At 45.9% G+C, this 43650-nt stretch carries 42 protein-coding genes and 1 tRNA gene; 13 read left to right on the forward strand and 30 right to left on the reverse strand.

The genetic code is table 11. The features are described 5' to 3' along the window. The first annotated feature begins 717 nt into the window (after nt 1-717). The 5 genes from NW199_RS08365 to NW199_RS08385 all read left to right on the forward strand — a co-directional run bounded on the left by NW199_RS08365 (nt 718) and on the right by NW199_RS08385 (nt 5195). Nucleotides 718-1167 carry a GNAT family N-acetyltransferase gene (locus NW199_RS08365; protein WP_258334309.1) on the forward strand — a complete coding sequence of 150 codons (450 nt, stop codon included), beginning with the start codon at nt 718-720 and terminating at the stop codon, nt 1165-1167. A gap of 334 nt (nt 1168-1501) precedes the next feature. Continuing rightward, nucleotides 1502-3187 (forward strand): putative transporter, encoded by a 1686-nt coding sequence (locus NW199_RS08370; protein ID WP_022472652.1) that lies wholly within the window; start codon nt 1502-1504, stop codon nt 3185-3187. Nucleotides 3188-3258: 71 nt separating this feature from the next. After that, the gene (locus NW199_RS08375) at nt 3259-3690 is read left to right on the forward strand and encodes a DUF805 domain-containing protein (RefSeq protein ID WP_022472653.1); all 432 of its coding nucleotides are present in this window, start codon (nt 3259-3261) and stop codon (nt 3688-3690) included. A gap of 104 nt (nt 3691-3794) precedes the next feature. After that, nucleotides 3795-4367: a flavodoxin gene (locus NW199_RS08380; RefSeq protein WP_258334310.1), complete on the forward strand. Its 573-nt coding sequence runs from the start codon at nt 3795-3797 to the stop codon at nt 4365-4367. Between the two features lie 72 nt (nt 4368-4439). After that, a complete protein-coding gene (locus tag NW199_RS08385) occupies nt 4440-5195 on the forward strand; it encodes an EFR1 family ferrodoxin (protein ID WP_022472655.1) in 756 nt (251 codons plus the stop codon). Nucleotides 5196-5217: 22 nt separating this feature from the next. On the opposite strand, the gene phnX is transcribed toward NW199_RS08385, so the two are convergent. The 6 genes from phnX to NW199_RS08415 all read right to left on the reverse strand — a co-directional run bounded on the left by phnX (nt 5218) and on the right by NW199_RS08415 (nt 11578). After that, a complete protein-coding gene (gene phnX / locus NW199_RS08390) occupies nt 5218-6012 on the reverse strand; it encodes a phosphonoacetaldehyde hydrolase (RefSeq protein WP_022472656.1) in 795 nt (264 codons plus the stop codon). Continuing rightward, entirely contained in the window at nt 6005-7123 is a 1119-nt protein-coding gene (gene phnW, locus NW199_RS08395) for a 2-aminoethylphosphonate--pyruvate transaminase (RefSeq protein ID WP_022472657.1), read from the reverse strand. The genes phnX and phnW overlap by 8 nt, the downstream gene beginning before the upstream one ends. 73 nt (nt 7124-7196) lie before the next feature. Then, nucleotides 7197-8216 carry an extracellular solute-binding protein gene (locus tag NW199_RS08400; RefSeq protein WP_022472658.1) on the reverse strand — a complete coding sequence of 340 codons (1020 nt, stop codon included), beginning with the start codon at nt 8214-8216 and terminating at the stop codon, nt 7197-7199. A gap of 18 nt (nt 8217-8234) precedes the next feature. Continuing rightward, nucleotides 8235-9950, reverse strand: a complete 1716-nt coding sequence (locus NW199_RS08405) for an ABC transporter permease subunit (RefSeq protein WP_258334311.1) — start codon at nt 9948-9950, stop codon at nt 8235-8237. 15 nt (nt 9951-9965) lie between these two features. Continuing rightward, on the reverse strand, nt 9966-10787 hold the full coding sequence (locus tag NW199_RS08410) for an ABC transporter ATP-binding protein (protein WP_258334312.1): 822 nt from the start codon (nt 10785-10787) through the stop codon (nt 9966-9968). A 407-nt stretch (nt 10788-11194) separates the two neighbouring features. Beyond that, nucleotides 11195-11578 (reverse strand): RidA family protein, encoded by a 384-nt coding sequence (locus NW199_RS08415; protein ID WP_022472662.1) that lies wholly within the window; start codon nt 11576-11578, stop codon nt 11195-11197. Between the two features lie 252 nt (nt 11579-11830). On the opposite strand from NW199_RS08415, the gene NW199_RS08420 reads away from it, so the two are divergent. Further along, entirely contained in the window at nt 11831-13027 is a 1197-nt protein-coding gene (locus NW199_RS08420) for a M20 metallopeptidase family protein (RefSeq protein WP_258334313.1), read from the forward strand. 4 nt (nt 13028-13031) lie between these two features. Here the strand turns inward: NW199_RS08420 and NW199_RS08425 are convergent, their stop codons facing one another. The 11 genes from NW199_RS08425 to hemA all read right to left on the reverse strand — a co-directional run bounded on the left by NW199_RS08425 (nt 13032) and on the right by hemA (nt 26802). Next, nucleotides 13032-14216, reverse strand: coding sequence for a M20 metallopeptidase family protein (locus NW199_RS08425; protein WP_258334314.1), 1185 nt, complete (start codon nt 14214-14216; stop codon nt 13032-13034). A gap of 66 nt (nt 14217-14282) precedes the next feature. Further along, nucleotides 14283-15038 carry a basic amino acid ABC transporter substrate-binding protein gene (locus NW199_RS08430; RefSeq protein WP_258334315.1) on the reverse strand — a complete coding sequence of 252 codons (756 nt, stop codon included), beginning with the start codon at nt 15036-15038 and terminating at the stop codon, nt 14283-14285. A 458-nt stretch (nt 15039-15496) separates the two neighbouring features. Further along, nucleotides 15497-16351 carry a phosphoserine phosphatase SerB gene (gene serB, locus NW199_RS08435; RefSeq protein ID WP_258334316.1) on the reverse strand — a complete coding sequence of 285 codons (855 nt, stop codon included), beginning with the start codon at nt 16349-16351 and terminating at the stop codon, nt 15497-15499. Between the two features lie 6 nt (nt 16352-16357). After that, nucleotides 16358-17893 carry an alkaline phosphatase family protein gene (locus NW199_RS08440; protein WP_258334317.1) on the reverse strand — a complete coding sequence of 512 codons (1536 nt, stop codon included), beginning with the start codon at nt 17891-17893 and terminating at the stop codon, nt 16358-16360. Nucleotides 17894-17895: 2 nt separating this feature from the next. Continuing rightward, nucleotides 17896-18735: an ABC transporter permease gene (locus NW199_RS08445; RefSeq protein WP_258334318.1), complete on the reverse strand. Its 840-nt coding sequence runs from the start codon at nt 18733-18735 to the stop codon at nt 17896-17898. Nucleotides 18736-18750: 15 nt separating this feature from the next. Further along, nucleotides 18751-19674, reverse strand: a complete 924-nt coding sequence (locus NW199_RS08450; RefSeq protein WP_022472669.1) for an ABC transporter permease — start codon at nt 19672-19674, stop codon at nt 18751-18753. Further along, nucleotides 19674-21743, reverse strand: a complete 2070-nt coding sequence (locus NW199_RS08455; protein WP_258334319.1) for a dipeptide ABC transporter ATP-binding protein — start codon at nt 21741-21743, stop codon at nt 19674-19676. Before NW199_RS08455 ends, NW199_RS08450 begins: the two co-directional genes overlap by 1 nt. 67 nt (nt 21744-21810) lie before the next feature. Further along, nucleotides 21811-23364, reverse strand: a complete 1554-nt coding sequence (locus tag NW199_RS08460; protein ID WP_258334320.1) for an ABC transporter substrate-binding protein — start codon at nt 23362-23364, stop codon at nt 21811-21813. 152 nt (nt 23365-23516) lie between these two features. After that, nucleotides 23517-24335 (reverse strand): peptide chain release factor N(5)-glutamine methyltransferase, encoded by an 819-nt coding sequence (gene prmC / locus NW199_RS08465; RefSeq protein WP_258334321.1) that lies wholly within the window; start codon nt 24333-24335, stop codon nt 23517-23519. 3 nt (nt 24336-24338) lie between these two features. Next, nucleotides 24339-25415 carry a peptide chain release factor 1 gene (gene prfA, locus NW199_RS08470; protein WP_249091744.1) on the reverse strand — a complete coding sequence of 359 codons (1077 nt, stop codon included), beginning with the start codon at nt 25413-25415 and terminating at the stop codon, nt 24339-24341. Nucleotides 25416-25512: 97 nt separating this feature from the next. Then, on the reverse strand, nt 25513-26802 hold the full coding sequence (gene hemA, locus NW199_RS08475; protein ID WP_022472674.1) for a glutamyl-tRNA reductase: 1290 nt from the start codon (nt 26800-26802) through the stop codon (nt 25513-25515). Between the two features lie 77 nt (nt 26803-26879). Here hemA and NW199_RS08480 point away from each other — a divergent pair, with 77 nt between their 5' ends. The 5 genes from NW199_RS08480 to panF all read left to right on the forward strand — a co-directional run bounded on the left by NW199_RS08480 (nt 26880) and on the right by panF (nt 31354). Then, entirely contained in the window at nt 26880-27395 is a 516-nt protein-coding gene (locus tag NW199_RS08480; protein WP_022472675.1) for a hypothetical protein, read from the forward strand. Nucleotides 27396-27543: 148 nt separating this feature from the next. Then, on the forward strand, nt 27544-28809 hold the full coding sequence (locus NW199_RS08485) for a M20/M25/M40 family metallo-hydrolase (RefSeq protein WP_258334322.1): 1266 nt from the start codon (nt 27544-27546) through the stop codon (nt 28807-28809). Between the two features lie 94 nt (nt 28810-28903). Further along, nucleotides 28904-29617 (forward strand): gamma-glutamyl-gamma-aminobutyrate hydrolase family protein, encoded by a 714-nt coding sequence (locus tag NW199_RS08490; protein WP_258334323.1) that lies wholly within the window; start codon nt 28904-28906, stop codon nt 29615-29617. A 1-nt stretch (nt 29618) separates the two neighbouring features. Then, nucleotides 29619-29888 carry a DUF997 family protein gene (locus NW199_RS08495; protein WP_258334324.1) on the forward strand — a complete coding sequence of 90 codons (270 nt, stop codon included), beginning with the start codon at nt 29619-29621 and terminating at the stop codon, nt 29886-29888. After that, entirely contained in the window at nt 29885-31354 is a 1470-nt protein-coding gene (panF, locus tag NW199_RS08500; protein ID WP_258334325.1) for a sodium/pantothenate symporter, read from the forward strand. Before NW199_RS08495 ends, panF begins: the two co-directional genes overlap by 4 nt. 56 nt (nt 31355-31410) lie before the next feature. Here the strand turns inward: panF and NW199_RS08505 are convergent, their stop codons facing one another. The 5 genes from NW199_RS08505 to NW199_RS08525 form a co-directional block, all read right to left on the reverse strand. Next, entirely contained in the window at nt 31411-32835 is a 1425-nt protein-coding gene (locus NW199_RS08505; protein ID WP_258334326.1) for an aldehyde dehydrogenase family protein, read from the reverse strand. A gap of 305 nt (nt 32836-33140) precedes the next feature. Next, complete coding sequence (locus tag NW199_RS08510; RefSeq protein WP_309148120.1) at nt 33141-33821, reverse strand: LysR substrate-binding domain-containing protein; 681 nt, start codon at nt 33819-33821, stop codon at nt 33141-33143. A 3-nt stretch (nt 33822-33824) separates the two neighbouring features. Continuing rightward, a complete protein-coding gene (locus NW199_RS08515; protein WP_258334327.1) occupies nt 33825-34103 on the reverse strand; it encodes a helix-turn-helix domain-containing protein in 279 nt (92 codons plus the stop codon). 188 nt (nt 34104-34291) lie between these two features. After that, a complete protein-coding gene (locus NW199_RS08520) occupies nt 34292-36178 on the reverse strand; it encodes a heavy metal translocating P-type ATPase (RefSeq protein ID WP_258334328.1) in 1887 nt (628 codons plus the stop codon). A 94-nt stretch (nt 36179-36272) separates the two neighbouring features. Then, entirely contained in the window at nt 36273-36491 is a 219-nt protein-coding gene (locus tag NW199_RS08525; protein WP_022472459.1) for a cation transporter, read from the reverse strand. Between the two features lie 111 nt (nt 36492-36602). Between NW199_RS08525 and NW199_RS08530 the strand changes: the two genes are divergently transcribed. Then, complete coding sequence (locus tag NW199_RS08530) at nt 36603-36965, forward strand: ArsR/SmtB family transcription factor (RefSeq protein ID WP_022472458.1); 363 nt, start codon at nt 36603-36605, stop codon at nt 36963-36965. Between the two features lie 55 nt (nt 36966-37020). Here NW199_RS08530 and NW199_RS08535 read toward each other — a convergent pair whose 3' ends face one another. The 6 genes from NW199_RS08535 to rpe form a co-directional block, all read right to left on the reverse strand. After that, nucleotides 37021-37410, reverse strand: coding sequence for a YgiW/YdeI family stress tolerance OB fold protein (locus tag NW199_RS08535; RefSeq protein WP_258334329.1), 390 nt, complete (start codon nt 37408-37410; stop codon nt 37021-37023). A gap of 166 nt (nt 37411-37576) precedes the next feature. Continuing rightward, nucleotides 37577-37652 (reverse strand) — tRNA-Phe (locus NW199_RS08540). Nucleotides 37653-37796: 144 nt separating this feature from the next. Beyond that, nucleotides 37797-38525 (reverse strand): uracil-DNA glycosylase, encoded by a 729-nt coding sequence (locus tag NW199_RS08545; RefSeq protein WP_258334330.1) that lies wholly within the window; start codon nt 38523-38525, stop codon nt 37797-37799. 15 nt (nt 38526-38540) lie between these two features. Then, on the reverse strand, nt 38541-38945 hold the full coding sequence (locus NW199_RS08550; protein ID WP_022472455.1) for a lysozyme inhibitor LprI family protein: 405 nt from the start codon (nt 38943-38945) through the stop codon (nt 38541-38543). Continuing rightward, on the reverse strand, nt 38942-39634 hold the full coding sequence (locus NW199_RS08555) for an HAD-IA family hydrolase (protein WP_022472454.1): 693 nt from the start codon (nt 39632-39634) through the stop codon (nt 38942-38944). Before NW199_RS08555 ends, NW199_RS08550 begins: the two co-directional genes overlap by 4 nt. Beyond that, entirely contained in the window at nt 39627-40391 is a 765-nt protein-coding gene (gene rpe, locus NW199_RS08560; RefSeq protein WP_258334331.1) for a ribulose-phosphate 3-epimerase, read from the reverse strand. The genes NW199_RS08555 and rpe overlap by 8 nt, the downstream gene beginning before the upstream one ends. Before the next feature lie 106 nt (nt 40392-40497). On the opposite strand from rpe, the gene mltA reads away from it, so the two are divergent. Then, nucleotides 40498-41664 carry a murein transglycosylase A gene (gene mltA, locus NW199_RS08565; RefSeq protein ID WP_258334332.1) on the forward strand — a complete coding sequence of 389 codons (1167 nt, stop codon included), beginning with the start codon at nt 40498-40500 and terminating at the stop codon, nt 41662-41664. Between the two features lie 3 nt (nt 41665-41667). Here mltA and NW199_RS08570 read toward each other — a convergent pair whose 3' ends face one another. After that, the gene (locus NW199_RS08570; protein WP_022472451.1) at nt 41668-42462 is read right to left on the reverse strand and encodes a sulfite exporter TauE/SafE family protein; all 795 of its coding nucleotides are present in this window, start codon (nt 42460-42462) and stop codon (nt 41668-41670) included. A gap of 160 nt (nt 42463-42622) precedes the next feature. Next, entirely contained in the window at nt 42623-43324 is a 702-nt protein-coding gene (locus NW199_RS08575; RefSeq protein ID WP_249091762.1) for a DsbC family protein, read from the reverse strand. Nucleotides 43325-43650 lie beyond the last annotated feature (326 nt).

The following is a 43650-nucleotide window of genomic DNA, read 5'->3' on the forward strand; positions in this document are numbered from 1 at the left end:
GAGAAATATAAAGGTGCGCGGGCAACGCATGTCAGCCTGTGGGGAGCTCGGCGAAGTAGGCCGAGCTCAAGTGAATCAGCGGATGGAGACAATCCATTGCGCGGGTCAGCAGCAGGAACCCATCGAAGTGATCAGTGGCGCAAGCCACTGACACAGTAGGGAATCCTCGCCGTTCACGGCGAGGAGGATGTCAATTCACGTTAATAGTACGGTATCTGTAATTAAATCAATTATGGGTACCGTGTGGTGCACATCTTAGAAAAAAAACATCAGGCACACGTTCCAGAGGATTGGTATAAAAACTTCTATCATCTGGATAAATACCAAGCCTGTAAAATCTGTGGGTTCGAAACCTGAAGACGCTTTCTAATTGGGTAGTGCAGGGGAAGTTGCCCAAGCCTCTTATTGCAGTAGGTAAATGAAGATGGCAAAGTTTGAGCTTGTTTGAAGCTTTGCAATTGACAGGAAGTTCTTCAATGTGATTGGTCACTGTTCGAGTCCATGGATTCAAAAAAGCAATTCGAACAGCGGGCAGAATGATTAATTAGCAGCAATCTTGTTTCAAATTGCAACATCAAGCCAAACCACAGCAATCGACATAATTTGGCCTAAAATTGCGATAACTATGTGATTTTTATTGATAAATTCCTCGGTCAACGGGCACCAAGCAACTTTCCGCACAGTTAAGACTGATGCGGAATTTTTTTTAATTGAAGAATGATCATTTGCGAATTAAAAAACAACCAAAGAACAGATGCACTGGTGAGTGAATTAGTGGATATTTGGGAAGATTCTGTGCGGGCTACTCATTCTTTCTTAACACATGCAGATATTGAAACAATCAAACTCTATGTTCCCCATGCCATAAAGGCGGTTCCACATTTATTTGTCGCGCGAGAAAATACGGGTTCAATACACGGTTTTCTTGGAATTTCCGGTCAAAAGATTGAAATGCTTTTTATTGCTACTCAGTATCGCGGACACGGTCTTGGCAAGAAATTGATACAAGAGACCATGTCCCTTTATCCAATTACCGATGTGGTGGTTAACGAGCAAAATCAGCAGGCAATAGGATTTTATGAGCACATGGGATTTGAAGTTTACGATCGATCGGCGATAGATGAACACGGGGAAACTTTCCCCATTTTGTTTATGAGAAAACCATAAAGTCTGAGTGTGGAGGCTTTGCAAAAATGAGTGATCAAGGCTGATCCAATTAGGCCTCCTTGACTCAGTGAGAGAAAGTTCTTTGCGCAAGTTGCTTCGACAGATACTCCGAGAACATCCGCAAAGCCATTTCCTAATGAAAATCGTACCTAGAGCGGAAGAACAAGACATTAAAGTGAATGGATAAAAGATTGCAGTTTTTTTGACTAATCCGCTTGCCATATAAGGGAATTCATTAATCGAGAAATTTGTTTTGAACGCATACACTTACGCCTGTAAGTAATTCTGCTTATTTCTCCGTTCATACGGTCTTTTGATAAAGGCAACGAACACTATGGAATGGTTCCATTCGCTCCTCACCGATACAAATTCAATTGCCCATATTGCGCTGATTTATGCGGCTATTATCACTATTGGGCTGGCGGTCGGGCGAATAAAAGTCAAGGGAATTTCTCTGGGCGTCATTGGTGTTTTGTTCGTAGGTCTTTTGTTCGCACACTTCGGTGTCAAAATTAATCCGGATGTTTTGGGATTTACCAGAGACTTCGGTCTGATTGTTTTTATTTTCTTTGTCGGTCTTCAGGTGGGACCGTCATTTTTTTCATCCTTTAAAAGTGTCGGCTTAGTTTTAAATGGGCTGATGCTTTTTACAGTTCTCACGGGTATTGCCTTAACGGTTATTTTGTACTTCATATTCAGCGACCATGTTTCACTGGCGCAAATTTTGGGTGTGCACTACGGGGCCATTACTTGTACACCAGGGTTGGGCGCTACAAAAGAAGCTTTGGCAGATATGGGATACCATGGTGAAGATATCGCTATTGCTTATGCCTGCGCCTATCCGTTGGGTTTGGTGACGATTATTGGTATCGCTATTCTTTTACGTGTGATGTTCCGGGTGGATTTGGAACAAGAAGATCGCCAATGGGAAGATGAAGAAAAAGAAATTAATCAAGCTCCTGTGGTTTTCCACATATACATCACTAACCACATGCTCGATGGACTAACCATTCGAGAATGTCGCCGCCGTATTCCTCGGCCCTTTATTTGTTCTCGTCTTTTGCACAAAGGTGAGATAACCAGCCCATTTGCCGATACGGTATTGCATTACGGAGATACGATTCGTGTAGTGGCCACTCCCGAACAGAAGATGGATATTGTGGCGGCTTTTGGTCAGGAAGACAATCGCATTGATTTGGCAACAGAGCACTCTCCGATTGAGCGGCAGCGTGTCATTGTTACGCGCAATGAAATGAATGGACGAACTGTTGGTGACTTGGAGTTGAGTAATACCGATGGCGTGCACATTACACGCGTTTGGCGAGCCGGTATGGAATTATTCCCATACGACAAAATGCATTTGCAAGTTGGTGATATCTTGCAGTGCGTCGGTCCGATTAATGCCATTAAGCGGTTAGCCGGTATTGTGGGTAATCGTCCCAAGGTGTTGGAGCAGCCCAATTTGGCCGCTATTTTTCTGGGTATTACCTTAGGGGTTTTGGTCGGCTCTATTCCCTTGATGGTTCCCGGGATGCCCACGCCGATTAAATTGGGTTTGGCCGGCGGCCCTTTGGTTATCTCTATTTTGTTGGGGCGCTTCGGAGCAACACTTCACTTGGCAACGTACACCACCAATGCGGCTAATTTGGCCGTCAGAGAGATTGGTATTTCGCTCTTTTTAGCGAGCGTCGGCTTGACGGCTGGCGGCACCTTTGTCGATAGCCTCGTTGCCGGTAACGGTCTTTTGTACGTAGGCATCGGCTTTATTATTACGTTTGTGCCGCAAATTTTGGTAGGAGTTATTTCTCGTCTTTTCCTCAAAATGAACTATCACACCATTTTGGGGTTGTTGATTGGTGCTTGTACGAATTCGCCGATTTTGGCCTATGCAGCTTCGCTTTCTGAAAAAAGTGCAACGGCCGTGGCCTATTCCACGGTCTATCCTCTGGCGATGTTCTTGCGTGTGGTTACCGGTCAAATTATTTTGGTCGCGATGTGGTCGTACGTTTCTTTGGTTTAAAGAAAAAGGACTGATAAACAAAGGACGTTTGAGTTATCTTACCCTGGATAAGCTGAAAAAAGGAACACAGATTGTCAATTGTTCATTGGCTCACTCAAGCGTATGGACGTGGGCGGTATGCTGATTTCAAAAGCTGTTCAGATCGAAAGGAATGGCTTGGGCTGATCCTATTTCAGATCATTGCTTATTGCACTTTTATTGCTTTGGGTGTGGTCTGTAATTTGCTTGTTGTGACAGCCGATGAAGTTATAACCTGGCCGATTTATTTAACCACTTCCTTAGTTTTTGTTTTTGCTCTTTACTCCTTTGTTCCAGGCCTGGCCCTGACGGTCAGACGGTTGCATGATATCGGTGTGAGCGGATGGTGGAGTCTCTGTTATTTCCTTCCTCCCTTAATGACAGGTCTTGAGGTGCAGACCTGGATTGTCAATGCCTTAGTTGTGTTTGGTATTTTTGTAATGCTTTTGCCTTCTAAGAAAGAAAATAATCGCTTTCGCGTTTAGTTTTCTGCAACTTGCTTTAAATAAACAATAATTCGGCATTTTTGAGTCAATAAAACGTTACTTCTCCCAGTAAATTAGAAGCAGAATAGTGGGAGGTTATAGACATGTTGTCAAAAAGAGAATTCTTGAAAGCTGTTGTTGGACTCACAACACTCGTTGGAACGCATTCAAGCCTAGCCAAAGAAGCCGCTCAATTTCTGATGAAACGAACCGCTATTGTTTACTATAGCCATAGCGGGAACACCCGAACTGTGGCATCTCGTATTTCTGCTTTGACAGCGGCTCCAGTGTTTGAAATTGTTCCTCAAACGCCTTATCCAAACGCCTATCGCCCGACAACAAATCAAGTGCGAGAGGAAATGCAAAAAGGTTATTTGCCGCCAATTCATGCTCCATCCATTGATTTGAATAATTTCGATGTTCTCATCATAGGTACGCCGACATGGTGGCATCACATCGCTCGTCCCGTCGCTTCATGGCTAAGTCAAACCGATCTTTCCGGGAAAGTCATCATGCCTTTTAATACCCATGGGGGTGGTGGTCTTATGCAAACGAGGGATGATTTTGTTCAAATGTGTCCGAAATCGACAGTAACGCAAAGTTTGACGGTTTACGGAAATGGAGATAGTGATTTAGATGAACAGATCCTTCGTTGGCTAAAAGAGGCAAATCCGTGATATTTATGTGTTGGGGGCAACTTGTAGATGCGTTTTTTTGCGCTATGATGAAAAGAAAAAATGAGGTGCCCCATGCGTTTTTCGATTGTATTTTTTAGTGCGGCTGGTCACACGTTAAAGGTTATCCGTCACGTTGCTGAGCAGATGGGAGGAGTAGATAGGACGGTAGATTTGTCCGATCCGTTCTTAAAGGAGTGCACCTTCGGAAAAGATGAGCGGGTAATTATTGCTTGTCCCGTTTATGGAGGTCGGATACCGGGGCTTGTGGTTGAGCGGCTTCGGAAAGTAACATTTGAGTCAACTCGCGTGATTACGCTTGTAACTTATGGCAATAGAGCATATGAAGATGCCTTATTGGAATTAAATGACACGATTCTAGTCAGAGGCGGCATTCCAATTGCCAGTGCCGCCGTTGTAACGCAGCATTCGATGGTGCCTACTGTGGCAGCCAATCGACCGACAGAAATTGATTTCCAAAATCTTTCGGTGTTTGCTCGTTTCGCGCTACAAAAATACGATGATATGCACGCTGTTCCGGTTGAAGTGCCGGGCAACCGCCCCTATCGAGCTTGGAGCAAAATGCCGGTTACTCCCGTAGTCAGTGGTAAGTGTGTTCGATGTGGCATGTGTATTCAGCGATGTCCGACAATGGCTATTTGGATTACTGATCCCAAGAAAACTGATCCATCTAAATGTATTTTGTGTATGAGGTGTGTAGCAATGTGCCCGCAAGGAGCAAGAAGTTTACCGCCTGCCGCACAACAGGCCATTGAAAAAAAACTCGCTCCTGTTGCGAAATTAACGCGTGAGAACGAGTTTTTCTTCTAACAAAGCTCAGAATTTAAGCTTTTTAGGCTTTCTCGCCATTTTCAATGGCTTCAATTAATTTGGGCAGTTCTTCCATGGTGTCAATAACAAAATCAGCACCGTTGGCAAAGAACATTTCACGAGCTTTTTTACGAAGGGCAAATTGTTCCAGAGAGGGCAATTTATCCCAGGAGGCTTTGTCTAAGCCAATGATAGAACTGCCTTCCGTGACGCCAACGGCAATTAACCCGGCATTTTTACCTTCGCGCATGTCAGATACAGTATCACCGACTTTAACAATGCGACGAACGTCTTGAAGCCCGAGGCGCTTCATATTTTCAAATACCATGTAAGGCCAAGGGCGGCCAAAACCGCCGGTGTCATCTGCGGTTACAAGCATGTCAGGGTTGTAGCCAGCCTTCGATGCTTCACGAGCGACGACTTCCATCATGGAAGCGGTAAAACCGGTGGTCGAACCAATCTTGATGCCCTTTTGACGCAAAGCGGCAACCGCGTCCAAGACATAGGGCTTAATGTCACAATGCTGAGGTAGCACAGCCATCAACGCCGGTTCAAAGTCAGCGTAGAGGGCTTCAACATCATCGGAATTGGGAATACGCTTGTAGCGTTCTTCCCAGGCTTTTTCAATGCGCGGCATGCGCAGCATCGTGCGAATGTGGTCACGCTTTAAAAGACCCATCGGGGCACGAGTTTCTTCATCGGTGACTTCAATGCCCGCACGACGAAAAGCCTCCATGAAGGCGCTGACAGGACTTGTTGAGCCGAAATCAACGGTTGTACCGGCCCAGTCAAAAATCACGGCTTGAATGTTAGGCATGGCTAACCTCGTCTAAATAAGCTTTGAAAATTGCTAGAACACGTTTAACGTCTTCTTCGTAAATTTCACCGATATTGCCCAAACGGAAGGTGTCACGCTCGGTAAGTTTGCCCGGATAGATGACGTAACCATGGTTCTTCAAATAGTCATACATACCGGCAAATGTGAAATTGGCATTTTCAGGATAAAAGAATGTTGTGATGATCGGCCCTTGATGAGCGGCGTCAATGTAGGCATCAAATCCAAGTTCTTTCATTCCGTCACGAAGCATCTTGTTGCATTGAGCATAGCGAGTGTGACGAGCGGCAATGCCGCCTTCGGCTTTTAACTCTGCGATTGCGCGATGAAATGCGGCAACGACGTGAGTCGGAGAGGTGAAACGCCATTTTCCACCGTCTTTTTCCATAACGCGCCATTGATCGTAAAGATCCAAAGACAAAGAGCGGGCATTGCCTTTGCTGGCTTGAAGCTTTTTAATATTAGCGATGATAAACGAAAAACCGGGGACGCCTTGAATGCATTTATTGGCCGAAGAAATAAGGAAGTCGATGCCGATTTCAGGCACGTTGATATCCACACCGCCAAAAGAACTCATGGCATCCACAACGAAGGTTTTGCCGGCCGCTTTTACAACGGAACCCACGGCAGCGATGTCATTGAGAATACCGGTGGTTGTTTCACTATGCACCATGGCGACGATGGTGACATCGGGATTGGCGGCTAAAAATTCTTCCACCTTCTTAGCATCAGGAATACTGTCCCAAGCAAAATCCAACCGTTTGAAATGGATACGGTGATAGGTAAGGATTTGGCACATGCGTTCGGTGTACGCGCCATTGACAAGAACCAAAACACAATCATCAGCTCCGGGGATGGATGAGAGCACGGATTCAACACCAAATGTGCCGCTGCCTTGCATCAAAACAGTTGTGTATTCATTGGGATTGGCGTGGGCCAATTCAAGCAATGAGCGGCGCACTTCCTGAGTCATTTCTTTGTAGTCTTTATCCCATGTGCACCGGTCAACAAGCATTTCCTCGCGCACTGTCAATGAGGAGGTGAGGGGACCGGGGGTGAGTAATTTGTAAGTATTCGGATCTTGAATAGTCATAATTTTTCCAGTGTTTCTAAGAGGTTGCGGGACGAAAAAAATCGTCCCGCATTTCGCCATATTGGAAAAAGGATTATTTATTTTGACCTTTAACTAATTTTTGGTGAGCTTCAAGCAATTCAACCGTTAAGGGTTCCTTGTACATCTTGGGATTGGCCGGTTTATTTTCAGCAGAAACCGTCTCGCCCTTGTACAAAGCAACCGGGTAGTACTTCAAAAGTTCCGTACGACCGTGCTTGATGATGGTTTCAGCCATCTTTTGAGCATTAGGATTGGTCTTGTCGCCCTTATCAACAACAGCGATGGCTTCTTGAAGTTGGAAATTACCTTCGACGGGATCGATGTAATCAATTGGCAATCCCTTAGCTTTATCAGCAACGGCTTGATGGCGAAGTCCGAAACCAACAGCCACTTCACCAGCGCGCAGTTTCTTCAAAGGAGCAGAACCCGATTTTTCCAAATGAGCACCTGCGTTCTTTTCGATGGCAGCGATTGTCTTAGCACCTTGTTCTTCACCCTCGGCAGACAGTACCGCTTGGGTCATCAGCCAGGAAGTGGATGAACCCATGATGTCAGGTACGGAGATGTGGCCTGCGTATTCCGGTTTAGCCAGGTCGGCAATGGACTTGGGAGCCGGCAGTCCGGATTCCTTAAGCACTTGGGTATTGACAAAGAGAGCGCCAGTGTTACCTAAAATTGGGGCGTAGTAAGAGGGGGTGGGATTAATCGGTTCGGTCTTAAACGTCAGATTTTGGAACATCTGATTTTTCTTTTGGAAACTGTCCAAATAATAAGTGCTGATCGTGATCAAATCGGCTTCAATATTCTTTCCTTCAGCAGCGATCTTTCCGCCTAACTCAGAGGTGCCAAAGGATTGCATCAAATAGGCACCCTTGAAGCCATTGTTGTCGAGCGCATTTTTCATCGCTTGTTGCGCTTCTTCGTCAGCGTTGGTGTAGATCACCACTTGTTTGGCGGGCTCTGATGCTGCGGCAGTCTTCTTGTTTGGGGCATCACCGTTGTCGCTGCAGGCCGACAACCCCAAAACAGCAGCGGTTAAAACCGAGAGGGAAAGAACAGAGATGCGTTTCATACGTTAACTCCTTAATTGTTAGATCGACTGATTCGCTTTGCGAGTCGTAGCGGATTGGAAAAAGGTTTTTAATCTGGTCAATAATCCTTGACCGTGATGGGTTTGCACGTAACCGGTCATCGCGTCGAAAATGAGCTTCGCAGCTACGTTAGTAAGGAAAACTAAAAGGGATAAAACAAAAATTTCTTCAAATTTTTCAAAGTATTGAAGTTCTTTAATTTTTGTTGTTAAAAGCATCGTGCGCGCGCCCGTGAGGAACACAACAGCGCTGATGGTGACCATGGCACTGACGAAGAAGTACTGGAACATTTGCAACAGTGTCGGCAAAGAGTTCGGGACAATGACGCGAGAGACTGTTTTTATCCAACTGTCGCCCATTAAAGCCCCAGTTGTTTCCCAGCCGGCATTCATTTTCGAAAGTGCGGAGGTAGCCATCATGTATGGTGTGGTAAAGAAGTGCACGAGGTTGGCTAACACCAAAATGGTGAATGTATTGGCCAAAGGTGTACCGCTCATGGCAAAGAGAAATCCGATACCAAGCACCATACCTGGAACAGTATTGGTGATCATGGCAAAGGAATCCATTGTGGTTTGACACCACGAAGGCAGTTGAGATCGAGCCTTAACCAAAGCGGCGGCGTAACAAAAAATCGTGCCGACAGCAGCCGAGACGAGAGCGACGCCGATGGAGTGTTCATAGACTTGCCAGATAGAGCTGTCACTGACAATACGAGTGATGACATCCAACGTGAAGTAAGGCTGATAAGGCCATTGTTTCACGAAAGGCACAACAAACATCACGACAAAAACGGATAACAGCGCAAGTGAAATGAGTACGTAGTAAAGCAGGTACAGAGCATCTCTAAATGCGTTCGTCGAGACTTCGGCTTTGGAAATTTTGTTGTATCGAAAATTAAAGCGATCAACCCAACGCAGCATAACAACGGAGGCAACCGAGGGCACAAGCATTGCCATGGCGATAACAGCCCCTTCGCCAAAGTTCGGAATGGCGCCCATCATGGTTGTATAAAGCTGCGTGGCGATGACTTCATATTCGCCTGCAATGGATACCGGGATGCCGAAATCGGTAAACGAAAGGAAGAAACTCAGGATAAAAGCAGATAGAAGTGAGCCGACAACCGGTCGGATGGCGGTCATGTAAAAAGTTTGCCATGGACCGTCTCCCATCAATTTGGAGACAGTAATAAAGTTACGATCAACGTAAAAAAAGGCGTTATAAAGAATCAGAAAAGCCGGCGGCAGCGTATAAATAACATCGGCAATCAGTAGTCCCCAGAAGCCATAGATGGAAAAAGGGGGAGGGGCGATCAATTGACTGATTAGCCCTAAACGGCCGAATGAGTAGATGACAGCAAAACCGTATGTGATGGATGGCAAAAAAAGCGGCAGCAGGACGATGATTTGAATAACTTTTTTTACGCCAGGGCGAATTCTTGTAAAGTGAAGACCGTATGCGCAGAAAAAGGCCATCAAAGTCGCAATGGCTGCTGAAATACCGGAAACGGTGAAGCTGTTGGCTAAAGCCGTCCAAAAACTGCTTTGTGAAAGCAGGGAGGTGTAATTGGCCAGTCCAATGCCGCCCTCTTTGGTTAGAACGGATTGAAATAAAACACAGCCCAGCGGATAAAGCAAAATAGCCGCTAATGTGAGCGTGATGAGGATATAAAGAACTTTTAGTTCTTTTTGTCCTTTACCGAATAATGCCGCTAGCATAGAAATTCCTCTCCATTAAGCGACGGCTTGACCGAATGCTTGAAAGGGTTGAGGTTTGGCAATTCGGGATGATGCAGGTGTTGTTTGGGGCAAACTTTCGCTAAAAAGCTTCAGAATATTGCTTCGCTTAATGTTGAGCTGCGACAAAATAAATTGTCGGATAAAGTCATTGGCCGGATTGCTGATAATCGTTTGCGGATCAGCAAACTGTGCGATTTTGCCTTCGTTAATGATGAGAACTCGATCGGATAACGTTAGAGCCTCTTCCGGGTCGTGAGTCACAATCAATGTGGTCAGCTTATATTGACGCGCGACCGTGCGGATTCTTTCTTTAATGGACTCTTTAATGATGCCATCAAGTGCAGAAAGCGGTTCATCCAAAAGTAAAAGGCGGGGTTTTAAAACGAGTGTGCGAGCAATGGCCACGCGTTGCTTTTGTCCACCCGACAGTTCATCGATGCGTTGATCAAGGTGTTTTCTCAAGCCAAGTAAATCAATTAGATCACTGACTTCTTCACGAGTAGAGGCATTGGGATTGTTTCTCAGACCATAGAGAATGTTTTCTCGTGCGTTTAAATTGGGGAAAAGCGCGAAATCCTGGAAAACAATGTTAAAGCCACGATCTCTCATGGAAACGTGACTGAGATCTTCTCCATCGTAAATCAATTGGCCTTCCGTTAAGTCCGTTAAGCCCAAGATCAAATTCAACAAAGTCGTTTTCCCGCACCCGGAAGGTCCAAGAATTGAAACAATTTCGCCTTGGTTAATACTCAAAGAAATATCAGAGAGAATCTCACGGTCACCGAAACGTTTTGAGATATGTCGCAATTCGAGCATGAAAACGGAACTCCTATCAATAACGGGTGAAATTATTGAAGGCGCTTATGAAAGAATTTCGACGTTTAGGTGAAGATTCGGTGACAAAGAAATAAGTACAAAACTTATTCGAAATGAAATAAATTTTAAGAAACAATGAGATAGCGGAACATTGAGGAAACTGTATCTGTCATCTAGGTGTCATTTTTTAATAATTGAATTTTGGGTAAGAAAATTTTTGAATAAAAGAGTAGGTTACCAAAACCAATAATCAAATAATGATCAACCACCCAGCGCATTATGGGCTCTGCTCTCAGTGCCAGCTTTTTATTTAAGAATTTCAATGGATAAACCAAGAGAGTGTTAACTGCGCCCCTGCTTAAATAAGAGACTTTTGTCACACTCTCTTTGAAAACGAGTCGCAAAGGTTAATCTTCATCCATTTCGGCGATTGCCTCAATTTCAACTAAACAACCGAAATGAAGATCTGTAGTAGAAACAACGACGCGGCCAGGTTTGTGATCACCGAAAAATTCCGCATAGACTTCGTTGATGGGTCCCCAATATTCGACACTAGGGGTGTAGACGCGGCAAAATACCACTTGATCGCGCCTGACGCCAGCTTCCTTTAAAACTCGATCAACATTATCTAAAGCGAGTCGCGTGTGGTCTTTGATGTCACCTTTGCAGACTTCTCGAGTATCCGGATCTATGGACAGTTGCCCCGAAACATAGAGCATACCTTTGGAAATAACACCGGCACTGTAGTGGCCCTTATTTTCGCCTTTAAACGGAGGACAAACCAACTTCATTATTTTTCTCCAATGTCACTAAAGTTAATAGAAGTTTAAGACGATTAAAAACAAATACTTTGCTTTTAATCGCATTTTCCCCATTTTTACAGCCGAAGCATTTAACAAGACACCACTTTAGGAAATGTCAGAAGCATACGTATTAAAAAACTTATCGCTAAGGATAAGTTCTTACGCCTGTGAGATTTTTTAAAACACAATGAAATCATTGCGCTTAAGATTGTTTTCTAGTCCTTATCAGGAGAAACAGAAATGTACAGTGCTCAAGAGATCCAACAATTTTTATCGGAAAAGTCGGCGCAATTAAATGCTTGTCGTCACCATTTGCATCAACATCCTGAGATCGGTCTTCAATTGCCGGAAACGTCGGCCTTTATTGAAAAAGAGTTACGTTCTTATGGCGTAGATGAAATCCATAAAGGGTTTGGTTCTTCCGCGTTGGTCGCCGTCATTCATGGGAAAAAGAAAAGCGATAAGTGGATTGGATTGAGGGCAGATATGGATGCCTTGCCCTTATTGGAGCAAAGTGGGGCCGAGTACGCCTCAGTTAATGAAAAACGTGCTCACTCATGCGGACATGATGGGCATATGACTGTCGCTTTGGGCGCATGTCGTTTCCTTGCATCACACAGAGATTTTGAAGGCAGTGTTGCCGTTATTTTCCAGCCGGGAGAAGAGGGTTATGCGGGCGCCCGCTTAATGGTAGAAAACGGCTTATTTGAAAAGTTTCCGATTGCGGAAATCTATGCTACCCATTGTGAGCCCACGCTTGATGTTGGGCAGATAGGCATTGATCCGGGGTATATCATGGCGGCCGCGGATATTTTCACCATTGATGTTACCGGTCGGGGAGGACATGGGGCGAAACCGCAAGTGGCCGTTGACAGTGTGTTGGTAGCTTCACAAATTGTTGTTAGCGCTCAGTCTATTGTGAGCCGCAACGTTAATCCGCTGCAAGGTGCGGTCGTCAGTTTTGGAGCGATTTTAGCTGGCGATGAAAATGGATCCAGTGTTCTGCCTCAAACAGCCAAACTGATTGGCACCTGCAGAAGTTTTGAGCCTGATGTTCAGGATCGGGTGCAACAGCGTTTGGGTGAAATTGCTGAAGGTGTTGCGAGTGCCTACGGAGCCCGGGCTCAGTGTCACTACACGCGCTTATATCCAGCCCTTTTAAATCATGAACAACAAGCATTAGCCGTTAAGGAGATTGTTCGGAATTGGTTGGGAGAGGAGGGCTTAAAGCCCGCTCCCCAACAGATGACAGCGGAAGATTTTGCCTTTATGACTCAAGTGTGCCCCGGTTGTTTGTTCCGTTTAGGAATTCGAGATCCGAAGCACACGGCCAGTCTTCATGAGTGTGAGTTTGATTTCAATGACGAGGCGACTCTCTACGGCTCAACATTGATGGTTCTTATTGCTTTAAACCGCTTAAAGGCGGTTAACGCCTAACACTTTAGGAAAGATAGTTTTCTGCGATTCGGGCAAAAATACTGGCTCCCACAGGCAAAATGGCGTCGTTGAAATCATAAGACGGATTGTGAAGGGCGCAGGGACCGGGGCCATGTCCCTCTTGTCTGTGTTTGCCCTCGCCGTTACCGATAAAAAAGAGTGCGCCAGGGCAGTGTTTTAGAAATACACCGAAATCCTCAGAGGGCATAACCGGCTCTTGTATAAGGACCGCCTCTTGACCTAATACCTCTGTCGCGGCATTTTGGATTTGATTGACCCATTCAGGATTATTCGTTACGGGTGGTACTTGACGGATGAAGTTGACTTCGACCGTCGCGCCGAATGCAGAGGCTACATGTGAAGCAATCTTTTGCATATGATCGGCAATAATGTTTGTCACATCTTCTGAAAAGGTTCTTACCGTTCCTTCAATTTCAGCCGTATCAGCAATAACGTTATAAGTTTCCCCGGCAGTGATTTTGCAAATGGATAGCACAGCTGGATCAATAGGACGCTTTATACGGGTGATGATTCCTTGAAGGCTATTGGCAATTTGAACGGCAACAAAAAGAGGATCAATTCCGTTATTGGGCATGGCGCCATGAGCTCCACGTCCACGGACAAGGATTCGGAAAGCATTGCAGCTGGCCATTATGGTTTGCCAATTAAGGGCAATTTTGCCTTGAGGAACGTCCGGCCAATTATGGCAGGCGATTATGCAGTCTGTCGGAAATCGCTCGAACAGACCGTCATTGACCATGTCACTGGCTCCTCCGTCTTGTTCTTCGCAGGGCTGAAAAACAAATTGAACCGTACCGTTGAAGTGTTGGGTCTCAGAAAGATATCGGGCGGCTAAAAGAGCCATCGTCATGTGGCCGTCGTGACCACAAGCATGCATCACCCCTTTGTTGACGGAAGCATGGGCAAAACAATTAGCCTCTTCGATCGGTAATGCGTCCATATCCGCCCGAATAGAAAGACATTTGGATGAGATGCCGCATTTTAAAAGAGCTACGACACCGGCACCGGCAATTTTAGTGTGAACCTGATAACCCCACTGACGGAGATAGTTGGCAATCTTTTCAGATGTTTTATTTTCATGATGGCCGACTTCGGGGTATTTATGAAAATCACGTCTTATGGTGGTAAATTCCGGCGTTAATTCTTCAATACGTTTAATTAATTTCATGATAATTGCACGAAAATAACAACAAAAGAAGCCTCAAAATGGATTTTGAGGCTTAATGATTGAGTGCTATTGTTGAGAGGCTTGAGGTTTTTTACCTAACCATTTTTCGTAGATTTTGTCGTATTCACCATTTTCCTTAATGATTTTTAGGCCTTTATTCAATTTTTCAAGCAAAGCTTTGTTGTTTTTGGCGACGGCAAATCCGTTTTGTTTGGGGTTATAGATGTGCGGAACCATCATAATGTCTTCATCGTTATGCTTAGTTAAGTAGTACAGAGTCACTGTCTTATCAACCATGACGGAGTCGCACCCGTTCATTTTTAATTCCATGAAAGCTTCGCCGATTTGATCGAAATTGGCAACGGTGGCGTTTTTGACAGTTGAGGCCAAAATAGAGCCAGTTGAGCCAATTTGAGCGCAGATGCGTTTACCCTCCATATCTTTTAGTGTTTTAAATTTATCGGAATTTTTCTTTTGAATGACCATGACTAAGCCGACATCGTAGTAGGGATCGGTAAAAAGCACTTGTTTTTGCCGTTCTGGCGTAATGGTAATGGCTGCTGCACCGACATCAACCATGTTACTTTGTAAAGCGGGGATTAATCCTGCAAATTGCATGTTTTGGATTTTGGCTTCATCGCCCACCGCTTTGGCAATAGCATTAATCAGATCGATATCAAACCCGACAATTTCGTTGGTTTTCGGATCTTTAAATTCAAAAGGAGCGAGTCCAGCATCGGTGCCGACCAAAAGTGTACCGGCCATGGCAGAACCACTGGCAATCATGGAACTTAAGAGAGCGCTTAATAAAATTTTTTTCATGATGAACTCCAAACATAAAAGTCGATTTCCCGACAGTGTATGCGGACGGTTTTTGATCAACAAGGTGGTTAACACATTGAAAGATAAAAAGAATATTGATGAAATAGACGATTATTACGAATAAATGGTCGGCAAAATTAATAATGTTTGAAATTCAAGAAGATAAGTAGTGGGAGCGCATGTTTTTGGAAAGGTTGAATAAGTTTTTTTCTCTAGTTATTTTGAGTTAGAAATGGGTAAAAAGTGTTAGATAAAAAGTAGCGATAACAGTGAAATCACTTAGTTCATTACAAGAATGTTTTAAATTATAATTTCTTATAAAACAATGAATTAGAAAAAGTTTGCTGTATTTTCTGAAAAATAGACAAGACTGTCGACAAAAATAAATTTTGATGCGAGTCAAAAGAAAAAGGCTTCCTTAGTATCTGGAAGCCTTTAAACACTTGAAAACCGTAGCCTTAGAGCTTTTTGGCCTTATCCCAAGCTTCGATAAAGAGGTTAATGACAACGTCAAGACCTCCGTGATTGACACGATACGGCGCACTGGCGGCCACAATCGGTTTACCGTGATAGGCGAAGCCCAAGCCGGCTGTTTTGATCATTTCTAGATCATTGGCACCATCGCCTCCGGCAATGGCTTGTGAATGGTGTAAACCATAAAGCATGCATAGCATATCCAAAGCGCGGCGCTTACCATCGGCATCTAAAATTTCACCGCCTCCGGGGCCCGTGGTTTCTCCCGTGAGCACACCATCTTTCTCAATCAGTCGATTGCAAAGATAGCCGGTCATTCCGAGCTCTTCACACACAACCTTGGCGATTGTGTCAAAGCCTCCGGAAAGAATATAAGTTTTAAGACCGTGGTCTTTTGCGAAGTTGATTAACTCCATAGCACCCGGCATTAATTTGGCATGAGAGGCCGTGACTTCCACGTAGTGGGCCGGATGACCTTTAAACAGTTTTACGCGTTCTCTCAAGTATTCGGCAAAAGGCATATGACCTTGCATGGCGATTTCAGTCATACGGGCTACTTCTTCGCCAACGCCGCACTGCCAGGCAATATCATCAATGCATTCAAGCTCAATGAGTGTGCTATCCATATCAAGCGCAAGTAAGCCAAAGTTTTTGATGCTGAGGCCATTAGGCACACAATTAACATCAAAACCTTGTTTAGTTGCCTGTTCTACTAATTCTTGAGTTAAGGTGCTGTCGGCTTCATTGACACGGACGGCATCCGGTTTAATCCAAATATTTCTAAGATTAAGTTTTTCAGCAAAGGCCTCAGCCCCTGCTCCTTGAATAACAATATCCATCGTTGATTACTCCGATTGATTTAAAGCCTCAATATTGCAAGTACCCGCTCTTGCTCCCTCGGTAACATAGACGTGATTACCGAATCGTACACGCTGGATATACTGCATAAATTTCCCCTCTTGGAGAGTGAGGATTTCTTCTTCACAATCCATTTTTTCTCTACCACCGATAGCTTCGGTCAGTAATCGTGCAGAAGGCATAGGGGAAAGAGCAGACTCATTTCCTAACAATCCCATCAGTGTCATTACGGTCAAGGCGAAATCGTCATGTCCGGCCGGTTCTGTGTGTACTGCTTCCGGTGCTTGAAATTGGTCGCCTTTAACAGCTAAAAGACTGTTAATTTCCACTGGTAAAAGACCACCATGGTTGCCAGTTCCAATTTCCAGCGAAGCGCCCATAACGAGTCGTCCTGTTCGAGGATTATTTCGCATAGTCACTCGAAGATCGGGGCCTCTGGCGTGATCGGAGGAAATGAGAGCTTCGGAAAAAGTGCCTTTTACGCGCCCTTCTACGTCATTATCGCTGCTGCCGATTTTGGGTTGTGAGAATATCATGCCCACTTCTTCGATACTCATTAATTCATCCCGAAGTCGCAGTAAATTGTTTTCAGTAGGATGAGTTAACCAAAGTCCCAACGTATAGTCACCAATCATGACTATATCGTTGTCTTGAGGTTTTAGTCCATTCTGAAGATCTTTACCGGATATAACCTTCCAGCCTTTTTCTATCAACTTGCTCTTCAAGTCATAGTGGGCGCAGACTGTTCCGTGTCCATGGTCTGACATAACAGCAAGTTGCACGCCTTCTTTTTCACCTTTGGCTGTCCACCAGTCTAAGACACGCTTAAAAGCTTCATCGGCTGCCTTTCTGGCTTGACGAGTTTTGTCATTAAATATCCCGAACTCATGGCTTGAGTGGTCAGGTTCACCGATCCAAAGAATGGTGACATCCCCTAAGCCACGAGGTAATTCATAGTCAAAGAATATGTCAGTGACAAGTTTTGTTCCGTCAAAGTCTGGAAACTTCAATGCAACACCGTTGCCCCATTTCGCACGAAGGGCTTCACGTTCTGATGCGGGCAGTGTGAGTCCGATATCGTGTACACAACAGTTTAAGTGACCACTGTAACGATCTGCGTGAATATGCTGCAGACGAGTGCTGCCTGAGGAATTCGCGCAAATAACCCGCAATGTTTTACCGGCTAGTCCCAATCGATCCCCTAGTGTGGGGACTTGAATTAAGTCGACTGCAGCGTCTTGTGTTTCAATGCTGGAAACACTAGAGCCAACGAAAACACTTTTTTCCGAAGGCATTTCTCGATTAAAAAAGGCATTTGCGATGATACCGTGTCGATTAGGACGAAAACCGGAGAAAATGCTCGGATGATTAACATAGGTCTCGGTTGGGAAAGTGGCTAAATAACGATTCCAACGGTGTGATTGAGCAATAAATGCCGAAAGAGTTGGCATGTCTTCATCAATACAGTCAGGCCGTAAGCCATCAAAGCCCACGATAACGAAACGAGTTTGTTTTTCAGTCATATTTATCTGCCTTGCGGTTCTAATTTTTGTTGAACAAAATCACCTAAAATGGACATAGAGAGCGTGGAAAGGACAATGACAATCCCTGGAATGACAGCAATCCACCAGGCGGTCGTAAGGTAGTCACGACCGAAGCCAAGCATTGTGCCCAAGGAACTCATTGGAGGCTGTACACCAACGCCCAAAAAGGACAGTGATGTTTCGAGCAAAATCATTCCCGGAAAGTTCAGTGTCATATTGACAACAAGAGCGGAGGCAATGTTGGGCAGGATGTGACGAATGGCAATACGCCAGGTTGGAATCCCTAAGCCTTCAAGCGCATTCGCATAGCCTTCTGTGTAAGCAGAGCGAGCAAGATTACGGGTCAGGCGGGCGTAACGATCCCATCCATAAACAGCCATAATGACGACGATGACCGTAACGTTGGTACCCAAGAATGCCAAGATAGTTAAGGCAAGAATGATGAAGGGTAAAGAGGCGGTGAAATCCACAGCGGCGTTAAGTACGTCATCAACGACTCCACCGAAGCGTGCCGCTAAGAAACCTAGTGTTGTACCGATGATGGCACCGAGAATCGTTCCGGCGATTGCCAATAAAAACGATAGTCTAAGTGAGTAAACCAAGCGCGAGAAAACATCCCGACCTAATTCGTCCGTTCCAAGGATATGCGCGAAGCTGGTGAAAGGCATTGTTAGGCGAGAGCCTAAATCCATTTGTTCCAGGTCATAGGGGGCAATCCACGGAGCTAAAACACCGAATGTGAAAAATATGAAAAGCAACCCCGCACTGCAATAGACCAGAACATCCGAGCTTTTCTTCTGTACATTAATAAATTGAGCCATTTGTCTCGTACTCCGTTAATTGTTGCTCTTACGCAAGCGAGGATTCACAACTAGGGCCAGTAAGTCCATCGCGAGGTTGGCAATAATGAGTGAGGCGCCTGTAGCCAATACAATCAGTTGAACAACAGGGATATCACGGTTGGCAACAGACTGCACCAAAAGTTTGCCAACACCAGGCCAAGAGAAGACATTTTCAGTGATCACGGCGCCGGCCACTAAAGTACCCAAGAAAAAGCCCATAATTGTCAGAATGGAAAGCATGGCATTGGGTAGAGCATGTAACCAAATGACTCGCCGATCCGGTAGTCCTCTCATGCGAGCGGCTTTTACACAGGGCAGGCGCATTGCTTCAATCATGGCGCTTCTGGCGTAACGAGAAAAAATAGCGGCTTCAGAAGTAGCCATGGTGATGATGGGCATAATGTAGTGCCAGCCGGTTGCATTACCGTAGGAAGGTAGCCAACCTAACCAAATTGAAAAGATCAAAAGCAGCAAAACACCCATGAAGAAGTTCGGTACTGCGTAGCCGAAAACCGACACAAACATCATAGTTTTATCTAAAGCCGTGTTACGGTGCAGAGCCGCGATAACACCGGCAGGAATTCCGAACAAAAGGGTCACGATGGCTGTCGGGATCATTAAGTCCAACGTTGGCCAGAAGGCATTCAGGAACACCTCTTTGACAGGTAATCCAGTCAAGTAACTTGTTCCCATGTCAAGAGTGATAAATTTCTGCAGATAAACAAGAAATTGTTCCCACAGTGGCTTATCAAGACCCCATTGGGCACGGAAAGCTGCCAATGCAGTCGCATCGGCTCCGTCCCCCAGCATAATACGGGCAGGATCACCGGTTAGATGAAGGGCGAAAAAGACGCAAGCGGTGAGCAAAAATAGTGTCACGAGCGAGCGAAACACGATACGCAGAACAAGCGCTACCATCACGCTTCTCCTTCGGAGGCCTGAAGAGCTTCAAAGGCTTTTTGTTCAAAGCACGCACAGGCATGGTTATCAGAAAGTTTTGTAAGTGCCGGGACTTCTAAATGACAGCGTGTCGTGGCGACCGGACAACGATTGGCAAAGACGCATCCCTTAGGACGGTCAATGGGGCTTGGCATCGAGCCTTTCGGGTAAAACCGAATGACGCTGGCATCCGCTCCAGGGGTACTGGCCATTAGAAGTTGGGTGTAAGGATGTTTGGGGTGTTTGAAGATTTCATCCACATCACCGGATTCCACAATACGACCCAGATACATCACCACAACGCGGTCACAAATGTATCGAACGACATTTAAGTTATGCGATACGAAGAGCATGGACATGTGGCTTGCGTTTCTTAAGTTGTATAAAAGCTCCAAAACTTGAGCTTGAATAGAAACGTCAAGCGATGCGACGGGCTCATCACAAACCAATAAAGCCGGTTCCAAAGCCACGGCGCGTGCGATGGCCGCGCGTTGAAGTTGACCGCCTGACATGACAACCGGCAATTTATTCATGTGGTGAGCGGGCATCCCTACTGCTTTTAAGACAGCCGCGGCTCGCTCGAGAGCGCTTTCTTTAGAAAGATGCTTATGAACCAACAGGGGCTCGGCAACTTGCTCAATGATAGGCATTCGAGCGTCAAAACAGCCGTATGGATCTTGATAGATCATTTGCATGGCGGCTCGCTGGGCACGCCAGGGTTTGCTTCGGGGTTCTGGAATTGGTTGATCTTTAAAAAGAACGATGCCCTGAGTGGGCTTTTGATGACCTAACAACAGGCGGGCTAGAGTCGATTTGCCACAACCGGATTCACCGACGAGACCAAGAATCTCACCGTGTTCAATCTGCACGTCAATATCTTGCAGTACATCCCAAGGTTTTTTACGTCCTAGCAGACCTTGACGGGTGTAGTAGCAATGACGCTTGATTTGCGCATTGACCAATGTCGGGAAGTCGGTTTGTTCCATGTTGACAATCGACTTCATCATATCGGTAACTTGTTGAAGGCCCTCTTGCTGTTCATTAACGGGCGCATCGTGAGCTTTGGTGCAACGGGAACGCCAATGAACGGAAGCGTCAATTTCTGTTAACGCTGTAAGCGTTTGACGACAGGAATCGCAGACTTTGCCACAACGACTAGCAAAGGGGCAGCCACTACCAAGTTTGTCCGGAGGAGGAATTTCGCCGGGGATCGGTTTAAGTGTGCCCTTGACACTTGTCATATCGGGCATCGCATCCAATAGTCCCTCAGTATAGGGGTGTGACGGATTGGGAAGAACCTTGGTGACGGGGCCTTCCTCGAGCAGATAACCTGCGTACATGACAGAGACTTTGTCGGCTATATCGTGAGCCAAGTGCAGGTCATGAGTGACCAGTAGCATGGACATGTTTAATTTGCGGATAGTTTCTCGTAACTCTTGCAAGAGCTCACGCTGTACTACCACATCCAATGCTGTTGTCGGTTCATCGGCCAATAGCAACTTAGGAGATCCCACCAAGGCCAGTGCGATCATGATGCGTTGGCGCATGCCACCTGAGAGTTGATGGGCATACGAAGTCATACGCTTTTCCGGCGCCGTAATGCCGACGGTTTTTAAAAGTTCCAAGGCAATATCGTGCAGGTCGTGCTTATGGGTGGCCAATACGGTTGCTGTGTTGTGATCACGGTAATTCGGATGGCGACAGGCGATGGTTTCCATCAATTGATGCCCAATCGTCCTCATGGGGTTTAAGGCGCTCATGGCATCTTGCACCACCATGGCTATTTCGGCCCCTCTTAGTTTTCTGTACTCTTCAGCAGAAAGTGTCAGAAGTTCGTTGCCTTGAAATTGAATGCTGCCGGTGATGCGACAGTTATTGCCGGCAAGACCTAAGATGGATCGTGCCAACACACTTTTGCCGGAACCAGATTCACCGATTAAGGCATGAATGACACCCTGCTCAATATCGAGATCGATTCCGTGGAGTACTTCCACGGAGCCGAACGATACGTGCAAGTCCCGGATGCTGATCAGAGGATCGTTTTGCATGAGATTAATTTAGATGCGAAACCCGCCCCTTTGCCTTAGGCCAAGGAGCGGGAGAATTATTGAAAAATTACTTAAACGACAGATTGTCAGCGTTTAAGTACAGACGGCCTTCAGTGCCAGGCGTCCATTGGACGCTCTTTTGCTTGCCATAAATCATCGGCAAGGCATAAAGCGGGCATGCTTGAGGATCATTGGCGAAGGCTTGAAGCATCTTGATCCAAGCCGCCTTACGTTTGGCCGGATCAATAGAGGTTTCCAAAATCTTGCCGTTTTCAGCAAAAACCTTGTAATCGGCGCTTGTCGTGTCGATGTAGCCCATCGAGTCCCAAGACGTACCCGGCTTGAGACGACGCCATAATTGAGAAGCGGGATCTGGGAAGTAGGCTGAGAAGCTTGCATTATTAATCATGCGGTCAGCGCCGGCGGCTTCCACCTGCGTCCAGTTTTCCTTCACCTGAATTTCAATATTTAAGCCAACAGCCTTTAACATGGAAGCGATGGCCTGGGAAACAGTCATTTCAAGAGTGTAGTAACCGGCCTGAATTCGCCAGACAATAGGCTCTCCTTTATAACCGGAAGCTTTGATCAGAGCCTTAGCTTTTTCGGGGTCATAGAGGTTTTGGTTCATTTCGGGGATGTACAAATCACCGAAAGTCTTTGATTGGAAGCTATTGGCTGTTACGGTCTTGCCAGCGAACAAGGCGTTAACCAGGAGGTCTCGGTCAATGGCATGCAAGAAAGCCTGACGCAATTCCTTGCTTTGCATGACCTTAGAAGAGCGGCTATCGAAAACTAAACCGTAGATGTTATCGATTGGGCCACCGACCACGTCAACTTTACCGTCAGAGGATAGAGGTTTGATCTGGTCGGGCGGTACTTCGGTGATAAGATCAAATTCTCCGGAACGAAGACCGGCCACACGAGCGGACAATTCCGGCACTTCAACGAAACTCAACTTGCTAGCGGGAGCCTTCTTGTTCCAATAACCGTCGAAACGAACGAGATCAAGGCGGTTGCCAGTCTTAAAGGATGAAATCTGATAGGGACCGGTGCCGATCGGATGTTTGATCCAATTTTCCCAAGAACCGGCCTTCTTGTAGCCGTCTTCAGAGATAATTTCAGACATACGGGCAGAGAAGCGACGCTCGATTAAAGGATCGGCGGCTTTCATCGTTATACGAACCGTGTAGTCATCAACTTTCTTAACTTCTTTTAGACCACCCAAAAATTCCCAGGCGGCAGGGCGTCCGGGCGCTTTTTCACCGGAGAAGCGTTCAGGACCAAAACTGAAAACAACATCATCGGCAGTAAAGTCCGTACCGTCGTGGAACTTCACGCCTTTGCGTAACTTGAATTCAACTGTTTCCGGGGAAATACGTTTCCAGGATTCTGCCAAGCCCGGTTTCATTTCACCGGTATGCGTATCGGCATAAATTAGCGTTTCGTAAATGGAAGCAACAACACGATCAATGGCATTATTGTTAACGCCTTGAGGTTCAACAGTAGGCGGAAGTTGCTGGACGGCAACGACCATATGTTCGGCACTTGCCAAGGCGGCTTGAGACATTAAGCCGCATGAAATCAACATTGAGGCAAGAAGTGTTTTGCGAAACACAGTCATGAAAAACTCCATCAAAAGAAAGTCAATTGATGCCGGTACAAACAAAACAACCGGCGGTAATTAAGGACAGCTATCTCGGGGAGCTATTTTGATATCGCAATGTTTCAAAATTGCGATGAAAAGATGACGATTCGATGAAAAACGATGTGTATTTAGAAAAGGCGGGCAGCAGTAACCCTATCGTTGCCGCCTAAATCTTGAATGGTTTGGATGTCTTTCCAAAGGGAATGTTTTTTAAATAATGTTCGAACACTTTCACCTTGATCCCAACCGTGTTCGAAAACCAGCAAGCCCTTTTCATTTAAAAAAGAAGGGGCGTTTTTTATGATGTGGTCAATATGCGTGAGACCGTCAAAGCCATCGGTGAGCGCGCTAATCGGTTCATAACCCAAATTTTTCAAATGTTCATCTTCTCGATGGATGTAAGGAGGGTTGCTGACGATGATGTCGTATCGCTGTGAGGCAGGAATGGGTTCAAACCAACTGCCACAATAAAAATGGATATCAGCGCCGAGATTTTTTGCGTTTGCCCTGGCAATCTCAAGTGCCGCGGGGCTGACATCCGTAGCGTTTACATTTAAGTTGGAATTTTCGAGTGCCAGGGTAATGGCAATACAGCCTGATCCTGTTCCCATATCCAGTACAGAGAGCTCAGAATCAATAGGGCATTGAGCGAGAACAAATTCAACGATGGTTTCCGTATCGGGTCTTGGAATCAAGACAGCCGGCGTGACTTTAAAGGGGCGTCCATAAAATTCTTGTTTACCGAGAATGTATGGAACGGGAACACCCTTGGCCCGTTTTTGTACGCAGTCTTTATAGTGATTGAAAACGCTTTCTGCTAAAACGTCTTTGTCATGTGTAATGAGATAGGTGCGGTTGACACCTAAACAAGATGCTAAAAGAAGCTTCGCCTCAAAACGATCAATGAGTTTTGAGGCGTTTTGCCAAGCTTCGCTTACTGTCGGCATGGATTATTCACCTAAATTAGCCAATTGCTCAATTTGGTGCTCTGTGGTCAAAGCGGTGATGATTTCCTCCAAATCACCGTCCATGATGAAATCAAGCTTGTAGAGTGTGAGGTTAATGCGGTGATCGGTCACACGTCCCTGCGGGTAGTTGTAGGTTCGAATGCGTTCACTGCGGTCGCCGGATCCGACAAGACTCTTGCGGGTACTAGCCTCTTGAGCCTGCTGTTTGGCAATTTCATTAGCTGTAATACGCGAGATGAGGACACTCATGGCACGAGCCTTGTTTTCGTGTTGGCTTCGTTCATCCTGACACTCCACAACGGTGCCGGTTGGGATGTGGGTAATACGCACGGCCGAGTTTGTTTTCTGAACGTGTTGACCGCCGGCTCCAGAAGCACGATAGACGTCAATGCGAAGGTCGGCCGGATTAATTTCTACTTCTCCGATTTCATCGAGTTCCGGCAACACGGCAACAGTACAGGCAGACGTATGAACTCGTCCTTGACTTTCGGTTTCCGGAACGCGTTGCACGCGGTGGCCACCGCTTTCAAACTTGAGTTTGGAATAAGCTCCATCACCGATCACGCGAACAATCACTTCCTTATAACCGCCCAAATCACTTTCTGAAGCGGAAACAATTTCCGTGCTCCAGCCTTGGCGTTCAGCATAGCGGGTGTACATGCGAAGAAGATCGCCGGCAAAGAGTGCCGATTCATCGCCACCGGTACCAGCGCGGATTTCCAAATAAATGTTCTTACTGTCGTTGGGATCGCGCGGCAGGAGCATGATCTGGAGGTCTTTTTCAAGAGCTTCCAAATGCTTTTTGCCATTATCAATTTCTTCTTGGGCAAAATCGGCTGATTCCGGATCCTCAAGCATTTCGCGAGCGGCTTCCATATCGGCTTCGGTGGATTCGTATTCCTTGAGTTTTAACACAACCGGCTCGATTTCAGCCCGTTCGCGTGACAGATCGCGGAAACGATTCATGTCGTTGGTGACATCGGGCGAAGCCAGCATGGCATCAATTTCTTCCAGGCGTCTGGCGATTTGTTTGAGTTTACTGCGCATCGACTCTTTCACGGGCAGTCTCCTAAGATTAAATTCGATTCAAAGAAAATACTGTTGGACGGCGCAATATTAAGGCAGTCCGAAAAAAGGGGCAAAACGTTGAACGCCGCTAACGTTTTCGCTCAAGATAAAAGCGCTTAAAACACGCTTCAAGATGTTGGCGTTCAGCGGTAGAGAGGTGCTCGGTATCTTTGAGCAAAGCCAAGTTATCATGAATGAGCTTACGAGTAATATCGTGAGCCATACGTTTTAAGGCAGCATCAACATCATTGCCGTTTTTGATGCTGTGCTTGGCGCGCTCAATGCAGGCTTCGGACAAGTCGCTTGCGCGCTCAATCATCATTTCAATGGTAGGAACGCTGTTGCGCCATTGCAGCCAATCAGAAAAATCTTTGACACGCTGCGCAATGATGTGTCGGCTTTCATCCACGGCGGCCAAACGTTCAGCTTTGCCGCTCTGAACCACTTTACCGAGATCATCCACAGTGTAGACATAAACGTCATCTAACCTGGCAACTTCCTCTTCAACGTCACGCGGTACGGCTAAGTCAACGATGAATATCGGTTTGTGATGGCGTTCACGAATGGCTCGCTCAATCATGCCTAAGCCGATGATGGGAAGAGCGCTGGCTGTGCAAGAGACAATGATGTCAAAGCGTGAAATCTGCTGAGGTAAGTCCGCCAATTTCATGCATTGTGCGCTAAAACGAGCTGCGAGCGCTTCTCCACGGTCAAGCGAGCGATTGGCAATCGTCATTGACTTCGGGGCCTGGCCATTGAAATGGGCGGCGCACAATTCAATCATTTCTCCGGCTCCCACAAAAAGAACGTTTAAGTCGTGTAATTCACCAAAGAGGCGGTTAGCCAATCGAACGGCGGCAGCCGACATGGAGACCGTATGTGCTCCGATTTCCGTTGCTGTACGAACTTCTTTGGCAACAGTGAACGTTCTTTGAAAAAGGGTGTTGAGCATCAGCCCTAAACCTTGGGCCTTTCGAGCGGCTTTTTCAGCCTTTTTCATTTGACCGACGATTTGTGTTTCACCCAGAACCATTGAATCAAGGCCGCTAGCTACACAAAACGCGTGCTCAACCACTTCTAAGTCTGTCAAAGCATATGTGTGGGGGGTGAGTTCAGATATGGACAGATTTTTCTCTTCAGCCAAGAAGGCTTCGAGCGCGCCGATGGCTAAGTCTGGATCTTCAGCCGCGCAGTAAAGTTCTGTGCGGTTGCAGGTAGACAGAATCAACGCTTCGGTAATATGGCCGGACTCCTCACCCGACAGGCGCGACAAGACCCTGCCGATTGTCTCGGCAGTTTCCTCGGGACCGAATGCAACCCGTTCGCGAATAGCAAGCGGAGCGGTCGTGTGATTTAAACCTAAGGCCAGTAAGTGCATGAAAAGAAAAAGGGAAAAACTTTCCCTAAAATCCAAACAGAAGCGTAAGTGTATAGCGTATCGATTAATTTTTCCTTATGACAAAGAATCTTCCGCTTATTCCGACCAATGAGGACAGAATCCGGGCTGCCGTCTTGCGTGCCAGGCGACACGTTGATCGCCAGGCACTGATGAGTGCCGGGGCGACTTTTGTCCCGATTCCGGGAGTGGATATGTTGGTGGATGTCTCCGTTATGATCAAAATGATTGATCATATTAACTGGGAATTTGGTTTGACTCCTGAACAAATTGATCGTTTGCCTAGTCAAAGAAGAATTCTTGCCTATCAGGCAATCAGTTGGGCGGGCACCGTGTTAGCCGGTAAAGTCATTACGGCTCAATTAGCCATTTCTGTTTTAAAAAGTGTCGGCATTAAATTAGGAAGCAAGCAAGCCGCTAAATGGGTGCCGGTCGTGGGGCAAATTAGTGCGGCGGCTTTAGGGTTCACAGCCTTGCGTTATTTGGGGCGCGAACATATTAAAGATTGTGAAAAAATTGCTCGCGAAGTTATTTTGAGGCTTTCAGCCGAAGAAAGTCATCTCTCTTCGGATTAAGGCAAGATTTAATTTTCTCTTAACACTCACAGTCCTTACAATTGATCCCGTTCGGTGGCTTAGTAGAAATAGGCCACAGCTTTTGACGCCCTTTCCATACTCAATGGATTAATAAAGGAAAGGATGGTTGCAATCTTTTGGAGGATATATGGCTAAAGAACTTCCTGCATTAAGCGAAGCGGTTTTCTCTCAGGTACAAAAAGTCGCTCAATTAGAAAAAGTTCAAAAAGCACTTCAAATCGCCAAGCGTGATGTTCAACGAGCAATGGATGAACAGGTGGAACTCTGTGAAATTCCCGCGCCGACCTTTATGGAAGAAAAGCGCGCGCAATCCGTTCTTGAACGCATGAAGGCCTATGGTTTGACTGATGTGAAGATGGATGAAATCGGTAATGTCATCGGTGTTCGCAAGGGCACTGTGGAAGGTGGCCCGATTTTGGTTTTGGGCGCACACATGGATTCCGTTTTTTCCATCGATACGGATGTGACGGTGAAAAAAGACGGTATTCGTTATTCGGCTCCCGGCATCGGTGACAATTGCTCCGGCCTTCGTGCCATTTTGCAGGTTTTAAGAGGTCTTGAAGAAGCCAACATCCAGACAAAAGGTGATATTTGGTTCGTGGGTACTGTTGGTGAAGAAGGCAACGGTGACATTCGCGGTTCTAAACATTTGGTCAAAAACAATAGGATTGACGGCTTTATCGCGGTGGACTCCACTGATGTGGGTCGTGTGCTCTACGGAGCTACGGGTTCTCATCGCTGGCGCGTGAGCATTGACGGCTTGGGCGGCCACAGCTTCGCTGAATATGGAAAGACGCCGAGCGCTATTCACGCCATGGCTCGTGCTATTGAAAAGTTTGCTGATTTGCGTCCGGCTGCTGATCCGAAGACAACCTGGACGGTTGGAACGATTAAAGGTGGGACGACTGTTAATTCCATCGCCGCTCACTGCGAAGTCGAAATTGACATGAGAAGCTTTGACAACCAATGTCTTTTGGCTTTGGAAGCGGAAATTCTTTCGAAGTTCGATGAAGCTGTCGCAGAAGAAAACGCGTCTTGGACAATTACCGATCCGGAACGCATCCTTAAGGTAACAAAAACGGCAATCGGCGACCGTCCTGCCGGTACCCGTCCGCATGATTGCCCCGTGCTTCAAGTTGCCCGCAGCGCGCAGAAAGTGTTGGGTATTGAGTTGACTCAATATGGCCGCTCTTCAACGGATGCTAATGCGCCGATGAGCGAAAATATCCCGTCAACTTGCTTGTGCTCGGGCGGACACGCTGAAAATGCGCACAATGTGAAAGAATTCTTCGAAATGATTGACACCCACTTGGGCCCGCAGCTGCTGACATTGGCAGCGTTGAGTTTGGTTGGCGTCGAAGACGAAGAACCGTTGTTGCCTAAGAAACTCTAATCGTTATCAAACCGAATATACTGTCGGAAACTAGACCCCTTTGGGTTGGTGAAAAACCCAAAGGGGATGTGGCGTTTCTGCATTTGAGATTTTTATGAGACCTTTGATTGGCGTGACATCACTTTGGGACGATGTAAAGTCCTGCGGTTGGATGTGGCAAAACTATTTAGAGCTAATTTGGGATGCGGGCGGCATGCCGATGGTACTGCCTTTAAATGTCTCACCGGAAGCTATTCATGAAGCTGTCGTTCGTTGTGACGGCTTTTTGTTTACGGGCGGTCAAGATATTGCTCCGAGTTATTTTGACAGCCGGTGCCCCCAGTATTGTCAAAAACCGGCTCTAGTACGTGATGCGGTGGAATTTGCCCTTTTTGATGCAGCCCGCAACGCCCATAAACCGATTTTCGGCATTTGCCGCGGTATGCAGCTCATTAACGTGGCAATGGGTGGGACATTGATAGAAGATATTCCCAATCAAGTTGGCAGCCGAACGGAACATCGCTATGTCACGCCGGGGACTCCGACCATGCATGAAGTGGATGTATTGGGCGAGTCTTATCTCTTTAAAGCCTGTGCAGAGCAAGTCATAACAGTCAATAGTTTTCACCACCAAGCAGTTGATCGGATTGCCCCTACTCTGAATGTGATTGCCCGCTGTTCAACCGATCAAATTGTTGAGGCGGTTCAAGCCAATGGCGATGATTTTCTGGTTGCTGTTCAATGGCACCCGGAGCGTATCTATCAGGGACGGCCGGAAAATCTGCGCCTAGTAGAATTTTTCATCGAAGCCGCACAAAAGAGATCCTAGTATGAAGAGTCCCAAAACGTATAAAGAAGCTATCGAACAAAGCCATAGAGAGGCACTCTATACGGTTGGGGCGGCACTTTTGTTATTTCTTTTTTTCTGGGGTGTTCTTTTTTTGACACAGGATTCGGCTTATTCATGTTGGGGCTTGCCGCTTTGGTTTTGGCTCTCTTGTATTGGCGGCTATCTCTTATCCGTATTGGTTGTTTGGTTATTAGTAAAGTATTTCCTGCGTAATTTCAATCTTGATCATAAAGAGGAGAAGGAGCTGTGAGTCCGTCTTGGGTCATCTTCATTCCTCTTATCCTATTTCTTTTGGCTCTGTTGCTTCTCGGACGCACGGATCCGCAAAGAACGGGTGCTGATTTTTTAAAAAGTTATTTTTTAGGCGATCGGGCTCTTAAGGGGTTCGTTTTGGCAATGACGCTTGTGGCCACCTATGGTTCGGTGAGCTCATTTGTCTCCGGCCCCGGTCTTGCTTGGCAGTACGGATTGGGTTGGGTAGTATTTGCCGCCCCTCAAATCATCACGGGTTTTCTGGTACTGGGAGTACTTGGGAAAAAATTATCTTTAGTTAGCAGAAAAATTGGAGCTATTACCATTATCGATGTCATCGTAGCTCGTTTTAAAAGCCCTGCTTTGGGAGCCTTTTTATCCATTGCGTTGCTTTTTTTCTTCATGGCTATGATGGTGGGGCAGTTTATCGGGGGAGCCCAACTGATCTCCCAAGCTGCAGGTCTCGATTATGTATTAGGACTTTTAATCTTCGGGGTTGTTGTTATCGCTTATACAACCACCGGAGGATTTAAGGCCGTTGCCATAACCGATACTGTCTGTGCCCTATTGATGCTTGTCGGAATGGGTGTGTTGGCCGCCGATATCATCGGACAGGCGGGCGGTCTGTCCTCTTTGATGCAAAAAATTACTCAAGAGGCAAACGCCGGGCAGGCACAAGCCTTTTTTACGCCAACGTCTTCGGGAGCGCTTCCCTGGACTCTTCTTTTTTCATCCTGGATCCTGGTGGGCTTTGCGACGGTAGCCCTGCCACAGTCAGCCGTTCGTTGCATGGCCTACAGACGAACGGAAGACTTGCATTTGGCCATGGTGGTAAGCACGGCTGTCTGTGGTGCGCTGATGATCGGTATGACACTTTTGGGTTTTCTGGCCCGTGGAGTTATTCCGGATGCAGAAGTTTTCGGCAATAACACCGATGCGATGATTCCTTATTTAATTTCTCATCATATGAATCCATGGGTGGCCGGTATTACCCTTGTTGCTCCGATTGCCGCCACTATGTCAACCGTTAGTTCATTATTAATTGCAGCCTCTTCTGCGATTATCAAAGACTTATTTTTAAAACGCTACGGCAACATTCCCGATAAAGGTGAAGCAGTCAGGCGGTATGCGAAAGTTTGTACTTTTTCAATAGGGTTGCTCTCGCTTCTTTTAGCAGTAGATCCCATGGACATTATTGTCTGGATCAATATGTTTGCGTTCGGGGGATTGGAAATTGCTTTTTTGTGCCCTTTGGTTGGCGGCCTTTTTTGGGCACAAGCAACCCGTTTAGGGGCATGGGCGGCTGTTTGTATCGGACTTGGTGTTTACGCATGGGCGTGTTTAGTAAAGCCCGATCTTGGCGGCTGGCACGCCGTCACTCCGGCCATTCTGGCATCAATTGCTGTTTTCATTCTTGTTAGTTTGGCAGGACACAGAGAAAAAAACCTTGATTTTTTCCCATGAAAAAAGAGCTTGCACCCATACGGGCGCAAGCTGGTATTAAAGATCATCCAATAAGACTAGAAGCTTGAACGGTCAAAAATTGCTTTAGGCTGCGTAAATTCAAGCAAGCCGGCAAAGCCGCCTTCTCGACCGATGCCACTTTGTTTGTACCCGCCAAAGGGAGCCGTGACGTCACGGGGAGCGTCATTGATATATACGTTACCAGCTTTGATTTGTTTGGCGACTTCAATGGCTTTTTGTTTATTGCCAAAGACAGCGGCATTAAGCCCATAGGGTGTGTCGTTGGCAATGGCAATGGCTTCTTCAATGGTTTTGTAAGTAATCAAACAGAGAACCGGTCCGAAGATTTCCTCACGGGCAATTCTCATGGAATTTTTAACATCGGTAAAAATAGCCGGTTTAATGTAGTAGCCGTGAGAGAAATCCGTCGGAATTTCTCCTGTCAGAAGTTTTGCTCCTTCTTCAAGTCCCAACTTCAAATAGGCAGTAATTTTTTCAAATTGGGCCTTGGAGGAAACCGGTCCAATTTTTGTCTTAGGATCGCTCGGATCGCCCACAATATAGTCAGGAATATGCTTAAGCAATAGCGCTTCAACAGTCTTTTTATCTTCTTCGGCAACAAGCAAACGAGAAAAGGCCGTGCAGGTCTGACCGCTATTGAGGAATATGGAATCAAAAAGTTTACCGACAGCTTTTTCATAGTCGCTACCGGGCAGCCAAATGAAAGGCGATTTTCCGCCCAATTCCAGGCTGATTCGCTTAATGCTTTCCAAGGCGCGTTGGCTCAGTTTAGAGCCGACTTTGGTTGATCCGGTAAAGGAAACCATGTCCACTAAGGGGTGAGAGGCAAGGGCGTCGCCCACGGCGCTGCCTTTACCTGTAACCATGTTGATAACTCCGGCCGGAAAGCCCGCTTGATCGAAAGCATCAATTAAGAGATAGGCTGTAAGCGGGGTATGTTGGCTTGGTTTAAGCACAACGGTGTTGCCCATAAGGATTGCGGGAATAACCTTTTGGACGACCTGACCGAGCGGGTAGTTCCAAGGGGTAATGCAAGCGACAACCCCAATCGGTTCACGATAAACCGTTGAGGTTTGCAGGTGTTCTTCCAACGGCAGTTGCATTGCACAATCAATATAGGATTGGGTTCTTGTGTATTGGTACACACAATGAGACTGCACAGAAAAGCTAACGGGCGCTCCCAACTCTTTGACTTCAAGATCAATGATTTTGTCTTGGTAGCCCTCAAAGATTGTGAGCATCTTTTTCATCAGGCCGACTCTGACAGCCAACTCCGTATTGCTCCAACTCTTAAAGGCTTCGTGCGCGGCTTTTACCGCGACATCAATATCTTTTTCATTTCCTTCGGGAACCTGTGCAAAATGTTCAAGCGTTGCGGGGTTTTCAACCTCAATAAACCGCCCGCTTGTTGAATCGCACCAATGGCCATTGATATAAATTTTGTCAAAGTTGTATGCCATTACATTTCTCCCAAACTTTAGAACTGACACTTTCAGTATAGGACTGCCAAAATGTTTTGACGCAAAAAATAGTAAAAACTCCCGCCAGATTCAATCAGACAGGAGTTCAGCTCTTTTGCTTGGTTACTCGTGAGGTTATTTAGTAAAGGCCTTATCGTCTTACCATTAGGTTTACTTCAGAAAGTCGCGCTTTATCCATGCGAATAAAAGAGCGGCTAACAAAATAGCGTAGCAGACGCATGCGAGCATGCAACATTCATTTTTCAGCAAAAAAATAAAAATCTCGTGTAGGTAAGTTTCAATTTTTAAAAGTTGTCTTGACGGGCCTCGCGCGCTCCCTCTTTGGTTTGTGCGTACGCTTTAAACTGAGCTCTTATCCATTGCATGGCAGGATCATGATGCGTGCGTTCATGCCAGAAAAGACATGGAACAATTGCTCCGGATTTGGCCAGTGGACTGGGAATGGTGGTGAGATAAGGATTTCTTTCTGCAATTTTTTCTGCAGTTTCCTTTGGCAACGACAATGTCAGGTCTGTGTTTTCCAAGAAGTACTGGGCACCGATAAAGTACGGGACAACAATGCGGGTTCTCTGGACGTTGTCGGTCATGAAATAGCGATCGTAATTGCTTAAATAAATATCATTATTTTGCGTGGCCGCATAGCTGTCATTAACCAGGATTCGCTCATAGTGTTTTAAATCTTCAGGATTTACAGTGCCTTTTTGGCGGTAAATCTCTACCAAGGGATGTGTTTTTCTGACGAGAATAACTTGGTCAAATGCATGCAAAGGCATGAAATGACTGCCACGGGGAACAAGACTTTTGGGATTTATCAAAAAATCGATATAGCCTTTTTGTAAGTCCTCGAAGCTGTTGTGAGAGCTGTGCAGAAAAGCGATGGAACAAAGTGGCGCTTGATCGGTAATGGCTTTGACAACATTCGGCAATAAAAACGGCATGGCATTGTCCGGTATGGCAATGCGGATGACTCACTTTAATTCCGATGGTTCAAAAGTTTTCCTTTGAGTGAGTTCAAGCAGTTGCCGATGAAGCTGGATAATTTCTCCGACATTGGCGATGGTGAAATCTGTGGGTAAAAGTCCTTTGTGAGAGCGAACGATGCAGGGGTCGCCAAAAAGCTCACGCAAACGTGCCATCCGACGAGAAGCGGTGGGCATTGTTAAATTCAAATCTCGGGCAGCTTGAGTAATGCTGCGAGTTTCCCAAAGCGCTAGGAAAAATTCAAGATCGTCGTGAGAAATATCCATGAATATGACTTCCTAAATGGCCTGCAAATATCCTGACAGTAATATATCAAAAAATGAAAATTTCATTTCCTTAAGTTGAAATTTGTTTAATAAGTGAATAATAAAAGCGATCTTTAGGATAACCGAAATGAGGGTAAGGCGCGGTGAAAAAAGAGGCGACTTTTGTCGCCTCAGAAGGAGATCAAGGATTAGAGGTTTTTGACAAACAAAGCTCGCATAGCGTTCAAAATAGCCAAAATCATCACGCCGACGTCAGCGAAAATGGCCATCCACATGTTGGCGATGCCAAAGGCACCAAGAATCAAGCAGGCAACTTTAATGCCGATGGCAAACCAAATATTTTCTTTGACGATCGCCAAACACTTACGCGAGATCTTGATGCCTTTGGCAATCTTTAAGGGATCATCGTCCATCAGTACAACATCGGCCGCTTCAATTGCAGCATCAGATCCCATGGCACCCATGGCAATACCAATATCGGCGCGGGACAGTACCGGTGCGTCATTAATGCCATCGCCAACAAAGGCGAGCTTGCCTCGGGATTTGTTCTGCTCCAAAAGCTCTTCAACAATTCGAACTTTATCGGCGGGCATAAGCTCACTTCGAACTTCATCAATTCCCAATTCTTTGGCAACGTGCTCGGCCACTTTACGACTGTCGCCTGAAAGCATGACGGTTTTTTGAATACCGGCTTTTTTCACTGCACGGATGGTTTCTTTAGCATGAGCCTTGATTCGGTCAGAAATGACGATGTGACCGTGATATTCACCATTGATTGCAATGTGAACGATAGTACCGACACTGTGGCAGGCAATCGCTTCAACATTGAGGCTTTTCATCAGTTTTTCGTTACCGGCGGCGACTTCCATGTCGTCGATTTTGGCGACAACACCTTGTCCGCTTATTTCGTGAATGTCTTTAACCCGATCACGGTTTAGGGGCAAGCCATAGGCTTTTTGTAAGCTTTTACTGATTGGGTGCGAAGACGCGCTTTCTGCTAAGGCAGCCAATTCGAGAAGCTTTTTTTCTTCCAATTTGTTGTGGTGAATCGCCACCACTTCAAAAACGCCTTCTGTCAAGGTACCGGTTTTATCAAACACCAGCACTTTGGTTTCTGAGAGGTTTTCAAGGAAGTTGGAACCCTTGACCAAAATACCTTGGTTGCTCGCTCCGCCAATGCCTGCAAAGAAACTTAATGGAATGCTGATAACTAAAGCGCAGGGGCAGCTGATCACGAGAAAAACCAATGAGCGGTAAATCCAATCATCCCATTGAGCATCCAATCCCATACCCAGCAGGCGAACCAGTGGCGGAATAACGGCTAAAGCCAAAGCGCTGAAAAAGACGATCGGTGTATAGACGCGAGCAAACCGAGTGATAAATGCCTCGGAACGGGATTTCCGTGAGCTCGCATTTTCCACCAATTCCAGAATTTGTGAGACCGTGGAGTCCCCAAAAAGTTTAGTTGTGCGGATTTTTAGTAAACCGGATAGGTTGATGCAACCGCTGGTGATTTCATTGTCAACTGAGACGCTTCTAGGCAAGCTCTCGCCAGTGAGCGCACTGGTATTAAGACTAGATTCACCTTCAATAACAACACCGTCAATGGGCACTTTTTCGCCGGGCTGCACCACGATGATGTCACCAATTTGAACCTCATCGGGATCGACTTTTACCAATTGACCATCTTTTTCAATATTGGCGTAGTCCGGTCGAATGTCCATCAACTCACTGATATTTTTGCGACTTTTCCCCACCGCGTAGCCTTGGAACCATTCGCCGATTTGATAAAAAAGCATGACGGCGACGGCCTCGGTGTAATCACCGGTATTGTCGTACAAGGCAATCGCAATGGCGCCTAAAGTGGCTACCGTCATTAGGAGGTTTTCATCAAAAATTCGCCCGTTAGTAAATCCTTTGGCGGCTTTGAGCAAAATGTCGTAACCGACAATAAAGTACGGAATAAGGAATAGTGCCAGTCGGAGGTAACCGGTAATAGGCGAGAGCGCGAGTGCGATTAAGAGTACAGAGGCGATGATAATGCGAATAAGCATCTTTTTTTGTTTAGCCTTCATTCTCTTTGATATCCTATTCAGTTAAACATTTGTTTAATTATTGTTGATTTAAAAAGCACCATTTCTGTGTAAAACGGTGCTTCTTGACTACTTCCTAGAGGTCAATTTCACAGTCAGGTTCAACTTTCTTGCATTCTTTAAGAACTGTCTTCATTACAGCCTTGATATCAGCGCCTTCAGTAAACTCGATGATCATTTTTTGGGTCATGAAATTGACAACAACTTTAGCAACGCCTTCAACTTTAGAGGCGGCTTGTTCCATCAATTGAGCACAGTTAGCGCAGTCAACTTCGATTTCATAGGTCTTTTTCATGGCAGAATCCTCAAATTAAATTTTTAATCAATTAAGTAATCACTTAATTGTTAAAAGGAAATATAATCCTGAAAGTTAGCATTGTCAAGATTAAATAATCGCTTAATTAATATGAGTCAAGAAGTTTCTTTACCGCATCATCACGGACAGCACGAGAAGGCGTTCAGTTCATTGCCTCAAACCGATAACTTTGAGCAGGTGGCTGGGGTATTCAAACAGTTAAGCGATCCGGTCCGGTGTCGCATTTTTTTGCTGTTATGCCATTCTGAGGAATGCGTCATCAATATTGCTGCTTTTATGAATATGAGTAGTCCGGCAGTTGCTCACCATTTGAGATTATTGAAATACAGCGGTTTGGTGCAAAGCAGAAGGGATGGAAAGGAAGTGTTTTATCGTGCATCGGACTCTGATTTGGCTCAGGAGCTGCATCATATTATTGAGAAGGTGATGAATCTGTCCTGCTGTAACGACTAAAAAACAAAAACTCCCGATTCAGTTGCCTGTTTCGGGAGTTTGTGGTTCTAGGCATTTATTTTTCAAGATTTCTTGCATTGATGCACTCAAGTTCGATCCCCTTGAAGTCCTTGTCAACTTCAGCAACAATCTCAACTAAAGCGTCTTTTCGAATAAATGACCAGTTACGATCATCATCAAGTTCCACCACAATGGTCTGACCTTTTGTATCCGTGAACTCAAATTTGTCTTTTGTAAGTTGCTTCGTAAAACGGCCTTTGATTGTCACGAGCTGATCATCATAAGCATTTTTCTTCAAAGTGGCGACGTCGTTCATCGGGTTTAAAGAAAATCCCTGTGGTTGGCTATGATTGTTCGGGGAATTGCCGAATCCAACGGGCCCCGCAGCCATGCAAACCGGGACAACCAATGTCATTAAAGCGGAAGCTAAAAGGGCCTTTTTCATACTGTTCTCCTTGAATCAATTTGTTCATGAGACGTATGGTAAAGAGGAAAGATTAGGAAAGAGTTAGCGTAGCCTTAGCTCGTCCTAAGTTTTGAAAATAAAAAACAGATGTGGCGAATAGGCTATAAAAAATCCCGAGTAGTGAGCACTACACGGGACGATTTACTGGTGGCTGGGGACGGGATCGAACCGCCCACACGCGGATTTTCAATCCGCTGCTCTACCAACTGAGCTACCCAGCCGCCGTAAGAGTCTCGCATTTTATAGGAAAAAAAATAGCTTTGCAAATGCTTTTTTCTTAAATGAACGTTGCAAACAATCATAATGCTTGTAACGTATTGTTTTTTCGAAAAACATAAAAATTTTTGCTACTTGATAAAAAGAAGCTAAAAAGAAAGGGAAAGTTGCTCAGATTCAGAGTTGCAGAACCGTGACCAGACAATGGGCTTTTGCTGATGAGCGCAAAGCCAATCATTGGCTTTAGAGAAATGTCCGCACCCGATGAAAGGAACGGGAGGTCTAAGTGCGGATAATGGTGACGGGTGGTTAGCCGTTAATACCAGATGATTTCCATTGCAAGACTTAATTAGTTTTTCTTTGGATTGAGCGTAATTTCCCCAAAGCATAAAAACCTTAGGAGCGCAGTCCGAGGCGGCAGCGGCTAAAAGGCTGTCGGTAAGAACCTCCCAGCCTTTCTTGGCGTGACTGGCCGGTTTCCCGTCTTCGACGGTAAGCACTGCGTTTAATAACAAAACGCCCTGACTAGCCCAACCAAAAAGCTCACCGGTGTCTGGTGTAGCTATTCCGAGATCTCTGGTTAGTTCTTTATGAATATTTTTCAGGCTTGGGGGAATTTTGCAGTTCGCTGCCACGTGAAAAGCCAGGCCTTGAGCTTGTCCTGGACTGTGATAGGGATCTTGTCCCACGATGACAACCCGAGTTTGCATCAAAGACGTCAATTCCAGGGCTTTAAACGGAGTGCTCGGATAAATGACTGCGCCGTCGTTTAAACGCTTTTGCAAATAGGCAACGAGTGATTGCCCCGTTGTACTAGAAAAAAAGGACGACAGCAAAGGCTGCCAGTCCTTTTTGACTTCAGAAGTGTCCAATAACATTGTGATGCTTGATGACTATTGAGCACTCAGATGGGACTCAATAGCGCCCATGCGAATATGCAAGAGATTAATTTGACAGGCCAAGTTAGCTGCGCCGGCACCGGAGCCGCCACCCATCATTTTTTCTTCAAAGCGGCACTGTTCAGCAACATAACGGTCAAACGCTGTATTGGCTTTTTCCAAAGCCGGCAAGGTTTCATTTCGGCCCGTTACACGATCAAGTTCACCGGCCTGTTGAGTGAGCTTTTCAAGTGTTTCGCGGTATTCATCGCGGGACTGTTGCAATTCTTTTTTTAAGCATTCGCGAACGGCCAAGGTCGTTGTGGCTGATTTGTAGCACTGTTCGATGGTGTCTTGGGCATTAGAGACACATGGAACCATCAAAGCAAGCAGAGAGCTGAGCAAGAGAATTTTTTTCACTTTGTTCTCCGTTCATTTATAAGATATTCTGACAACTCTGTCATGGTGTTAAAGACAAGATCGTCCGGGGCGTTCTCTTTTGCCCATTGGTCGATAACAACGCCTTCGTTATACCCTGTTTTCAATAAATATGCACGTATGCCGGCATTGCGTGCCGCCAACGAATCATTCATTGAGTCACCGATCATAACACAGTCACGAATAGAAACTCCCATGCGGTGAGCAGCCTCTATTAACATTTCTGGATTGGGCTTGACGCTGTCAACGTCGCCGGCACCCAAAATGGTTTCAAAGTAAGGCATCAGATCGAATTGAGCGGCTAGCCGTCTGGCGATAGCTGCTGGCTTATTCGTGACAATAGCCATTTTAAAACCAGCCTCTTGGAGAGCCTTTAGGCTTTGTGGAACACCGGGCAGTTGTTTTGTTCTCGTCCCTTCGGCTAACTTCATCTCCGAGAGGTAGCGGGGAAGAGTCTCAAGCACTGTATTTTCATCAGGCTTTTTGCCGCATGATTTTTCTAACGCCCTCTGCACCAACACCTTTGCTCCCTTGCCGATAAACAAAGTGACGTCATCACGCGTGATTGTTTTCAAATCAAGCGAAGTCAGGGTGTTATTAATGGCAACTGTCAGATCATCAACTGAATCCAATAAAGTGCCATCTAAGTCAAATAACAATGTGTTAGCCACGATCTCTATTCATCTCCTCGAGTTCTTTACGGCGCAACATTTCCATGTCGTGATCGATGGCTTGTCGCATTTCATCGATGACCTGTTTGTAACCGATGGGACTCTTTTTGCCGAAAATGGCGCTACCGGCTACAAAAGTATCTGCACCGGCCGCGGCTAATGCTCCGATATTTTCGACTTTCACACCACCGTCGACTTCCAGGCAAATCTCGTGTCCGGTGGCTCGAGTATGTCTGTCAATAATGCCGTGAGCGGTTGCCACCTTATTGAGTACGGCGGGAATAAAGGATTGTCCGCCAAACCCGGGGTTGACGCTCATCAGTAAAACCAAGTCGACTTTATCGAGAACGTATTCAAGGTAGCTAAGCGACGTGGAAGGGTTAAATACTAAACCCGCTTTGCAGCCACAATCATGAATCAGAGAAAGTGTGCGGTCAATATGTTTCGTTGCTTCGCAGTGAAAGGTGATGTAGTCGGCACCGGCTTTAGCAAACATTGGAATAATGCTGTCAACGGGTTCAACCATCAAATGCACGTCAATGGGCACTTTCACGTGGGGACGAATGGCTTCGCAGACCATAGGGCCGATCGTGAGATTGGGAACATAGTGGTTATCCATCACATCAAAGTGGATCCAATCAGCACCGGCTTGAACGACATCTCTGACCTCTTCGCCGAGTCTTGCAAAATCAGCAGAAAGAATAGAGGGTGCGATGCGACACTTGGACGAAGGTTTGGGGCGGCTGAAAATTGACATGGGCTCTTTCCCAATAAGAAAAATAAAGATGCACCAATTGTAACCGAGAGCCAAAGATCAAGGCGCTATTTTGTACAATGCTCGAATACTATTTCAGAGAAAAATCATGCGATTGAGTCGAATTTGTCTTTTCACCGCCATTGCAAGTTTGTTGGCGGCTTGTACAACCACGCCGCCTGAAAAACCAACGAAGCCCGGAGAGGTAAAGCTATCTTTAAAACCCGTGGATTACGCCCAGTTGCCGGCGATGCCGGAAGAAAATTGGCAGCCGGCATTGGTTGCGTTTAAAGAGTCTTGTGAAAAAATGGCAAGCCGCCCTGGTTGGGAGGATGTCTGCGCTAAGGCAAAATTTTTGCCGTTAACGCAAGCAAAAACATTCTTTGCTGCTTATTTCACGCCGTATCAGGCTATCGCGGAGACTGTTGATCAAAACGGTGCGGTCACTCTCAGCGATAGCGGGAAAATGACTGGCTATTACGAGCCTATTCTTTATGGAAGCCGTAAGAAAAAAGCTCCATACGTTTATCCATTGCACACAATGCCGTCAGATCTAATTACAGTGGATTTGGCTGAAATTTATCCTCAATTAAAAGGAATGCGTTTGAGGGGGCAGATAGAAGGCAATCGCCTGGTTCCGTACGATTCCCGAGCTCAACTTGCCAAACGCAATTTAGATAAATACGCGATCGCATGGGTAGAGGATCCAGTGGCGGCATTCTTTCTTCAGGTGCAAGGTTCGGGTCGTATTGTATTGCCGGATGGTTCCTACATGCGCGTCGGTTACGGTGATGTAAACGGGCATCCATACCGTGGAATCGGTAATTATTTGGTTCGCCAGGGGTACCTAAAGAGCCACGAATTATCGATGCAAAGCATCCAAGCTTGGGCAAAGAAAAATCCCAAAAAAGTACAGGCTGTTTTGAATCAAAATCCTAGTTATGTTTTCTTCATTGAACGAAAGGATCAGGATCCCAATGAAGGGCCGATTGGCGCGCAGGGCGTTCCTCTGACGGAAAAAGGCTCTGTTGCCGTTGACAGGCGCTATTACCAATTGGGTTGGCCTATTGTTGTGGATGTCGAACAAAGCAACCCCGATATGAAATTCACGCGAGCCGTGGTTGCTCAAGATACAGGAGGGGCCATCAAAGGCCCGATTCGCTTTGACTTTTATTGGGGAAGCGGAGATGAGGCGGCATTGGCTGCCGGCAGACAAAACAGCCAAGTGAAAGCTTGGGTGTTATTGCCCAATGGAGTGACGCCTCAAGCCAACTAGTGCTTAGAAAAGCCCGCGATAAATAAATTGGCCGCCCAAAATAAACATCACACAGGAAAGTAAAACGATGATGATGCGAGGGCGGCTTCTCTTTGATAAGAGAGCGCCGATTTGTGCGCCAACCATAGCACCGCACCCAACCGCAATGGCCGGAATCCAAACGATGTGATTGAGAGCGGCGTGGCTAATGACGCCCACACAGGAGCTAACCATCAAAATGAATGTCGAAGTGGCAACGGCAATGTGAGCAGGAAAGCCCAAAATAAAGACCATCATTGGCACATGAATAACTCCGCCGCCAATGCCGAGGATCGAAGACAGGAATCCGACAATAAAAGAAAGGGCCACACCTAACAAGACATTAAAGTGTGCCGTTTCAACCGAGAAGTTAACAGAAGAGACATTGGCTTTTTTTGATTTAGATTTGCTGTACATGAGAATAGCTAAAATGCACAGCGCGGAACCGAAAATAAGTGAGAAACTGTTGCCAGTGAAGTAGTCTGTAATGTAGCTTCCCATAAAGGCGCCCGGAACAGTTGCTAAAGCAAACGGAACGGCCGCTCGGAACATTACTTTGTGTTGCCTGATGTAGGCCCATGTACCGGAAAGAGCATTAAGTAGAACACCAAATAAACTCGTTCCGATGACTTGCTGAACGTTTTCGAATGTAGAGCCGTTAGGAGCCATCATTGTCAACATAAAAAGCGGCACCATAATCATGCCGCCTCCGATACCGACTAATGCGCCAAATGCGCCAACGCCGATGCCTACAACAAAAAGTTCGACAAATTCAATCATGGGAGTAACTCAAGAGAAGAATTCAGCTAATCGTTAAATATAGAAAGGCAAAACTTAATTGAACACCCTCAGTATATTACGCTTGGAATGATGAGGTACGTGTGAAATAGGTTCTTACACTTAGAAAAAGGCGACTGTTTTTATCAGTCGCCAGTCAAAATTACTTCACTTCTTTGAAGCGTTTTTCAATTTCCTCAAGGCTAACAGCGCCCTCTAAGCGGTAACCATCATCAAAGTACATAGTAGGCAACCCTTCTAGTCCGAAACGGTTAAATAGGATCATGTTCTTGTTACCCGTATCGGTTTTACAGTTTTTGGGAAGTTCCGGCGGCTCTTTTTGCTCAAGCATCCAATCATTCCAGGCTTTTTCAGGATTAGTGGCGCAATGAATTCTGTCAACCATGGCGGCTGAATTCATCAAAGGCGTGACAAAGGTATAAATGGTGACGTTATCCAGATCCTTCAGTGTGTGTTCTAAGCGCTGACAGAAACTGCAATAGGGATCTGCGAAAATGTATAAATTACGTTCGCCCTTGCCATGAACAGTTTTGATTGCTTGATCAAGAGGCAAACCTTTTATATCGATCTTTGATAAATCATCTAAACGTGCTTGGGTTAGGTCTTTTTGATTGGCGATGTCGTAAATATGACCGGCAAATAAAAACTTTACATCCTTATCTACATATAAAAGATTGCGATCTGCGACAACTTCATAAAGACCCATGGGCAGGCGTTTTGCACTGGTTGCTTCAATATTCATTTTTTGCTTAACCAACACCTTGACTCTGTCTGTATCAGAAGGGGCTGCAAAAGCGATGGAAGCTGCCGCCAAAAGGGGAGCGATTAAAAAAGCCTTTCTCATGTCTTTCTCATTATTGGATTGAATGCTTGAAATGATAGAGAAGGGACCGTTAAATGAGAAAAAACTTTGTAAAGAAAAATTTTTAAAAGATTTCTTGACATCAGTAAAAAGACAATGCATAATACGCATCCTTGTCGCCGCGAGGTGACAGTCAAGTAAAAAAAAAGAAAATAAAAAATATTTTCAAAAGGACTTGACAAGACGAATTTGAGTCTTATAATTCTCAAACTCGTCAGCTCGAAAGAGCAACGAACTGTTCTTTAAAAATTGATCAACGAACCGATAAGCGTGAGTATCCGGTTGATGCGAAGATGACTCAGGAAGCG

It is taken from the genome of Parasutterella secunda (genome assembly GCF_024733725.1).
GTDB lineage: Bacteria > Pseudomonadota > Gammaproteobacteria > Burkholderiales > Burkholderiaceae_F > Aphodousia > Aphodousia faecalis.

Excerpts from the sequence above, each read along its gene's own strand:
- NW199_RS08365 (WP_258334309.1), top strand. The coding sequence starts at position 718 with ATGATCATTTGCGAATTAAAAAACAACCAAAGAACAGATGCACTGGTG.
- NW199_RS08370 (WP_022472652.1), top strand. The coding sequence starts at position 1,502 with ATGGAATGGTTCCATTCGCTCCTCACCGATACAAATTCAATTGCCCAT.
- NW199_RS08380 (WP_258334310.1), top strand. The coding sequence starts at position 3,795 with ATGTTGTCAAAAAGAGAATTCTTGAAAGCTGTTGTTGGACTCACAACA.
- NW199_RS08385 (WP_022472655.1), top strand. The coding sequence starts at position 4,440 with ATGCGTTTTTCGATTGTATTTTTTAGTGCGGCTGGTCACACGTTAAAG.
- phnX (WP_022472656.1), bottom strand. The coding sequence starts at position 6,012 with ATGCCTAACATTCAAGCCGTGATTTTTGACTGGGCCGGTACAACCGTT.
- phnW (WP_022472657.1), bottom strand. The coding sequence starts at position 7,123 with ATGACTATTCAAGATCCGAATACTTACAAATTACTCACCCCCGGTCCC.
- NW199_RS08400 (WP_022472658.1), bottom strand. The coding sequence starts at position 8,216 with ATGAAACGCATCTCTGTTCTTTCCCTCTCGGTTTTAACCGCTGCTGTT.
- NW199_RS08405 (WP_258334311.1), bottom strand. The coding sequence starts at position 9,950 with ATGCTAGCGGCATTATTCGGTAAAGGACAAAAAGAACTAAAAGTTCTT.
- NW199_RS08410 (WP_258334312.1), bottom strand. The coding sequence starts at position 10,787 with ATGCTCGAATTGCGACATATCTCAAAACGTTTCGGTGACCGTGAGATT.
- NW199_RS08415 (WP_022472662.1), bottom strand. The coding sequence starts at position 11,578 with ATGAAGTTGGTTTGTCCTCCGTTTAAAGGCGAAAATAAGGGCCACTAC.
- NW199_RS08420 (WP_258334313.1), top strand. The coding sequence starts at position 11,831 with ATGTACAGTGCTCAAGAGATCCAACAATTTTTATCGGAAAAGTCGGCG.
- NW199_RS08425 (WP_258334314.1), bottom strand. The coding sequence starts at position 14,216 with ATGAAATTAATTAAACGTATTGAAGAATTAACGCCGGAATTTACCACC.
- NW199_RS08430 (WP_258334315.1), bottom strand. The coding sequence starts at position 15,038 with ATGAAAAAAATTTTATTAAGCGCTCTCTTAAGTTCCATGATTGCCAGT.
- serB (WP_258334316.1), bottom strand. The coding sequence starts at position 16,351 with ATGGATATTGTTATTCAAGGAGCAGGGGCTGAGGCCTTTGCTGAAAAA.
- NW199_RS08440 (WP_258334317.1), bottom strand. The coding sequence starts at position 17,893 with ATGACTGAAAAACAAACTCGTTTCGTTATCGTGGGCTTTGATGGCTTA.
- NW199_RS08445 (WP_258334318.1), bottom strand. The coding sequence starts at position 18,735 with ATGGCTCAATTTATTAATGTACAGAAGAAAAGCTCGGATGTTCTGGTC.
- NW199_RS08450 (WP_022472669.1), bottom strand. The coding sequence starts at position 19,674 with ATGGTAGCGCTTGTTCTGCGTATCGTGTTTCGCTCGCTCGTGACACTA.
- NW199_RS08455 (WP_258334319.1), bottom strand. The coding sequence starts at position 21,743 with ATGCAAAACGATCCTCTGATCAGCATCCGGGACTTGCACGTATCGTTC.
- NW199_RS08460 (WP_258334320.1), bottom strand. The coding sequence starts at position 23,364 with ATGACTGTGTTTCGCAAAACACTTCTTGCCTCAATGTTGATTTCATGC.
- prmC (WP_258334321.1), bottom strand. The coding sequence starts at position 24,335 with ATGCCGACAGTAAGCGAAGCTTGGCAAAACGCCTCAAAACTCATTGAT.
- hemA (WP_022472674.1), bottom strand. The coding sequence starts at position 26,802 with ATGCACTTACTGGCCTTAGGTTTAAATCACACGACCGCTCCGCTTGCT.
- NW199_RS08480 (WP_022472675.1), top strand. The coding sequence starts at position 26,880 with ATGACAAAGAATCTTCCGCTTATTCCGACCAATGAGGACAGAATCCGG.
- NW199_RS08485 (WP_258334322.1), top strand. The coding sequence starts at position 27,544 with ATGGCTAAAGAACTTCCTGCATTAAGCGAAGCGGTTTTCTCTCAGGTA.
- NW199_RS08490 (WP_258334323.1), top strand. The coding sequence starts at position 28,904 with ATGAGACCTTTGATTGGCGTGACATCACTTTGGGACGATGTAAAGTCC.
- NW199_RS08495 (WP_258334324.1), top strand. The coding sequence starts at position 29,619 with ATGAAGAGTCCCAAAACGTATAAAGAAGCTATCGAACAAAGCCATAGA.
- NW199_RS08505 (WP_258334326.1), bottom strand. The coding sequence starts at position 32,835 with ATGGCATACAACTTTGACAAAATTTATATCAATGGCCATTGGTGCGAT.
- NW199_RS08515 (WP_258334327.1), bottom strand. The coding sequence starts at position 34,103 with ATGGATATTTCTCACGACGATCTTGAATTTTTCCTAGCGCTTTGGGAA.
- NW199_RS08520 (WP_258334328.1), bottom strand. The coding sequence starts at position 36,178 with ATGAAGGCTAAACAAAAAAAGATGCTTATTCGCATTATCATCGCCTCT.
- NW199_RS08525 (WP_022472459.1), bottom strand. The coding sequence starts at position 36,491 with ATGAAAAAGACCTATGAAATCGAAGTTGACTGCGCTAACTGTGCTCAA.
- NW199_RS08530 (WP_022472458.1), top strand. The coding sequence starts at position 36,603 with ATGAGTCAAGAAGTTTCTTTACCGCATCATCACGGACAGCACGAGAAG.
- NW199_RS08535 (WP_258334329.1), bottom strand. The coding sequence starts at position 37,410 with ATGAAAAAGGCCCTTTTAGCTTCCGCTTTAATGACATTGGTTGTCCCG.
- NW199_RS08545 (WP_258334330.1), bottom strand. The coding sequence starts at position 38,525 with ATGTTATTGGACACTTCTGAAGTCAAAAAGGACTGGCAGCCTTTGCTG.
- rpe (WP_258334331.1), bottom strand. The coding sequence starts at position 40,391 with ATGTCAATTTTCAGCCGCCCCAAACCTTCGTCCAAGTGTCGCATCGCA.
- mltA (WP_258334332.1), top strand. The coding sequence starts at position 40,498 with ATGCGATTGAGTCGAATTTGTCTTTTCACCGCCATTGCAAGTTTGTTG.
- NW199_RS08570 (WP_022472451.1), bottom strand. The coding sequence starts at position 42,462 with ATGATTGAATTTGTCGAACTTTTTGTTGTAGGCATCGGCGTTGGCGCA.
- NW199_RS08575 (WP_249091762.1), bottom strand. The coding sequence starts at position 43,324 with ATGAGAAAGGCTTTTTTAATCGCTCCCCTTTTGGCGGCAGCTTCCATC.